Below are 57162 nucleotides of genomic sequence, written 5' to 3' on the forward strand. Positions count from 1 at the left end.
CAGCCGAAGAACTGGCCGAGCAGATCTATCTCGCACTTGCAATGCAGATGTCGAAGCTCTGAGCGCGTCAGCTTGTTTGAGTTTGAAAAGGCGGCGCATCTTGTGCCGCCTTTCGTTTATCTAGAGCATTTCCGGTTTTTATTGAATCATTGGAAATGCTCTATCTCTTTGTTTTTGCGCGCATCTTGTTCCGAAAACCGCTTCGCACTTTTCGGGATGCACTCTAGGCTGAGGAAATCATGCGGCTCGTTTCATTTTCGGCAAAAGGCTATCGCTCGCTTCGGTCTGTCCGGTTTGATCTGGGGCAGGTCACGGTCTTTGTCGGTGAAAACGGTGCTGGAAAATCCAATCTCTATCGCGCCTTGCAGCTCGTGAAAGCTGCTGCAGAAGGCACATTCTCAACTGAGATCGTGCGCGAAGGCGGTATGCAATCTGCCATGTGGAGCGGTACCCGGCGCAAACATGAACCGGCGCGAATCATCCTTGAGGCTGAATTTGAAGATGAACGCCTCGCTTCGCGTCTGTCTTACCGTGTCGAAGCAGGACTCCCGCCGCCGGTATCGGGCGCTTTTCCGTTTGAGCCGCAGATCAAGGAAGAGCAGCTCAATCTCGACACCGGTCGACGTCCGGTCGACCTGATGGACCGCAAGGGGCCAGCAGTTTTTGCGCGTGACGGGGAGGGGCGGCGAACCGAGCATCCGAGCCGCCTTTTAACATCGGAGAGCGGCCTCTCCGTCTTGGGACAGTCAGGGCATTATCCGGAGATCGGTGATCTCGCAGCGCAAATGCGCGGCTGGCGCTTCTATCATGGCTTCAGAAGCGACCGCGATGCACCGGTGCGTCAGCCATCAATTGCCGCAACCGCTGCGATGCTCGATGAAGACGGCAGCAATCTGGCTTCGGTTTTTGCGACGCTTGCCCATATCCGTCAGGATACGGTCGATCTTGATCATCTGATTGCCGATGCGCTGGAAGGTGCAAAGCTGGTCATTCCGTATCCGGAAGAAACCGCAACATTTGGCCTTAATTTTCCGGCCTTTCCGCCACGCGTATTTCGGCCGGGCGAGCTATCTGACGGGCAGATACGGCTGCTCGCGCTTGCAGGCGCGCTTCTGTCCTATCGGCTGCCGCCCTTGATTGCTCTGAACGAGCCGGAGGCCAGCCTGCATCCTGACATGATTCCATCGCTTGCGAAGATGATCGCGCGAGCTTCCGAGCGCAGTCAGATATGGGTGGTCACGCATTCGGCCCGGCTCGCGGAAGCCATTACGGAATATTGCGGCAGCAGGCCGATCCATGTTGCCAAGCATGACGGCGAAACTGAACTTGGATAAACAAAAACGGCGGATCAATGATCCGCCGTTTTACATTCTAATCAGTAGACTGATTAAGCAATTTTCTGGCCGGTCTTCGCCCAGTCGGCGAGGAAGGTTTCGAGGCCCTTGTCGGTCAGCGGATGCTTGACGAGTGCCTTGAGTGTTGCGGGAGGTGCGGTAACGACGTCGGCGCCGATGAGAGCTGCTTCCTTGACGTGGTTTACGGTACGAACCGAAGCGGCGAGGATTTCAGTGCGGAAATCGTAGTTGTCGAAAATGGTACGGATTTCAGCAATCAGTTCCATGCCGTTGACGCCCATGTCATCAATGCGGCCGATGAATGGCGATACGAAGGTCGCGCCTGCTTTTGCTGCGAGCAGAGCCTGATTGGCCGAGAAGCAGAGCGTCACGTTGGTCTTGTGACCATCGGAGGTCAGTGCCTTACAAGCCTTGAGGCCATCGAGCGTCAGTGGCAGCTTGATGCAGATATTGTCTGCGATCTTGGCAATGACAGCAGCTTCCTTCATGATCTGCTCGTATTCTGTTCCAGCAACTTCAGCCGAAACCGGGCCCTTGACGAAGGAGCAGATTTCTTTTGTTACTTCGAGAATATCGCGGCCAGACTTGAGGATCAGCGACGGGTTGGTGGTCACGCCATCGACCAGTCCGAGGTCGTTGAGTTCGCGGATTTCCTTGACGTCCGCAGTGTCGACGAAAAACTTCATAACAGCGTTCCTCCATAATGAGCGCGGGGTGTTGTGGGAAACTAAATCCATTTAATTCCCGGAAGGTGGCTTTTCTTTAGCGCAAAGCCACGCCAAGGTCACGCAATCATGTCGAAAGATTCGCACGATATTTTGAGCCTTTTCGCGGAACCCACTCCGAGTGTGGTGCCGGTGCTTGTACCCATGCCCGCGGAGCGGCCTTATTCTTATATGGTGCCGGAGGGAATGCATGTCCAGCCCGGTTCAATCGTGCGCGTGCCGTTGGGGCCGCGCGAGGTTGCGGGAATCGTTTGTGATGGCGCGACCGATGCTGTTGACGCCAAGAAGTTGCGTGCAATTTCTGAAGTTTTCGATTGCCCGCCTGTGGATGCTCAGATGCTGCGTTTCATGCGCTGGGCCGCCGATTATACGCTTTCGCCGCCCGGAATGGTGGCGCGCATGGTGCTTCGCGCGCCCGCAGCCTTTGATCCTGAGCCGAAAGTACCGGGGCTTCGTTACAATGGTCACGAGCCGGAGCGCATGACGGATGCCCGCGCCCGGGTGATGGAACTGGCACGCGACGGTTTGGCGTGGACCCGCTCTGGGTTGGCCCATGCCGCTGGTGTTTCGCTGACAGTTGTGGATGGTCTGAAAACGCAGGGCGTGTTTGAGGAAGTGATGCTTCCGCCGCCTGCTGTCGTTGCCACGCCGGATACGGATTATTCGTGGGCCACGCTGTCAGAGGATCAGCAAGCTGCTGCCGAAATGCTGGCCGAATCGGTTGAGGAAAACTCTTTCTCAGTTTCGCTACTTGATGGCGTGACCGGCTCCGGCAAGACAGAAGTCTATTTTGAGGCCGTCGCCAAGGCGCTCGAGATGGGCAAGCAGGTGCTGATTCTTCTGCCGGAAATCGCGCTGACACAACAGTTTCTCGACCGCTTTCATGATCGCTTCGGGGCAAAGCCTGCCGAGTGGCACTCCGATCTTGCGCCGCGCACACGCGAGCGCGTCTGGCGGCAGATTGCGGAGGGCACCGTGCGTGTGGTTGCCGGTGCTCGTTCGGCATTGTTTTTGCCGTTCAAGGAGCTTGGCCTGATTGTGGTCGATGAAGAACATGATCCGGCTTACAAACAGGAAGATCGCGTTTTCTATAATGCGCGCGATATGGCGGTCGTGCGTGGCCATATTGGCGGATTTCCGGTGATATTGGCATCGGCAACGCCTTCTATCGAAAGTCAGGTGAATGCCGATCAGGGGCGCTACAAGCGAATCAAGCTCTATGGTCGCTATGCGGAAGCGGCACTTCCGACACTGAAGACTATTGATATGCGGCGCTCTCCGCCTCCGCCGGGACGGTTTTTGTCGCCAGCCCTGACCGAGGCTGTGGGTAAGACTGTCGAGCGCGGCGAACAGGCGCTGCTGTTTCTCAACAGGCGTGGCTATGCGCCGCTCACGCTTTGCCGTGTTTGCGGTCATCGTTTTCAGTGTCCGCAATGTTCAAGCTGGCTGGTTGAGCACCGTTTTCGTGGGCAGTTGATGTGCCATCAGTGCGGCTATCATGAGCCGGTGCCGGAAGCCTGCCCGGAATGCGGTACGCTTGACCATCTGGTTGCCTGTGGACCGGGTGTTGAACGCATTGCCGAGGAAGCGGCTGCAACCTTCCCGGACGCGCGAATCATTGTTCTTTCGTCGGATATGGCGGGCGGCGTTAAACGTCTTCGGCTTGAACTGGATGCCATTGCCAAGGGCGAGGCGGATATTGTCATCGGCACGCAGCTCGTGGCCAAGGGGCATAACTTCCCAAACATGACGCTTGTGGGCGTTGTGGATGCCGATCTCGGGCTTGCCAATGGTGATCCGCGTGCAGCCGAACGCACTTTCCAGCTGCTCAATCAGGTAACAGGCCGCGCAGGCCGAACGGGCCGCAAGAGCCTTGGTCTGCTTCAGACCTATCAGCCTGACCATCCGGTGATGCGAGCTATCGTCAGTGGTGATTCGGAAGCGTTTTATGCTCGGGAAATCGAGGAGCGCGAACGAAGTGCCCTGCCGCCATTCGGACGACTTGCCGCGCTAATTATATCCGCTGACAACCGGCCTGATGCTGAAAATCATGCGCGCGCGTTAAGGCGTGCAGCACCTCATTCTTCTGAGGTTTCGGTGCTTGGTCCAGCTGAGGCGCCGCTTGCACTGGTGCGTGGCAGACATCGGTTCCGCATCCTGGTTCACGGAACGAAAAGAGCGGATATTCAAGGGTTTATCCGTGCGCTTCTTGCAGCTGCACCCAAAGAGCGTGGCTCTATCCGGGTGCAGGTGGATATTGATCCGCAGAGCTTCCTGTAGCGTCCAAAGCTATGGAAACGCGTCGGGTTTTTCGCTATAGCGCTTGAAACCAAGAGGGTGAAACGCAATGGAATTTTATCTCCCCATGACCACCGGCGAGTGGCTTGCCTGGAGTGCTGCGGTCGTAACGGCGCTAGCGGGACTGATCATGCTTTTTGCGCCGGGCATCACCATGAAGCTGCTGCGTCTTCAGCCGATCAACGCGCGTCCGGAAGCTTATAGCTCCATCCGCGCTGCTCTGGCCGGTCCTTATCTTGGGGTCGGGCTCGGTTGTCTCATCTTCGCACAGCCTTTTCTCTGGGTTGTGCTGGGTGCCGTATGGGGATTTGCGCTCTTCGGTCGCTTCATTTCAATGATGTCGGATAAAAGCGCAACTTTTTACAACATTGTTGCTGCCGTCATCGAATTTTTGCTTGCCGCCGGACCTTTGCTTTACGCTTTTGGTTTCGTCAGCTGAGAAGCCAGGTAAGGGCAGGGCGGAGGCGAGAGTCGAGGCCAAGTTGCCGTGCTAAAAAGCATCCTGCTTCATTAGTGGGCTTGGTTAGTAGTTTTCTAACCTAAAATTGCGGCAAAACTTACACAAAAGTGCGGGATTCGCGTGTTGCGAGTCCGGTTCGTCTATGCTAGACGGCAATCACATTTCGGTGTTGTCGCGCTCGCGCGTCAGGGGTTCCCCGGAAACATTCAATAAAATCATCTGCTTGGGCCTTTTGGTCCTGCTGAACTCCCAAAAAGATGGTTTCAACGTAGAGAGCAGGTTGTTCGTGGCAGAAACGTCTTCGCTCATTTCAGGTGTCGCACAGCGCTACGCCGGATCGTTGTTTGAGCTTGCGCTCGATGCAAAATCCGTTGCTGCTGTGGAAAAAGATCTTGGCCGTTTCGAGGCGCTTCTGAGCGGAAGCGAAGACCTGAAGCGTCTGATTTCCAGCCCGGTCTTCAATGCTGAAGACCAGCTTCACGCCATTGGCGCGATTGCTGACAAGGCTGGCATCAAAGGTCTGGTCGGCAATTTCCTGCGCGTCGTGGCGTCTAATCGTCGCCTGTTTGCGCTGCCGGGCATCATCGCCGCTTTCCGTGAGATTGCAGCTGAACATCGCGGCGAAGTTTCCGCCGATGTTATTTCTGCGCATGAGCTGACGACCGCTCAGCAGAACGAATTGAAGGCAACGCTGAAGAGCGTGGCCGGCAAGGACGTGACGATCAATGTCACCGTAGATCCTTCGATCCTCGGCGGGCTTGTCGTCAAAATGGGTTCGCGTCAGATCGACACGTCCCTTCGCACTAAACTTTCTTCTCTCAAGCTTGCACTGAAAGAGGTCGGCTGATGGACATCCGCGCCGCGGAAATTTCCGCTATCCTGAAAGAGCAAATCAAGAACTTCGGCAAGGAGGCTGAGGTCTCCGAAGTCGGTCAGGTTCTGTCCGTCGGCGACGGTATCGCCCGCGTTTACGGTCTGGACAATGTTCAGGCTGGCGAAATGGTCGAATTCCCTGGTGGTATTCGCGGCATGGCGCTTAACCTTGAAACCGACAATGTCGGTGTGGTTATTTTCGGTGCCGACCGTGACATCAAGGAAGGCGACGTCGTCAAGCGTACCGGCGCGATCGTTGACGTTCCAGTCGGTCCAGGCCTGCTCGGCCGCGTTGTCGATGCTCTCGGCAATCCAATCGACGGCAAGGGCCCAATCGTTGCTACTGAGCGTCGCCGCGTCGACGTTAAGGCACCGGGCATCATTCCGCGTAAGTCGGTTCATGAGCCAATGTCGACCGGCCTCAAGGCTGTTGACGCTCTGATCCCTGTTGGTCGTGGTCAGCGCGAGCTGGTCATCGGTGACCGTCAGACCGGCAAGACTGCTATCATTCTCGATACCTTCCTTAACCAGAAGCCAATCCACGACAACGGCCCAGACAGCGAAAAGCTTTATTGCGTTTACGTTGCTATCGGCCAGAAGCGTTCGACTGTTGCTCAGTTCGTTAAGGTTCTCGAAGAACGCGGCGCTCTCGAATATTCCGTCGTGATCGCGGCTACCGCTTCCGATCCGGCTCCGATGCAGTACCTTGCACCATTTGCAGGCTGCGCTATCGGTGAATATTTCCGTGACAATGGCCAGCACGCTCTGATCGGCTATGACGATCTTTCCAAGCAGGCTGTTGCTTATCGTCAGATGTCACTTCTGCTTCGTCGTCCTCCGGGCCGTGAAGCTTACCCAGGCGACGTTTTCTATCTGCACTCGCGTCTTCTTGAGCGCGCTGCAAAGCTCAACGACGAAAACGGCGCTGGTTCGCTGACGGCTCTGCCAGTCATCGAAACGCAGGGCAACGACGTTTCCGCGTTCATTCCGACCAACGTGATCTCGATCACCGACGGCCAGATCTTCCTCGAAACCAACCTGTTCTATCAGGGTATCCGTCCGGCTGTTAACGTCGGTCTGTCGGTTTCCCGCGTTGGTTCGTCCGCTCAGATCAAGGCCATGAAGCAGGTTGCCGGTTCGATTAAGGGTGAACTCGCCCAGTATCGTGAAATGGCAGCATTTGCTCAGTTCGGTTCGGATCTTGATGCTTCGACTCAGCGTCTGCTTAACCGCGGTGCACGCCTGACCGAACTTCTCAAGCAGCCACAGTTCTCGCCGCTCAAGACGGAAGAACAGGTTGCCGTGATTTACGCTGGCGTGAATGGCTATCTCGATAAGATCGCCGTCAACCAGGTTGGCAAGTTCGAAGCAGGTCTTCTTTCTTCGCTGCGCACCGAGCACAAGGATGTTCTCGACGCGATCCGCGACGAAAAGGCACTCACCGACAACATCAAAGCAAAGCTCAAGGCAGCGGTCGACGCGTTCGCCAAGTCTTTTGCTTGAACTTTGTGACGGGATGAACGGATGCCTTCACTAAAGGATCTGAGAAACCGTATCGCCTCGGTCAAGGCGACGCAGAAAATCACCAAGGCGATGCAGATGGTCGCCGCGGCGAAGCTGCGCCGTGCCCAGGAAGCTGCGGAGGCTGCACGGCCTTATTCGCAGCGCATGGGCGCCGTTCTCGCTAACATCGCGCAGAACGTGAGCGGTGAAGATGCACCGGCTTTGATGGCTGGTACAGGTAAAGACGACGTGCATCTGCTCGTCGTCGCTACTGCAGAACGTGGCCTTTGCGGCGGTTTCAACTCGCAGATTGCGCGTTATGCGCGTGATCATGCCCGCAAGCTCCTCGCTGAAGGCAAGACAGTCAAGATTCTGACGATCGGTAAAAAAGGTGCAGACATTCTGCGTCGTGAATTTGCTTCGTTGATCATTGACCATGTCAATCTGCGTGAAGTCAAACAGCTTGCTTTTGTGCATGCCGACCAGATCGGCCACAAGATCATTGAACTGTTTGAACAGGGCGCATTTGATGTCTGCACGCTGTTCTATTCCGAGTTCAAGTCGGTGATCGCACAGATTCCGACCGCACAGCAGATCATTCCGGCTTCGGCTGGAAATGCTGAGCAGGCGGATACTGCAGGCGATGCGATTTATGAGTACGAACCTGATCCTGCGGCGATCCTGAGCACGCTGATCCCGCGCAATATTTCGGTCCAGATTTTCCGCGCTCTGCTGGAAAATGTGGCGGGCGAAATGGGCGCGAAGATGAGCGCAATGGACAATGCGACGCGTAACGCCGGTGACATGATCAACAAGTTGTCGATCACGTATAACCGTCAGCGTCAGGCTCAGATCACCAAGGAACTGATCGAAATCATTTCGGGCGCGGAAGCGCTCTAATCGGAAGGTAAAAGGATCGATGGCAAAAGCAGCGACCCCGAAAACTACCGCCGCGGCCGAAGCGAAGCCAGCTGCGGCCAAGGCTCCAGCCAAGAAGGCTCCAGCCAAGACTGCTCCAGCTAAGGCGGCCGCCGCTAAGGCTGACGCAGCTCCTAAGGCAGCAACGACCGGTGCAGTAGGCAAGATCACTCAGGTCATCGGCGCTGTTGTCGACGTACAGTTCGAAGACGGTCAGCTCCCGCTGATCCTCAACGCTCTGGAAACCGACAACCTCGGCAACCGTCTGGTTCTTGAAGTTGCACAGCACCTGGGCGAAAACACCGTTCGCACGATTGCTATGGACTCGACCGAAGGTCTCGTCCGTGGTCACGAAGTACGCGACACGGGCAACCCGATCATGGTTCCGGTTGGCGAAGAAACGCTTGGCCGTATCATGAACGTTATTGGTGAGCCAGTTGACGAAGCAGGTCCGATCAAGACCACTGCACGTCGCGCGATTCACCAGGAAGCTCCTGAGTACATCGAACAGTCGACCGAAGCTGAAATCCTCGTAACGGGCATCAAGGTTGTTGACCTTCTCGCTCCTTACGCAAAGGGTGGTAAGATTGGTCTGTTCGGCGGTGCGGGCGTTGGCAAGACCGTTCTCATCATGGAACTGATCAACAACGTTGCTAAGGCGCACGGTGGTTACTCCGTATTCGCAGGCGTTGGTGAACGTACCCGTGAAGGTAACGACCTTTACCACGAAATGATCGAATCGGGCGTTAACAAGCTCGGTGGCGGTGAAGGCTCGAAGGCCGCACTTGTTTACGGTCAGATGAACGAGCCTCCGGGTGCGCGCGCTCGCGTTGCTCTGTCGGGTCTGACGGTTGCTGAAAACTTCCGTGACAAGGGCCAGGACGTTCTGTTCTTCGTGGACAACATCTTCCGCTTCACGCAGGCTGGTTCGGAACTTTCGGCACTTCTGGGCCGTATTCCTTCCGCTGTGGGTTATCAGCCAACGCTGGCAACCGACATGGGCGCGATGCAGGAACGCATCACCACGACGACCAAGGGTTCGATTACTTCGGTTCAGGCAATTTACGTTCCTGCCGACGATTTGACCGACCCTGCACCGGCAACGTCGTTCGCTCACTTGGACGCGACCACAACGCTCAACCGTTCGATCGCTGAAAAGGGTATTTACCCGGCTGTGGATCCTCTGGAATCCACCTCGCGTATGCTCGATCCAATGATCGTCGGTGAAGAACACTACAATGTTGCCCGTCAGGTTCAGTCGATCCTGCAGCGCTACAAGTCGCTTCAGGACATCATCGCCATCCTCGGCATGGACGAACTGTCGGAAGAAGATAAGCTGACCGTTGCGCGCGCTCGTAAGATCGAACGCTTCCTGTCGCAGCCGTTCTTCGTTGCTGAAGTGTTCACCGGTTCGCCAGGCAAGCTGGTTGACCTCGCCGACACCATCAAGGGCTTCAAGGGTCTTTGCGCAGGTGAATACGATCATCTTCCAGAACCAGCCTTCTACATGGTTGGCTCGATTGAAGAAGCGATCGAAAAGGCGAAGAAGCTGGCTGCTGAAGCCGCTTAATGAATTGAGTTTTCGGCGGGCTCTCAAGCCCGCCGAAAATGCCTGTTCATTTGTTTGAGTATGATCTTTTCCGGAAGCCGGTTTGCATTCGGGATCAAGCTCTAGAAATTTAAGTGAGAACCATGGCTCAAGCTTTCCAATTCGAACTCGTGTCGCCAGAACGCCTCCTGCTTTCCGCACAGGTGACGGAAGTCGTCATTCCGGGCAGTGAAGGCTACCTGACGGCTCTCGCAGGTCATTCGCCGCTGATGACGACGATCATGCCGGGTGTCGTTTCGGTGAAGCTGAGCGACGGCAAGTCTGACGCCTATGTGGTTTTTGGCGGCTTTGCCGACATTACCCCGCAGGGCTGCACCATTCTCGCGGAATCCGCCACGCATGTTGATGACGTCGATCCCGCTGATATTCAGAAGCGCATCGAAATTGCTCGCAAGCATCTCGAAGACGCTTCGACGAACGAACATCGCACGAAGGCAGAGATTTTCCTGCATCAGCTGATGACGTTGCAGGGTACGGTCCTTCCGGCCTGAAAAGGTTAGGCTTCGGCTACCCTAAGCGAATGTTTAAGAAAGCGGGCTTCGGCCCGCTTTTCTTTTTTGAACACTACTGTGAGCGGGAAATTATCGGTCAACTGGGCGACTGACCGTGCTTATACCATCACGCTTGCGTGAGTTTGGTATGATCGCTTGAAAACCGTGTGCTGGCCATTTATCTCATTAGTTAATTGTTAGGTCACTAATATAAGGCTTTCATTATGAGCAGAGCAGATCTCAGCGCGGAAATGATCGATGCCATGGCGAAGGTCAATCGTAGACTGCGGACATTATTTGATGCTCGGGTTAAAGAACGCGGCCTGACGCTGGCGCGTGCGCGCACCCTTCTCACATTGATTGAGCAGGAAGGCCTTTATCAGAAAGAATTAGCGGAAGTGCTCGAGATCGAGAACGCGACCATGGTTCGCCTGATCGACGGTCTGGAACGTCAGTCTTTTGTCGAACGTCAGGCGGTCGAAGGCGATCGTCGTGCCAAACGTATTGTGATGACTGAAGAAGGCAAGTCTCTGGCAGAGCAGGTGGTGAAGCTTGCTGGCGATGTGCGTGCTGATCTGCTTGAAGGTGTCAGCGACGAAGAGCTAACTGTGGCTCTAAAAGTTATGCGCAAAATGTCCGACTCGATGAACAAAGCGCATTAACGCAGTTGTCGCTCTCAGTTTTGTGAATTGCCGCCACCTCTAAAGCTGAACTTTGCCATCATTCGAACATCAGCTAGCGCTTAATTTCATCCGTCAAATTTCAAGGCGGAGCGTTGGAGATGCGTTATTCGTCGCAGGCAGTTTTGGGCCTTTTGGCCATTCTTTCTATCGCTTCAGTTCAGACACTCGATATGAGTCACGGCTCCCGGCATTTTTATGCGAGAGCCGTAAATGATATCGGTACGGATGATGGTCTTATTTTCGATACAAGATCAACCACAACAGTGGACATGGACGCAGTGGCCCATGCGCGAAACGCCTTGGGCGCTGCCTGAGAACACTAGGCTTATGGTGCAAGCGTTCGCAGATAGGACATCAGCTCGCTAGCTGTGTCGCTTGCCCGGTCTGGTTCGCGGGAAATGATTGCTTCGATCAGCGTTGCATGGGCATTGGCAGAACCGGTAATGCCGGTCGATGGGCGTAGTCTGAACCAGAATCGACGGCTGTGGGTTTGCAGCGGTGCCGCAAGACGCGTGGCATAGGGATTACTGGCAGCTGAGCCGAGCACGATGTCGAAGGCCTTATCCGCATCTAAAAACAGCGAAACATCTTCTGACGGAATAGCCTCGCGCATTGCGTCGGCTGCCGCTTGTAAGCGTTCGTAGTCGCGCGGAGTGCCAAAGCGTGCGGCATCACGCGCCAAAACACGCTCGACACCTTCCCGGGCATCGAGCACTTTTGAGAAATCCTTGGGATCGATCTGCGTGATGGCGATGCCGGAACGCGGGCGGACTTCGACAAGCCCTTCCCAGGCGAGCCGTTGTATGGCTTCGCGGATCGGCGTGCGGCCCATTCCTGTCAGTTCAATCAATGTGCGCTCATTGACGACTGAGCCAGGTTCCAGTTCAAGCGTTACGATCGAGCGCTCCAGCAAACGATAAGCTTGCTCGGCAAGGCTTTCACTGCCCCAGCTATCTGTCAGCGCTGCGCTGCCTTTTGCAACTTTCTCGTGGACCCTTGCATGTTCCATGCAGATTGAAGCCTCATACTATGCGATTGACATCTTTTGACCCTACAGATATATCTCTGATATATCAATGATGGGCGGTGCGCCGTTAAAAAATAATAACAATGCAGGCGTTGTGCGAATATCATCGATAACGGGCTTTTTGCATGGTGTCATTCCAAAAAATGGATGGACAAAACCAGTGCAGCTGGCGTGAACTTACGTCAGCCTTATAAGCTAAGGCGAATATACAAGACCGGTCGGGAGCCGCGCATAAATGAAATTTGATCCCAGTAGGCAGCGCGACATCGTCATTATTGGTGGCGGCATTGTCGGCGTGGCTACGGCAGCACTTCTTGCCGAATCAGGGCGCGAAGTTCTTGTGATTGATCGAAGCGGGATTTGCGAGGAAACGAGTTCAGGGAATGCGGCGGCACTCGCCTTCTCCGACATACTACCGATGGCCTCCAAAGGTGTTATGGGTAAGGTTCCGGGCTGGCTTATGGACCCGCTCGGACCTTTCACGATCCGCCCCTCTTACTTTCCAAAGATGATCCCCTGGCTTTATCGCTTCTGGCGTGCAAGCAGCGCGGAAGCTCTTGAGAAGACCACGGTTGCCCAGGGCAATATGATGCAACTTGCGCAACGCGAGATGCTGGGGCTGATCGATAGAGCGGGCTTACGCGACCGTTTGCAGGAAGATGGCAATCTGGAACTTTATGAAAGTGAAGCCGAACTTGCTGCGTCGCAACCCGGCTGGGATGCAAAGGCAAAGGCCGGTATCGCTTATGAGCATGTGCGTGGAACCCGCTTGAAGGAGCTGCAGCCGGGGCTTGATCCTCGTTTTGTGGCCGGCACGTTTGTTCCGGGCTGGAAGAATGTCAGTGATCCGAAGCTCTTCGGTCAGGCTATCTGGGCATATGCTGAAAGCAAAGGTGCGCGTTTCCTTCATGCGAAAGTGAAACATGCCGCCAGCCAACATGGCGGTGCGACGGTTCATCTGGAGGACGGCACCGAGATAAGGGCTGCGCATCTGGTGCTGATGGCTGGAGCCTGGTCAAAGAATCTTGCGCAAGGATTTGGCGATGCAGTGCCGCTCGATACGGAGCGTGGCTATAACACGACGCTTCCGGTTGGCAGTTTTGATGTTAAGCGCCAGCTGACTTTCCCAGGCCATGGTTTTGTAATCACGCCGATGGCGACTGGCTTGCGTGTAGGTGGTGCGGTGGAGTTTGGTGGCCTTCAGTTGCCGCCCAATTATGCCCGTTCAGCTGCAATGCTGAAAAAGGCCTCCATGTTCCTGCCGGGATTGAAGATTGAGGGTGGGCGGCAATGGATGGGGTATCGACCGTCTATGCCAGACTCTATGCCCGTTATCGGTCGTGCCTCTGCAGGCGGAAATATCTATTACGGCTTCGGCCATGGCCATCTTGGCCTCACACAATCAGCGGCGACAGGCAGGATTATCTGTGACCTGATCACGGGTTCTGCGCCGGCTGTCGATATCGAACCTTTCAAGCCACAACGTTTTCGGAACTGACCATCATGGCAAGACATTCATTTTTCTGCGTCGACGGACATACCTGCGGCAATCCAGTGCGTCTGGTTGCTGGCGGTGGCCCGAACCTTGAAGGTTCGAACATGATGGAAAAGCGCGCACATTTCTTGCGTGAGTATGACTGGATCCGCACGGGTCTGATGTTCGAACCGCGTGGTCATGACATGATGTCCGGCTCCATTCTTTATCCACCGACACGTCCGGATTGCGATGTAGCTGTGTTGTTTATTGAAACATCCGGCTGTCTGCCAATGTGCGGTCATGGCACAATCGGCACTGTGACAATGGCTATCGAGCAAGGGCTTGTAACGCCAAAGACACCCGGAAAGCTCAACCTCGATACGCCTGCCGGTCTGGTGGCAATCGAATATGAGCAGAATGGTCAATATGTCGACCGCGTGCGGCTGACCAACGTTCCAGCCTTCCTTTATGCCGAAGGATTGGAAGTGGAATGCCCTGATCTCGGACCAATTAAAGTCGATGTTGCATATGGCGGAAACTTCTACGCAATCGTAGAGCCGCAAGAAAATTACAGCGACATGAAAGATTATTCCGCGCTGCAGCTAATTGCCTGGAGTCCGGTGCTTCGTCAACGCCTGAATGAGAAATATAAATTCCAGCATCCAGACCTTCCAGACATTAATCGTCTGACGCATATTCTCTGGACCGGCGAGCCGACACATCCTGAAGCTCATGCGCGCAATGCCGTTTTCTATGGCGACAAGGCAATCGACCGTTCGCCTTGTGGAACCGGCACTTCTGCCCGTATGGCGCAGCTTGCTGCCAAAGGAAAGCTGAAACCGGGTGATGATTTCGTGCATGAATCCATCATTGGTTCGCTGTTTCATGGCCGTGTTGAACGCGCCGTGGAGGTCGCTGGCGGCACCGGAATTATCCCTTCAATTGCCGGTTGGGCACGCATGACGGGCTACAATACGATCTTCATTGATGACCGTGATCCGTTTGCACACGGATTCACTGTTGCGTAAAACGGGTACGGTAGGCAAAAATAGGGAGACGCTCCCTATTTTTTGTCTGTGACGCGTTGGGGAAATTATGGAATAACGGGCCCGAATTAGGAGAAAAGTATATATACAGGGCCCTTTTTAGGGGACATAACTAGTTTGTGGAGGAATGAAGTCATTAGTCTTTTGTCTGAGACAAAAGGGGCTTGCATTCCTTTATACAGCCGTTAGGTGTAATTATCCGGGAATAAACAGAAGTCGCACGAAATAATGATGCGGCAATAATACCGGGTAGAGTTAAATGGGTGGCTTCTCGATGGAATATTTCTTCCAGCAGGTGATCAACGGGCTCGCGCTCGGATCGATCTATGGCCTGATCGCCATCGGCTATACGATGGTCTACGGCATTATCGGCATGATCAACTTTGCACATGGCGATGTCTTTATGCTCGGCGCCTTTATGGCGCTGATTGTTTTTCTAATCATCACAACATTCATCGGAGCGCTGCCAATTGCGCTCATGCTTCTGCTGATGATGGTTGTTGCAATGCTTCTGACGGGGCTCTGGAGCTGGACGATTGAGCGGGCTGCTTATCGGCCGCTGCGTGGATCGTTCCGTCTCGCGCCGCTGATCACAGCGATCGGTATGTCGATTGCATTGTCGAACTTCGTTCAGGTCACGCAGGGTCCGCGCAACAAGCCGGTGCCTCAGCTCCTGACGGGCTCCTACAATATTTTCGGAACCAACGTGACGATCTCGCTCAAGCAGATCGTGGTCATCGTGGTGACGGCGGTGCTGCTGACGATATTCTGGTATATCGTCAATCGAACATCGCTTGGTCGTGCGCAGCGTGCCTGCGAGCAGGACCGCAAGATGGCCGCGCTTCTTGGCATCAATGTCGACCGCGTTATTTCGCTGACCTTCGTGATGGGTGCCATGTTGGCGGCCGTTGCCGGTACGCTTTACCTCTCCTTCTACGGTGTTATTTCCTTTGCTGACGGGTTCATTCCTGGCGTCAAGGCGTTTACGGCGGCCGTTCTGGGTGGGATTGGCTCGCTGCCGGGTGCAGTGGTTGGTGGCTTGCTCATCGGTCTCATTGAAGCATTGTGGTCGGCTTATTTCTCGATCGATTACAAGGATGTTGCCGCGTTCTCGATCCTTGCCATCGTGCTCATCTTCATGCCGTCCGGCATTCTTGGCCGTCCTGAAGTCGAAAAGGTGTAATCATGGCCGTACAAACAGGTTCACGCCCGGATTCCCTTTTTGCCCGGGCCATTCGTGAAGGGTTCATTGCCGGTCTTGTGGCTTTGGGACTTTTCATTCTGATCGTTGGTTTCAAGACCGATCAGAACATCAATAACGAGCTGGTGTTGCAGCAGCGCTGGGGGGCGCTGGCAATTCTGGTGGCTTTGGCGGCTTTTGGTCGCTTTGCCTTTATCGCGTTCCTGCAGCCCACGCTTGAGGCTCGCAAATTCGCAAAAGCAAGCCGCCCTGTGGTGGCTGCTGAAGCGCCGTCTTTCTTCCGCGCTCATTTCTCAAAAATTGGTGTGGTGTTTCTTTTCGTCTACCCGGTCCTGATCGTTACCATGCTTGGTTGGCAGGGATCGTTGAAGTGGGTCGACAATTTCGGCGTCCAGATCCTCATCTATGTGATGCTGGCCTGGGGCCTTAATATCGTGGTTGGCCTCGCTGGCCTTCTCGATCTCGGCTATGTCGCTTTCTACGCTGTGGGTGCATATTCCTACGCGCTTCTTTCGGCATATTTTGGTCTGTCCTTTTGGATGTTGCTGCCGATTGCAGGCATTCTGGCTGCGACCTGGGGTGTTATTCTCGGCTTCCCGGTCTTGCGTCTGCGCGGTGACTATCTCGCCATCGTGACGCTGGCTTTTGGTGAAATTATCCGACTTGTCCTTATCAACTGGACGGATCTCACTAAGGGTACGTTCGGTATTTCCGGTATCGCCAAGGCAACCTTCTTCGGTCTGCCTTTCAATGCCAGCAAAGACGGCTTTGCCGCCTATTTCGGCCTGACATTCTCGGCTGCTCACTACAAGTTCTTCCTCTATTATGTGATCCTCATACTCGCGCTGATTACGGCTCTCGTTACGATCCGTTTGCGTCGTATGCCTGTCGGTCGCGCATGGGAAGCGCTGCGCGAAGATGAAATCGCCTGCCGTTCACTCGGCATCAATACCACCACAACCAAGCTCACCGCTTTTGCGACGGGTGCGATGTTCGGTGGTTTTGCGGGTTCCTTCTTCGCTGCCCGTCAGGGTTTTGTCAGTCCGGAATCCTTCGTGTTCCTTGAATCCGCAGTCATTCTTGCTATCGTCGTTCTTGGCGGTATGGGGTCGCTCGTCGGTATTGCGATTGCTGCAATCGTTATGATCGGCGGCACGGAAATCCTGCGTGAAATGGGCTTCCTGAAAGCTATTTTCGGCGCCAACTTCACACCTGAACTCTACCGTATGCTGATCTTCGGTCTTGCCATGGTGGTCGTCATGGTCTGGAAACCGCGCGGATTTGTCGGAAGCCGAGAACCGAGCGCGTTCCTCAATCAGAATAAGTTGGTGTCGGGTGCCTTTACCAAGGAAGGGCACGGCTGATGGCGGAGACAAAAATTATGGCTGGCAATGGTTCGAAAGACACCATTCTTACAGTTGAGCATCTGTCGATGCGCTTTGGTGGTCTCGTCGCGATCAATGATCTGAGCTTCGATGTGAAGCGCGGCGACATCACAGCCATCATCGGTCCTAACGGTGCGGGCAAGACGACGGTCTTTAACTGCATCACCGGCTTCTACAAGCCAACCGGCGGTATGCTGACGATGAACCGGAATACGGGCGAAAAGTTCCTTTTGGAACGCCTGCCCGATTTCAAGATTACGCAGGATGCCCGCGTTGCACGTACGTTCCAGAACATTCGTCTGTTCTCGGGGCTGACCGTGCTGGAAAACCTGCTTGTCGCACAGCACAACGTGCTGATGCGTTCGTCAGGTTACACGATCCTCGGTCTTCTGGGTCTGCCGGGCTATAAGAAAGCCGCCAAGGCAGCGGTCGAAAAAGCGCGCTACTGGCTTGAGAAGATCAATCTCATTGATCGTGCGGACGACCCGGCTGGCGATCTGCCTTATGGCGATCAACGCCGTCTGGAAATTGCGCGCGCCATGTGCACTGAGCCAGAAATTCTCTGCCTCGATGAGCCGGCCGCGGGTCTTAATCCTCGTGAATCGGCAGAGCTCAACAAGCTGCTGCTCGATATTCGCAAGGAAACCGGCACGTCGATCCTGTTGATCGAACACGATATGTCAGTGGTTATGGAAATTTCCGATCATGTGATCGTGCTTGAATACGGCACAAAGATCTCTGACGGCTCACCGGAAGCAGTGCGCAACGATCCACGCGTTATCGCCGCCTATCTCGGCGTTGATGACGATGAGATCGCAGAATTGATCGAGGAAGCGGACAAGCCGGGCACTGGCGATCCTGCAGACTTTATCGCAACTCAGCTTGCTGTAGAGGCAATCGAGGAAGAAAAGGCTGAAGAGGCCGTTCGTTTTGCAGGCGGATTGGCCGCAGCGCGTGATGGCAAGCCTGATAATCTGACGCTCATCAAGGGCATCGGTGAAGTCAACGAGAAGAAGCTCAACGAGCACGGCATCTATCATTTTGATCAGATTGCCGCCTGGACTGAAGCTGACATCGTTCAGGCTGAAACCTATCTGGAATTCGACGGTCGCATTGCCCGCGAAGACTGGGTGGGGCAGGCAGCACAACTTGCTTCGGGTCAGGCCACCGAGTTTTCAACCCGTGTTGAAGCCGGAGATGTCCCTACGAGCCATAAGACTGCTCCCGCAAAGGCAGCCAGAGCCCCTAAAGGCACGAAAAGCGCCAAAGCTCCGGCAAAGCCCAAGAAGGGAGCTGAATGATGACGGCTGACACTATGCAAACAAAGCAACCGCTTCTGGCCGTCGAAAAGGTCGAGACCTATTACGGCAACATCCGCGCACTCAAGGGCATCGACCTGACAGTCAACGAGGGTGAAATCGTAGCGCTGATTGGCGCCAACGGTGCTGGCAAGTCCACACTCATGATGACCATCTTCGGTTCGCCGCGCGCTCGTACTGGCCGCATTCTTTTCGGCGGCAAGGACATTACGTCAATGCCGCCGCATGAGATTGCGAAGCTGCGAATTGCACAATCGCCGGAAGGTCGCCGCATTTTCCCGCGCATGACAGTGCTCGAAAACCTGCAGATGGGTGCGAGCCTCGATCATCAGCAATATTTCGAGGAAGATGTTGCGCTGATGTTCGAACTTTTCCCGCGTCTGAAGGAGCGTATCAATCAGCGTGGCGGCACACTTTCGGGTGGTGAACAGCAGATGCTGGCGATTGCGCGCGCGCTGATGGCCCGTCCGAAGCTTCTGCTTCTTGACGAGCCGTCACTGGGTCTTGCTCCTCTGATCGTCAAGCAGATCTTCGAAGCGATCAAGGAACTCAACCGCACGCAGGGTCTCACAGTGTTTCTCGTCGAGCAGAATGCTTTCGGTGCGCTGAAGCTAGCTGATCGCGGCTATGTTATGGTCAATGGATCAATCACAATGAGCGGCGCTGGCCGCGAACTGCTGGCTGACCCGGAAGTGCGTGCCGCCTATCTCGAAGGCGGAAGGCATTAAGGAGAAAAATCATGCAGGGAATTCTCTACGAAGAACCGTCATTCTGGCTGTTTTTTCTCATCACCTGCCTTCTGGGTGGCTGGGCTGCCTGGATGACAGGCCGTGCCTGCGCACAGACATGGCGGACCTATCCGCAGCTTTTGCTCTATCTGATCCCTTTGGGCGCAGCCGTGCGGTTTATCCACTATGCGCTGTTTGAGGGCACGCTGCTTTCGCTGCACTACTATCTGGTTGATGTGATCGTGCTGATGGTCATCGGTACGATCGGCTATCGTTATACGCGCACCAAACAAATGGTGCGCCAGTATAACTGGCTCTATGAAAAAGCTTCACCACTTAGCTGGAAGGCAAAATAATTCGAAGCTTCGCCGTGAGAGCATGTCCCCCAGAAGTGGGAACCGGTTTTGGGGGACTGCTTAAAAACAATAATTCAGAGCATTTCCTCTGATAAAATAGAAAACTCAAAATGCTCTGGCGGCGGAGCTTCTTTAAAAAGATCACGCTGAAAAACAGGTTCAGCGTAGATATTGCTGGCAAATCAGCAAGATAATAAAGCGATGCAAAAACATCGTTCGGGGTAACTATAATCGGGAGTTCAAGTAATGAAGAAATCGCTTTTCTCAGGCGTTGCTCTTGCAGCGGTGATGGCTTTCAGTGGCTCGGCTTGGGCAGATGTACTTTTGGGCATCGGCGCACCGCTGACTGGTCCAAACGCTGTGTATGGCGCGCAGATCCAGAAGGGTGCGGAAGCAGCCATCAAGGAAATCAATGATGCTGGTGGCATCAACGGCGAAAAGATCTCGATTACGCTCGGTGACGACGTGTCGGATCCAAAGCAGGGTATTTCGGTTGCAAACAAGTTTGCCGCTGATGGCGTGAAATACGTGATCGGCCACTTCAACTCCGGTGTTTCGATCCCGGCGTCTGAAGTCTATGCCGAAAACGGTATTCTCGAAATTTCGCCAGCAGCGACCAACCCGGTCTATACCGAGCGCGACCTGTGGAACACGTTCCGTACCTGCGGCCGTGACGATCAGCAGGGCATCGTTGCCGGTCAGTATATCTTCGACAACTTCAAGGACGCGAAGATTGCTGTGATCCACGATAAGACCCCTTATGGTCAGGGTCTTGCCGATGAAACCAAGAAGAAGCTCAACGAGCTCGGCGCCAAGGAAGCCCTTTATGAAGGCGTGAACGTCGGTGAGAAGGACTTCTCTGCACTCATCGCCAAGATGAAGCAGGCAGGCGTCACCGTCGTTTATTGGGGTGGTCTGCATCCGGAAGCCGGTCTCATCATCCGTCAGATGGCTGATCAGGGTCTGAAAGCTCAGTTCATTTCGGGTGACGGTATCGTTTCCAACGAGCTGGCTTCGATTGCAGGTCCAGCTGTTGAAGGCACGTTGAACACATTTGGCCCAGATCCACGCAACAACCCAGCCAATGCTGATCTCGTCAAGAAGTTCCGCGACGCAGGCTTTGAACCAGAAGCCTACACGCTCTACTCCTATGCGGCTGTTCAGTCTCTGGCAGGTGCTGCAAAGGCAGCTGGCAGCAACGACCCACAGGAAATTGCTAAGGCGTTGAAGGAAAAAGGTCCGTTCCCAACTGTGCTTGGTGATCTTTCCTATGATGCCAAGGGCGACCCGAAACTCCCAGGTTACGTAATGTATAAGTGGGAAAAGGGTGCAGACGGGAAATATAATTACATTCAGCAGTAAGTCTCTGTCTGTATTATTACGTCTCTAAGAAAAGTGCCCGGCTATATGCCGGGCATTTTTATTTTACGAAAACTTTAAATTCATGACATCATGCGGAAAAAGCATCAAATTTAGATATTAATGAGGATGGACAATACTGATCAAAGCCATTTTACCTAATGCAACGACATTGTTTGGCGTAAAGCACGGTTGGCAATTCGTTCCCTGGAGGAGGGGCGAGGGTGTCGGGAAGCGTTGGGTGCATGGATTGTCAATTCATAGCATCAGGCCTGTCTCTCGCACGGGGTATGAAAAACTCTCTTCCAGTGGAATTGGCGGCTCCGGAATTCAGTCCGGAGATCGTGGTTCAATGGGAGTAACTGAAATGAAAAAATCCTTATTCTGTGGTGTGTGCCTTTCCGCTTTGGTTGCGATGGGCGGAGCGTCGTTTGCTGATGTGCTGCTGGGCGTTGGCGCACCATTGACCGGTGGTCAGGCGGCTTATGGAGACCAGATCAAGCGCGGCGTTGAAGCGGCTGTGGCAGAAGCCAATGCCAAGGGCGGCATGAACGGCGAGCAGATCACGATCGTTTATGGCGATGATGCTGCCGATCCACGTCAGGGGATTTCGGTTGCGAATAAGTTCGTCGGTGACGGCGTGCAATTCGTGATCGGCCATTTCAATTCGGGCGTCAGCATTCCAACCTCCGATATTTACGCTGAAAACGGCGTGCTGATGATTGCGCCCGGTACGACCAACCCAACCTTCACTGAACGCGAATTGTGGAACACCTTCCGCACCTGCCGTCGTGATGATCAGCAGGGCATCGTTGCGGGCAAATACATTGCCGATACCTACAAGGACGGCAAAGTCGCGATCCTGCATGACAAGACCCCTTACGGTCAGGGTCTTGCAGATGAAACCAAGAAGTCGCTCAATGCCAATGGCAAGGAAGAGACGCTGTATGAAGGCGTTAATCAGGGCGATAAGGATTTCTCAGCGCTGATTTCCAAGATGAAGGCTGCAGGCATTACTGCCGTCTATTGGGGCGGTATGCATCCGGAAGCAGGCCTTATCATTCGTCAGATGGCCGATCAGGGTCTGAAGGCACAGTTCATCTCCGGTGACGGCATTGTTTCCAACGAGCTGGCTTCGATTGCTGGCGATGCGGTTGCGGGTGTTCTGAATACGTTCGGCCCGGATCCGCGCGATGATGCAGCTAACGCTGATCTGATCAAGGCGTTCCGCGACAAGGGTTTTGAGCCGGAAGCCTATACCTTCTACGCTTATGCAGGTGTGCAGTCGCTGGTTGATGCAGCCAATGCTGCCGGAAACAACGATCCGCAGTCGGTTGCTGAAGCCATGAAGGCCAAGGGTCCGTTCAAGACGGTGCTCGGTGACGTCTCTTATGATGCAAAAGGTGATCCAAGCCTTTCACCTTATGTCATGTTCGAATGGCGCAAGGGCGACGATGGAAAATATAACTACTTCCAGAAGAAATAAGACTGAAAGAGGCAGACTCACCTATAAAAGTGATTTCTGAACAGTGTTCAATTGGCTGAATGTACTATTTAGCCAGTAATACTGTGCAGATTGCCTCATATATTAGCAAAATTTGCTTCAAATTTTGGCAGGATGCCCGACTTTTGGTCGGGCATTTTGTTTTTGTATCGCAGTTGCACAGTTTGTTTGCGCTTGCTTAGATTGCAGGCTAATCAAAGCCATACCGATCATTGCAGTGTGGGAGTTCTGCCTTGTCCATCCGTAAAATTCTGGTCGCCAACCGTTCCGAAATCGCTATCCGCGTGTTCCGTGCAGCCAATGAGCTTGGCATAAAAACGGTGGCCATATGGGCAGAGGAAGATAAACTCTCACTGCATCGCTTTAAAGCAGATGAAAGCTATCAGGTCGGTCGTGGACCGCATCTCGCGCGTGATCTCGGACCGATTGAAAGCTATCTGTCGATTGATGAAGTCATCCGCGTTGCCAAGCTTTCAGGTGCTGATGCCATTCATCCAGGCTATGGCCTTTTGTCGGAAAGCCCCGAATTTGCCGATGCTTGTGCTGAGAACGGCATCATCTTCATTGGCCCGAAGCCTGAAACCATGCGCCGTCTCGGTAACAAGGTAGCTGCGCGTAATCTCGCAATTGAGATTGGCGTTCCGGTTGTGCCTGCGACCGATCCGCTGCCGGACGATATAGCGGAAGTGAAGAAGCTCGCAGCCAAAATCGGCTATCCGTTGATGCTGAAAGCATCATGGGGTGGCGGTGGTCGCGGTATGCGCGCCATTCGTGCCGAGGAAGATCTTGATCGTGAAGTGACGGAAGCCAAGCGCGAAGCCAAAGCAGCTTTCGGCAAGGATGAAGTCTATCTCGAAAAGCTCGTCGAGCGTGCGCGTCACGTTGAAGTGCAGATTCTGGGCGATACGCATGGCAATGCGGTTCATCTTTATGAGCGCGATTGCTCGATCCAGCGCCGTAACCAGAAGGTTGTGGAGCGTGCGCCAGCACCTTACCTGAATGATGCGCAGCGTCAGGAACTGGCAGGCTATGGCCTGAAGATCGCCCACGCCACCGATTATATTGGTGCGGGTACGGTCGAGTTCCTTATGGATGCCGATACCGGTGCGTTTTACTTCATCGAAGTTAATCCGCGCATTCAGGTGGAGCATACTGTCACGGAAGAAGTGACGGGTATCGATATCGTCAAGGCGCAGATTCATATTCTGGAAGGCTATGCTATCGGAACGCCGGAATCAGGGGTGCCGGAGCAGAAGGATATTCGCCTGAACGGTCATGCGCTGCAGTGCCGTATCACCACCGAAGACCCTGAGCAGAATTTCGTCCCGGATTATGGACGCATTCAGGCCTATCGCTCGGCTTCGGGCTTTGGCATTCGTCTTGATGGCGGCACGGCCTATTCGGGTGCGGTCATCACGCGTTATTATGATCCGCTGCTGGTGAAGGTTACGGCGTCGGGTTCGACACCGATTGAAGCTATTCGCCGTATGGACCGTGCGTTGCGCGAATTCCGTATTCGCGGTGTCGCGACGAACTTGACCTTCGTTGAAGCGATCATCAATCATCCGCGTTTCCAGTCGAATGATTACACGACGCGCTTCATCGATACGACGCCTGAGCTTTTCACGCATATGAAGCGTCAGGACCGCGCGACCAAGCTTCTGACCTATGTGGCTGATGTCACTGTCAATGGTCATCCGGAAACCAAGGGCCGTGCAGAACCATCGCAGGATGCAGCGAAGCCGATAGTGCCGTGGTTTGGTGATCGTCCGGTGGTCAATGGCACCAAGCAGCTGCTCGACAAGCTTGGACCGCAGAAGTTTGCCGAATGGATGCGCAATGAAAAGCGTGTTCTCTTGACCGACACGACCATGCGTGATGGGCATCAGTCATTGCTGGCAACGCGTGTGCGCACCTATGATATTGCGCGTGTGGCCAATGCCTATGCGCAGGCGCTGCCAAACCTCTTCTCGCTTGAGTGCTGGGGCGGTGCGACTTTTGACGTGTCGATGCGCTTTTTGACTGAAGATCCATGGGAACGTCTGGCAATGGTGCGCGAAGGCGCGCCAAACATCCTGCTGCAAATGCTGCTGCGCGGTGCGAACGGCGTTGGCTACAAGTCCTACCCGGACAATGTGGTGAAGTATTTCGTGCGTGAAGCAGCGCGTGGCGGCATGGACCTGTTCCGCGTGTTCGACAGCCTCAACTGGGTCGAGAACATGCGCGTATCGATGGATGCGGTGCTGGAAGAGAACAAGCTTTGTGAAGCGGCCATCTGCTACACGGGCGATATTCTCAATCCGGATCGCGCCAAATACGACCTAAAATATTATGTCGAGCTGGCCAAGCAGGTTGAAAAGGCTGGCGCGCATATTATCGCTCTCAAGGATATGGCGGGTCTGTTGAAGCCTGCGGCGGCACGCGTGCTGTTTAAGGCGCTGCGTGAGGAAACCGATCTGCCGATCCATTTCCACACCCATGATACGTCGGGGATTTCGGCGGCGACTGTGCTTGCTGCGGTTGATGCCGGTGTCGATGCGGTTGATGCGGCAATGGATGCCTTCTCCGGCAATACATCGCAGCCATGCCTTGGTTCGATTGTAGAAGCTCTGCATGGTTCGGAACGCGATCCGGGTCTTGATACGGAAACGATCCGCCGCATTTCCTTCTATTGGGAAGCGGTGCGCAACCAGTATGCGGCCTTTGAAAGCGACCTCAAGGGACCGGCTTCGGAAGTGTACTTGCATGAAATGCCGGGCGGTCAGTTCACGAACCTCAAAGAACAGGCGCGTTCGCTGGGTCTTGAAACCCGCTGGCATGAAGTGGCACAGGCCTATGCCGATGTGAACCGCATGTTTGGCGATATCGTCAAGGTCACGCCGTCCTCCAAGGTGGTGGGCGATATGGCGTTGATGATGGTCTCTCAGGACCTGACCGTTGCCGATGTCGAAAACCCGGACAAGGACATTGCCTTCCCGGATTCGGTTGTGTCGATGATGCGTGGTGATCTTGGTCAGCCGCCATCGGGCTGGCCTACATCGCTGCAGAAGAAAGTGCTGAAAGACGAAAAGCCTTTTACGGTACGTCCCGGTTCGCTGCTTCCAGCCGCTGACCTTGATGCCGAGCGCAAGTCGATTGAGGAAACACTTGGTCGCGAGATCACGGATCAGGAATTTGCTTCTTATCTCATGTATCCAAAGGTCTTCACCGACTATGCGGCGGCACAGGAAAACTATGGCCCGACCAGTGTCCTGCCAACGCCGGTTTACTTCTATGGCTTGAAGCCGGAAGAAGAAGTTTTCGTTGATCTTGAACGCGGCAAGACGCTTGTGATCGTCAATCAGGCGATGTCTGAGACCGACGAGAAGGGCATGGTCACTGTGTTCTTCGAGCTCAATGGTCAGCCGCGCCGCGTCAAGGTGCCAAACCGCGCCAAGGGTGCGTCGGGTGGTGTTAAGCGCAAAGCGGAACTAGGCAATGACAAGCATGTCGGCGCGCCGATGCCGGGCGTTGTGTCCACGGTTGCTGCCGCACAAGGCCAGAACGTGAAGGCAGGTGATGTGCTGCTTTCCATTGAAGCCATGAAGATGGAAACGGCTCTGCGTGCTGAACGCGATGGCTCAATTGCAGAAGTGCTTGTGCGCCCCGGCGAACAGATCGATGCGAAGGATTTGCTTGTCGTTTACGCCGACTGATCCAGCTTTCACATCATAGAATGATTGACGCCGTCCCCTGTAAAGGGTGCGGCGTTTTCTTTTGCTTGCATGGCCATAAAAATCTGTTATGCACGTTTTTACCGATTTATGCACGTTTATGCATGGTGGCAGGAACGAGCGATGACAGAGCTATTACTGGACGAAAGACAAGCGCGTATTCAGGAGCTGCTTGAGCAGTCCGGGCGCGTATTGGCGAGCGAGCTTGCGGAGTCATTCGGGGTTTCGGAAGACACGATCCGCCGTGACCTCCGCGAGATGGCGGCGGCGGGGCTTTGCAAGCGCGTCTATGGCGGTGCTTTGAAGGCCGCTCCTTCTTACGCGCCGCTCGCAGAACGTGATACGGAAAGACCGGAGGCCAAGACAACCCTTGCCGCTGCGCTGGCTGCTCTGATTGAGCCGAACATGACGGTGTTTCTGGATTCATCCTCAACCAATCTGGCGCTTGCGCGACTTTTGGCTGATCGGGGTGATGTGATCACCGTTGTTACCAACACGCCCTCCATTGCTGCTATTGTTCTGCAGTCAGACAAGATCGACGTCGTGATGATCGGCGGCCCTATTGATCGTCGCGTGAGTGCGGCGGTTGGTGCACGCGCTTTGCGCGATGCGGAACTGGTGCGGCCTGATCTTTGTATGCTCGGTGTCTGCGGCTTTTCAGCGGAAACGGGCATCACAGCACTTCATCTGGAAGATGCGGAATTCAAGCGGGTTATTGCCGGGCGCAGCCGCAAGGTGGTTCTGGCAATCACCAGTGACAAGCTCGGCACAGTTGCTGCGCACGATGTCATACCCATTGAGGCGGTCAATGTTATGGCTGTCGAACAGGATGCGAATGAAGATGTGCTTGCGCCCTATCGGGCATCGGGCATGACGATTATACACGCCGTAGAAGGGCGTGACTGAGGACATGATGGAACAGACGGCCGGACGAAACGATGCGCTGAATGACCGTGCGCCAATTGTAACCAGAGAGCGTATCGCTGTGGCGCTGCTCTTTCTGATGAATGGTTATATCTTTGGCGGCTGGGCACCGAAAATTCCCGAATTTGCAGGGCGTCTCGGGCTCGATACCAGTGGCATGGGATTGATGATCCTCGTCTTCGGTGTCGGCTCTCTGTCGATGATGCCGGTGGCCGGTGCATTGTCCGCACATCGCGGTTCGGGCGCCGTCGTCAAGCTGTTTGCAATCGGACTTATCCCCGCTTTGCTGATTATTGCGCTTGTGCCGAATATCGTCACAGCTGTGATTGTCATGTTCTATTTTGGCGGCATGATCGGTGCGATGGATGTCGCAATGAACGCCAATGCGGTCGCTGTTGAGAAGAACATGCGCCGGGCCATAATGTCGTCCTGTCATGCCTTCTGGAGCCTTGGCGGACTGATTGGTGCCGCGACCGGTGGCTTTCTCATCGCGCATGTCGGCTCGACTATTCATGCGCTGATTGCGACCGTTGTGGCAGCAGGATTGCTGATTTTTGCATGGCCTTCGATTGTCGCGGACAAGTTTCATCATCCAAGCGGCGAGAAGCAGAAGCTGGTGCTGCCGCGCAATGCGCTGCCATGGCTGGTCGGCATTATCGCATTGTTCTCGATGATCCCGGAGGGCGCAATACTTGATTGGGGCGCATATTATCTGCGCGATGAAATGGGTGCGTCCGTGACGGTCGCTGGTTTTGGCTTCGCAGCTTTCTCCATGACCATGGCGATCATGCGCTTTGCAGGCGATATTGTCCGCGACCGTTTCGGCGCGATCAACACGCTGCGCTTCTGCACATCGATTGCCATTATCGGCATGGTGATTGTCGGCCTGTCGAGCCACCCTTACGCGGTGATCTTTGGCTTTGCCATTTGCGGTATCGGCATTTCCAACATGGTGCCGATAGCCTTCTCGATTGGCGGCAATCTGCCGGGCATCAATCCAAGTGTTGGCCTGTCGATTGCCACCACCATGGGCTATTCCGGTATGCTGGTTGCGCCTTCGCTGATCGGCTTTGTCGCCAAGCATAGCGGTTTCAGCGTCGTGTTCCTGTCATTGCCTGTGCTGTTGTTAGTGGTGCTCGCCTTCTCAGGACTGGCAAAATATGCGGATAGTTCGCACTGACTTCATTCAGCGGTCCAGCCGCCCTCGACCGGCAGGGCGGCACCGTTGATCTGCGCTGCGGCATCCGTTGCAAGGAAGGCCGCAAGCGCACCTATCTGAGCAGTGGTCACGAATTCCTTCGTCGGCTGTTTATCGAGCATGACTTCGCGGATTACTGTTTCGCGATCCATGTTATGGGCCTTCATCTGATCGGGTATCTGCGCTTCGACAAGCGGGGTCAGCACATAGCCGGGGCAGATGGAATTGGCCGTGATCCTGGCAAGGGCAAGTTCAAGTGCCAGCGTTTTTGTGAAACCGACAATGCCGTGCTTTGCTGCCACATAGGCCGACTTGAATGGCGAAGCGACAAGTCCATGGGCCGAAGCGATGTTGATGATCCGGCCCCACCCAGCTTTTTTCATATGTGGTATTGCAGCCGCTGACGTGTGGAATGCTGAGGTCAGGTTGATCGCGATGATCCGGTCCCATTGCTCGGTCGGAAACTCTTCGACCGGTGCCACATGCTGGATACCGGCATTGTTGACGAGGATATCGGCACTGCCCAAGGCTTCCACGCTCTTTTCAATCAGCGCGCGGCAGTCATCAGCTTTGGACATATCGGCGCTGACATAGATCACGCTTACGCCATGTTCTGCGGCGATTGTTTTTGCCAAATCGTGGTCTTCGCTACGGTCCGTGAAGGAGTTGATCACAACATTGTGCCCGGAGCCCGCAAGCGCGTGGGCAATGCCAAGTCCGATGCCTGAATTGGAACCGGTGATAATTGCGGTTTTGCGGGCATTCGCATTTGGCATTTTTTATCTCCTCCTCTGGAATCATCCCATAATGAGGAGGCGACAAGGCGTCGGCAAGTGATTATATAACAACAAAGCGAGGCGGTCAGGCGTTGACAATTGCGCCTTGCTACGCCACCTGAAAGCAGGCCCGTACCAAGAGCAGTTCCCGATGCGTGAAATATGGTTTCCATCGGCAATTGCGGCAGGACAAAAGAACAGAGCACAATGTCTTCCGAGACCGTCAGCTATTTTTCGTATCCATTTCCCCGTCGCCAATCCGTTGGCGTGAGCGTTGGCGGAGTTATCGTTGGCGGCAGCGAACCTGTTGTTGTCCAGTCGATGACCAATACCGATACGGCTGATATCGATGGCACTGTAGCGCAGGTTGCAGCTTTGCATCGCGCGGGTTCCGAGATTGTGCGCATCACGGTGGATCGTGATGAATCCGCTGCTGCCGTTCCAAAAATTCGTGAGCGTCTTGAACGCCTGGGCATGAATGTGCCGCTGGTCGGAGACTTCCATTATATCGGCCACAAGCTACTCGCCGATCATCCGGCTTGTGCGGAGGCGCTCGCAAAATATCGCATCAATCCTGGCAATGTCGGCTTCAAGGACAAGAAAGACAAGCAGTTCGCCGATATCGTTGAAATGGCGATCCGTTATGACAAGCCTGTCCGTATCGGCGTTAACTGGGGATCGCTCGATCAGGAGTTGCTGACCACGCTTATGGATCGCAATCAGGCTGAGGGTGCGCCATTGAGCGCGCAGGAAGTCATGCGTGAAGCCATTGTTCAGTCGGCGCTGATTTCGGCAAATCTTGCAGAAGAAATCGGCCTTAGCCGCGACAAGATCATCCTGTCGGCCAAGGTCAGTCAGGTGCAGGATCTCATTGCCGTTTACACAATGCTTGCACAGCGCTCCGATCACGCGCTGCATCTGGGCCTCACCGAAGCCGGCATGGGCACCAAGGGCGTTGTCGCTTCGTCGGCTGCCATGGGTATCCTGCTTCAGCAGGGCATTGGCGATACGATCCGTATCTCGCTGACGCCGGAGCCCGGCGGCGACCGCACGCGCGAAGTGCAGGTGGCACAGGAACTTCTGCAGACCATGGGCTTCCGTCAGTTCATTCCGATTGTTGCCGCATGTCCGGGTTGCGGACGCACGACCTCAACCGTGTTTCAGGAACTGGCACAGAATATTCAGGACGATATTCGTCGCAGTATGCCTGTCTGGCGCGAGAAATATCCGGGCGTGGAATCGCTTTCGGTCGCAGTCATGGGCTGCATCGTCAACGGTCCGGGCGAATCGAAACATGCTGATATTGGCATTTCGCTTCCCGGCACGGGCGAAACGCCGTCCGCACCGGTCTTTGTCGATGGCAAGAAGGTTACGACGCTGCGAGGACCTGAGATTGCCGCCGATTTCCAGAAGATGGTTGCCGAATATATCGAAAACCGTTTCGGGCTTGATCGGAAGATCGCTGCTGGTCAGAACTGATTTCAGTTTGATATGTGGCGCGTAGCGACATCCGGCATTGATTTACGGGTCGCAGCCCAGAATGTGAGTGTGAAGAGGCTGATGCCACCACCCAGCAGGCAGACACCGTTCCAGTCTGCATAAGCATAGATCCATGTTGAAAGAGCCGAGCCGCTTGCGCTGCCGATGGAATAGAAAACCATATAGGCAGCGGTGAGTCTGTTCTGTGCCTCGGGTCGCACGCGATAGATCATTGCCTGATTGGTGACGTGCACAGCCTGAAGTCCGAAATCGATGACCAGCACACCTGCAATCAGCCAGAGCAGTGAATAATCGAGCAGGGCAATTGGTATCCACGATAATAGCATCAGCGTGAGCGCGATGCCGGTCATGCGCTGAGCCTGCCCGCGGTCGGCAGCCGTTCCCGCACGAGAAGCGGCAAGCGCACCTGCGGCTCCGGCCAGGCCGAACAGTCCGATTTGCGCATGGCTCAATTCAAAAGGCGGTGCGCTGAGGGGCATGACGAGCGGCGCAAGCAGCGTGGTGATATCAGCAAAGATCAGCATGGCAATGATTGCGCGGACACGGAGCACGGGTTCGGAGCGGAACAGCGTTACAAGTGACAGAATAAGCGCGGGGTAGCAGACGCTTGTCGTTTGACGATTCTGTTGTGGCAGGTTGCGCCAGAGAAGAAGCGAAATCAGCAATGTGAGTGCTGCGGAACTGAAGTAAACGCTGCGCCATCCGCCAATATCGGTGAGCGCGCCAGCTATGGCGCGTGCCAGCAATATGCCAAGTACGATGCCGCTTGTGACAATCCCCACCACATGACCGCGCCGCATCGGATCGGCAAGGCTCGCCGCATAGGCAACGAGTGCCTGTGTGACGACAGCCAGAAGCCCCGTCGTGGCCATTGCCAGCAACAACATGGTAGCAGTTCCTGCAAAGCCAATGGCTAGAAGCGATAAGACCGACAGCAGGAAATGCGCGAGAATCAGTTTTCGCCGGTCGAAAAGATCGCCAAGGGGCACCAGAAAAATGAGGCCGATTGTATAGCCGACCTGGCTTGACGCAATGATAAGGCCCGCTGTCGAACGTTTAAGCCCCATATCATCTGACATCACATCAAGAAGCGGAGGCGCGAAATAGACATTGGCCACAGCGAGGCCACTGGCAATGGCAAACAGCAGCAGTGTCGCTCGGGAAAGCGAAGGGCGCACAAGGTCGTTCGCGGCAGACGGTGCTGCCGCGCTGGGATAGGACTGCATGATTGGCTCCTGCAAAATGGTTTTAAAATGAAACCATTTTGCTTTTAGCGTGATTGGTTTTATATTGCAACCAAGTTGCAATGCATGGAGTAAACATGGTTCGCAAAAAGAGCCTGAAAGGTGACTATTGCCCAAGTGCGCGTGCGCTGGATGTGATCGGCGACTGGTGGTCACTATTGATCGTGCGTGAAGCTTTTGACGGAGTAACGCGGTTCAGCACCTTCCAGAAGAATCTGGGCATCGCGCGTAACATTCTGGCTGAACGGCTGCGCAAGCTGACGGGCGAGGGCATTATGGAGATGGTGTCCGATCCCAATGGCGGCGCACATCAGGAATATCGACTGACCGACAAGGGTCGTGATCTGTTGCCTGTTGTCGTTGCCCTGCGGCAATGGGGCGAGAACTATCTGTTTGCGCCTGATGAGCCGCATTCAAAACTGGTTGATACCATCAATGGTGAAGGCGTGGCGAAGCTTGAGGTGCGTGCACTTGATGGCCGTCAGCTCTCGGTCGATGACGTTGCCATCATCAAAGTGCGTGAAGACGATCTCTAAGAGTTGGTTTTGACGTGCATCTGGTCCGAAAGCCGTTTCACATTTTTCGGGATGCGCTTTAGCTCTGTCGCTCTGCAATGAAGCGAGCGGCCTGTTTGAGAATCACTGCATCTTCGCCAAATGGTTCCAGCAGGCTTTCCGCCTGAGCCACCAGACCGGAGAGCTGCTTGCGCGTCCAGTCGATGCCATGCAACGCAACGAGCGTGGCTTTGCCTGCCGCCGCATCCTTGCCTGTTGCCTTGCCCATGATCGCCGCATCGGCAGTTACATCAAGAAGATCGTCGGCAAGTTGGAAGGCGAGACCGATGGCCGAACCGAATTCCGCCATGCGTTCGCGGTCTTCGCGCGATGCACCTGCAATGATCGCTCCGGCTTCACAGGCAAAACGAATCAGCGCACCGGTCTTCATGGCTTGCAGCGTGATAATGCCTGCTTCATCGGGTTTGTTATCTTCTGCCATCAGATCAAGCGCCTGACCACCGGCCATGCCGCCAATGCCGGAAGCCCGCGCCAAAGCCGAGACCAGCTCGATGCGAATGCTGGCGGGAAGATCGGTTTCGTCTGAGGCCACGATGTCAAAAGCGTAGGTCAGCAGGCTGTCGCCCGCGAGAATCGCTGCGGCCTCATCAAAAGCCTTGTGTACGGTCGGTTGACCACGCCGCATATCATCATTGTCCATCGCTGGCAGATCGTCATGGACGAGCGAATAACAATGGATGCACTCAAGCGCGGATGCCACGCGCAGAACCGCATCGCCATGCTGGCCAAAAAGGGCTGCACTTTCTATGACCAAGAAGGGACGCAGTCTTTTGCCGCCATTCAGCACGCCATGACGCATGGCAGCGAGCAGTCGCTCGGGGCGAGCCACTTCGCCGGTGCGCAAACGAAGATCCAGAAGCCCAACCAGCATTGTCTCGACTTCGAGCGCGCGTAGGTTCAGGGATTGAGCAAAATCGACAGACACGTTTTCCATGTCTAAAGGGGATGGACGAAAGCGCTGATTTGGTCAACTGGCCACATCGATCAGCACAGGCTTTTTCATCAAGCGGTCATCAAACAGCGGATTTTGAGCCATAAAGCGCTCAATTTGGTCGCTGAATTCCTGCGGCTGATTATGGAATCAGGTTCATTATTGTTAAGGAATAGTTTATGTCGCTTGAATGGGGCTAAAGCAGTTCAAGCTAACACTCGAGCTGCTTTATCTATTTGTCTTACGCATTTTCGAACGCAAAATCGATTCTCACTTTTGCTGGAAATGCTCTAACAGGCGGTGGACGTGGCAAAAATCATTCTCAAGAGCAAAGATGGTCGCGGTTACTTGGCTGATCCCGTTTGGGGTGGCAGAATTGCCCTCATGCTCAAGATTTTGGTGGTGCTTGCGGTTCTGCCGCTTTTTCTGATCCTGGTCTATTCGGTTCCTTTTGTTCGTCCGATTTCGACATTGATGGTGAAGGACTATGTTCTTCTGCGCGATGTAGATCGGCAGTGGGTGAGCATTGAGGATGTTGCACCTGTTCTTGTGAATTCGGTGATGATGGCTGAGGATGGACAGTTCTGCAGCCATGGCGGCGTGGACTGGCACCAGCTCAGCCTCGTGCTTGATGATGCGGGTGAGGGCGGTCCAAGCCGCGGCGCATCGACCATCACCATGCAGACTGTAAAGAACCTATTCCTGTGGAACGGCCGGTCTTATGTCCGCAAGGGGCTCGAATTTCCTTTGGCGCTGGTCGCCGATGCCGTGCTGTCAAAACAGCGGATTATGGAGATCTATCTCAATATTGCTGAATGGGGACCGGGCATCTATGGAATCGAGGCGGCCGCTCAGCATTACTTCAATCGGCCTGCATCACGTCTGACTGCCCAGCAAGCCGCTTTGCTTGCCGTAACGCTTCCCAATCCCGCTTTGCGCAATCCGGCAAAGCCAACGCGCAACATGCAGCGTATCTCGCGCATCGTTGCCGGGCGCGCTTCCAGGGCTGGGCCCTATGTGACATGCGTTCGATAAACGGCTGGACAGGAAAAAAGATAAGACTCTGACTGGTCAAATGCAGTGAGAGCGTGTATAGGCACGTGACTTTCCGGAATTATGTCCGATGTGACAGGCTCCTCGGGGCCGTGCCGGACGTTTGTTTATCGATCAGTGGAGCTGGATCCATGGCAGTACCAAAACGCAAAACGTCTCCGTCGAAGCGCGGCATGCGCCGTTCGGCAGACGCTCTCAAGGCCCCGACTTACGTCGAGGACAAGAACTCGGGCGAACTTCGTCGTCCGCATCATATCGATCTTAAGAGCGGTATGTATCGCGGCCGTCAGGTCCTCGAAGCTAAGGAATAGTCTTAGGCTGCATCGCAGCTGAAAGATGAATTTCAAAAACGCCGTTTCCGGTCTCCGGAAGCGGCGTTTTTTTGTTCTAATGCAATAGCAACTAAGTATTCTATGTTTATTCAATTTTTTATCAAAAGGTAAAAAATCACAATTTTGCCTTATAAATTAAGAAGCATCACCCTTGTTAGTTATTCAACTTTTTATGGGTTATAAAAATGGATGATGTTATCAAAATTATTATCGGTAACGGCGGTTTATCTGTAAATTCCGGTGTTTCATTTTTTAATGTTGTAAATTGTACATTATATAATGAAGGGTATATTCAAGTTATATCGGATACACCTTCTTTTGTTGGCAGCGTGGAACATGCCTTGCCGGGTGCAATAGCGCATTTTGCGAATAAAAATCTGAAATGATAATTCGGGTGTCTTCAATACAATTCTATGAAACGCCGCGTATATTGATGGGATACGCGGCGTTTTGATCTTCTTATCCGATGTCGGCTGTAAAGCTCGCGCCTTCGATGCCGGCTACGGCTGCTGCTTCATCATTGTCAGATGTATCACCGGAGATGCCGACAGCGCCGATAATTTCGTTTGTGCTGTCTTTAATCAGCACGCCGCCGGGCACGGGCACGATTCTCCCGCCTGAGACGCCTGACAGCCCCTCAAGAAAATGCGGACGGTCTTTGGCCTGATTGTGGAGCCAGCGTGAGCCAGTACCGACAGCCAGTGCGCCGAAAGCTTTTCCGGATGCAATTTCAAAGCGGAGAATCGAAGTTCCGTCCTGTCGCTGAAAGGCTTTCAGATGGCCGCCTGCGTCGAAAACAGAAACGACGATCGGCTTCAACTGCAACTCGGCAGCCTTGGCAAAGGCGCCGGTAATGATCGCATTGGCATTATCTAATGTCAGGCTTGGCATAGAAATCTCCTTTGATTGCATGAAGCTAATCTAACGACTGTTGAAGGACACGTATGGTGAAAACTATATGTGTGGAGAAGAAACTGATTATCGTTTTGAGCGAAGGTGCCAAACCCGCGGACACGCCAGAGCTTGCCAAGGTGTCTGTTTTGGTCTTTCTCTGTCGGTGATTTTTCAAGGAGGAAAGAATGACTGCATCGCAAAGCCAGAAAGCCATAATTATTGCCAGCGCAGCCCGAACAGCGGTGGGCGCGTTTAATGGCGCTTTCGCAAATGTGGCTGCGCATGAACTGGGCGCTACTGCAATCAAGGCAGCTCTTGAGCGCGCAGGCGTGGATGCTGCTGATGTGGATGAAGTCATTCTCGGTCAGGTGCTGACGGCAGGCGAGGGGCAGAACCCGGCACGACAGGCTGCGATGGCCGCAGGATGCCCCAAGGAAACGACTGCATTCTCGATCAACCAGCTTTGTGGGTCAGGCCTGCGTGCCGTCGCACTCGGTATGCAGCAGATTCTGTCGGGCGATGCGAAGATCATTGTGGCAGGTGGTCAGGAATCGATGTCCATGGCACCCCATTGCGCGCATTTGCGTTCCGGCGTGAAGATGGGCGACTTCAAGATGATCGATACGATGATCAAGGATGGCCTGACGGATGCCTTCAATGGCTACCATATGGGGATCACCGCAGAAAACATCGCCAAGCAGTGGCAGCTCAGCCGCGATGATCAGGATCAATTCGCATTGGCATCGCAAAACAAGGCCGAAGCTGCACAGACCGCAGGTCGTTTCGAGGATGAGATTGTTCCGTTTGCCGTAAAGAGCCGCAAAGGCGAGACGATTGTATCTGCTGATGAATATATCCGCGTTGGTGCAACAATCGAGGCGCTGACAAAGCTCAAACCTGCCTTTGACAAGGAAGGCACGGTTACGGCTGGCAATGCATCCGGCATTAATGACGGTGCGGCGGCTGTTGTCCTGATGGATGCGGATGAAGCCGCAAAACGCGGTGTCGAGCCGCTCGCGCGCATTGTTTCGTGGGCAACGGCGGGTGTCGATCCATCGATCATGGGGACTGGACCAATTCCTGCTACCCGCAAAGCGCTTGAAAAAGCTGGGTGGACGGTTGCTGATCTGGAACTGGTTGAAGCGAATGAAGCCTTTGCAGCTCAATCCTGTGCTGTCGTTCGCGATCTTGGTATTAATCCAGAGATCGTGAACGTCAATGGTGGTGCAATTGCGATTGGCCATCCGATCGGTGCGTCCGGTGCGCGTGTGCTGACCACCCTGCTATACGAAATGAAGCGTCGTGGCGCAAAACGCGGACTTGCAACGCTTTGCATCGGTGGCGGCATGGGTGTCGCTATGTGCGTTGAGCGGTCGTAATACCAAAACGCCATGAGACCAGAACGCCATGGGTATGGCTCATGGCGTTCTGGTTAAGCCCACGTGACGATTGAACTTTTTCAAGGCGTGACGCGTCAGCATCTTGAGCTGCCTTGGTATAAGAGGTTTAAAAGTTAACAGCGAGCGTCAGCATCACTGTCACGGAGCGGCGAATTCTTGCCGCTCTAGGGTATTTGGATAGGATCAGCCACTATATCTGGTGAGAACAAAGCCGGAAAATATGCGGATCAGCGATTCGTCGCCGATTCGTTCCGGCTTTGGCCTGAAGGTTAATAAAAATCGGTTCTCATGTGATGAAAGCTTTAACTAACTGTCAGGAAATATTGATATTTTATAAATAGACCATCTGTTGCCTCAGCTCGCAGAATGGCTTCCGAGATAAAAGTTAACGCGGCCACAGGTTTGTTCTGGTTTCGGGCTGAATATTAACTGAGGTGATTCATTATATGGTGGGAATTGGGCATTCAGCCACTATATGTTGCCGTGAACAAAAGGCGAAGGAAGTTCTGTGAGCGATTCGTCGCCGATTCGTTCCAGAGTCGTTCTATTTATTAAAAGGCACGTTTGTTAAGATGCGGGCTGATGGAAGACCAACCTTCAATCCTGTGTTTTAAAACGGATGGTCATTTGAAAGCCGTTTTGTTCTTTTCAGGGTGCACGCGAGATAAGTTCCGGATAGAACAGTAAAGACTGGATCGTGCCGGAAACGTCCCGAAACATGGATTGAAACTTAACAGGAGCGCTTTCGGCTCAAGTCATATAGTGCTAACGCATGGCTTTACGTATGGCATTTGTTCCGGGAATTCTATTATTGGCATGAACCAACTCCCTGCCCATGATCTGCCGCTGACCTTGAGCGGCCGCGGTGTTACTGCGGTTCTGGGGCCAACCAATACCGGCAAGACGCATCTCGCTATCGAGCGGATGCTGTCGCACGGCAGTGGCATGATAGGTCTTCCGCTGCGCCTTTTGGCGCGCGAGGTCTATAATCGTGTGGTTGAGCGGGTAGGGGCTGCCAATGTTTCGCTGATTACCGGCGAAGAAAAGATCACGCCACCGACTTCGCGTTATTCCGTCTGCACAGTCGAGGCCATGCCACGCCGCACGGATATGCCTTTCGTGGCTATCGACGAAGTGCAGCTGGCAGGCGATCTTGAACGCGGCCATATTTTCACCGATCGCATTCTGCATCTGCGCGGCCGTCAGGAAACGCTGCTTTTGGGTGCAGGCACCATGCGCGGCATTCTTGAAAAGCTGTTGCGCGGGATTACGGTGGTGACGCGTCCGCGCCTGTCGCATCTCACTTATGCGGGTTCAAAGAAGATCATCCGCCTGCCAAATCGCTCGGCGATTGTGGCCTTCTCTGCGGAAGAAGTTTACGCCATTGCCGAGCTGATCCGTCGTCAACGCGGCGGTGCAGCGGTGGTTATGGGTGCTCTTAGCCCACGCACGCGCAATGCACAGGTTGAGCTTTACCAGTCTGGCGATGTCGATTTTCTGGTTGCGACCGACGCGATTGGCATGGGGCTCAATCTCGATGTTGATCATGTCGCCTTTGCACAGAATCGCAAATTCGATGGCTATCAGTATCGTGACCTGACGCCGGCTGAGCTTGGGCAGATTGCGGGCCGCGCCGGGCGTCATCTGCGCGATGGTACATTTGGTGTGACTGGACAGGTGCGTCCGCTGGACGATGAAATGGTCGAGCGAGTTGAAGCCCATGACTTTGACCCTGTGAAAGTTATGCAATGGCGTACAGGGCGTTTCGATTTTTCATCGTTGAGTGCGTTGCGCTATTCTCTTGAAACGCCGACGCCGATTGAAGGACTGACCAAGGCGCTGCCTGCTGTTGATCAACAGGCGCTTGAAAATTTGTCAAAAGACGAAGACATTGTGCGGCTTGCAAATTCGCCTGCGCGGATCGAACTTTTGTGGGATACCTGTGCGCTCCCCGACTATCGTAAGATTGCGCCGGCACAACATGCCGATATCATAGCAACCATCTATCAGGATCTGGTCCGCCGAGGGAGCGTTGATGAAGATTATATGAGCGAACAGGTGCGCCGCGCCGACAGTACAGAGGGGGAAATCGACACTCTGTCTCACCGCGTGGCGCAAATCCGTACCTGGACTTTTGTGTCGCACAGGCCGGGATGGCTTGCCGATCCGACACACTGGCAGGAAAAGACGCGCGAAATTGAGGACAGATTGTCCGATGCGCTGCATGAAAGGTTGACGAAACGCTTTGTAGACCGCAGGACAAGCGTGCTTATGAGGCGCCTGAGAGAGAATGCCATGCTAGAAGCAGATATCAGCTCGACCGGAGACGTAATTGTCGAAGGCCATAATGTCGGGCAACTGGAAGGATTCCGTTTTACAGCCGACGTTCAGTCCGATGGACCGGATGCGAAGGCAGTAAAGACGGCTGCACAAAAGGCGCTGGCCGCCGAGTTTGATCGTCGTGCGGAGCGTTTCGCTGCTGCTCCCAACGGCGACTTCGCACTCGGTTCGGATGGCGTTCTGCGCTGGGTTGGGGCAACTGTCGCAACACTGGTTGCAGGCGACGATGTTCTGAAGCCACGCGCGGTCATTTTAGCTGATGAGCAGCTGACTGGTCCGGCACGCGACAAGGTTGCAGCCCGCATCGAACGTTTTGTGGCGCATCATATCGAAACCATTTTGAAGCCTCTGACCGATCTCAGCGCCGCCGATGCGCTGACCGGCATGACGCGCGGTCTGGCTTTCCAGATCGTCGAGAGCCTTGGCATTCTTCAGCGTCGCGATGTGACCGAAGAAGTCCGTGGTCTTGATCAGGATTCCCGTGCCGCTCTTCGCCGTCTTGGCGTGCGCTTCGGTGCCTATCATGTTTTCATGCCAATGCTGCTGAAGCCTGCACCTGCTGGCCTCATCACGCTGCTCTGGGCATTGAAAAACGATGGTCGCGAACGTGCCGGTTATGGTGACGTGGTCAATGTTCTGGCCGCAGGCCGTACATCGGTTGTCGTCGATCCGGCTTTCGATCATCAGTTCTACCGCCTTGCAGGCTATCGCGTGCTGGGTCGTCGTGCTGTTCGTATCGATATTCTGGAACGTCTTGCTGACCTGATCCGTCCGGCTCTTGCCTGGCGTCCGGGTTCGGGTACCCGTCCGGAAGGCGCTTATGATGGTGGACGCTTCATCGTCACGCCGGCGATGATGTCCATTCTCGGTGCAACCACCGAAGATATGGAAGAAATCCTGAAGAGCCTTGGCTATCGCCATGAAGCTGCAGAAGCCGCCGCTGTCACAGCAAAGCTCGCTGAACTCGATGCATTTGCGGCTGCCGCCGCGCAAGCTGAGGCTGTTGTTGAAGATACCGTCTTCAAACCAGCTGTTCCTGCTGCCGCACCTGCGAGCGAAGCAAAGCCTGCTGTTCCTGCGGCTGAACCTGTACCTGCACCGGTTGAAGCTGCTGCTGCAGCGGAAGTCTCGGGTGAAGAAAAGCCTGCCGTTCAGCTTACTGAAGCGCCTGTTGAAGAACCAAAGCCTGTTCTTCTGTGGCGTCAGGGCCGTTTTGAAGGCCGTAATAACCGTAATCAGGACCAGAACCGTCAGCGCCATAACCGCCCACAGGGTGGCCAGGGCAATGAGGCTCGCAAGTCTGAAGGCGGTTCGGAAGGCGGCGAAGGCCAGAACGCGCGTGACAATCGTGGTGGCAAGCGTTTCGACAAGAATCGCCGCAACCATGATGGCGAAGGCCAGAACAAGCGCGAAGGCTTCAAAGGCAAGCCACGCGATGGTAATCGCGATCGTCAGCCTAAGCGTGACCATGGCAATAATCATCAGGGCAACAAGCGCGTCGAGCAGGAACGTCCGGTACGGATTGATCCCGATTCGCCTTTTGCCAAGCTTCTGGCGCTCAAGGAGCAGTTGAAGAAGTAAGATGACCGGCGAACACGGCGCAAGACAGCGGATCGACAAGTGGCTGTTCTTTGCGCGCGTGGTCAAATCAAGATCGCTGGCGGCGAAACTCGCCGTCGGCGGCAAAGTCCGCGTCAATCGCGATAAGATTGAGCAGGCAGCCTATCAGGTTAAAGTCGGCGATGTTCTGACGATCACGCTTGATCGGCGCATTCTGGTTTACAAGATACTTGCCCCTGGCGAGCGACGCGGTCCAGCGCCCGAAGCGCAGCTTCTTTATGAAGATATGACGCCCAAACCTGTACCGGGAGATCAGGTCGCTGAGCCAATACAGCCACGACGCGAAAGCGGTGCAGGCCGTCCAACCAAGAAAGAACGTCGCGAAACTGATCGTTTGCGCGGCAATTAGAGTGAATCCCAATAAGTGGGCATCGGTTTTCGGGCGTAGATGCGCGTAAAATTGGCCGGATAGAGCATTTCAATTGAAGCAGGAAACGCTCTATAGCGGACGCGATGACGCAGGATAGCGCCTCTGTGCGATAGAAATTGCGTATCAAAGCCTTAAAATAAAAGTCTTTTCCGCGTTTAGGTTCATAAACGAAATGTCGTTTCAGATGTTCGTGACATAGTGATATTGCGGCGATTGGGCTCTTGTCATGGGCAGATAAAGTCGTTACCTCACCGTTGGCGATTGCAAGGGCATGAGCTGGCAAGCAAGCCACACGCCGTAGCCACCATATGCGTGACACATATGTCGTGACCGGAGCGAAATCATTCAGATGTCCGATCTGAGTGTTCAAACAGCCAGTTCAGGATAGATAAGCCGTTCCTTCAAATAGAAGGTTGGCAACAGGAGTTGGACAATGACTTATGTCGTGACCGATAATTGCATTCGTTGCAAATATACGGACTGCGTCGAGGTTTGTCCTGTCGACTGTTTCTATGAAGGCGAGAACATGCTCGTCATCAATCCCGATGAATGCATCGACTGCGGCGTTTGTGAACCGGAATGCCCAGCGGAAGCCATCAGCCCGGATACCGAGCCGGGTCTCGACAAGTGGCTTGAGCTGAATGCTGAATATGCTGCCAAGTGGCCTAATCTGACGGCTAAGAAGGATGAACTTCCTGAAGCCAAGGAAATGGACGGCGTAACTGGCAAGCTTGAGCAGTTCTTCTCGGCAGAACCGGGTTCGGGCGACTAAAAATCGCATTGCGGGCGCGTTTTGTCTGCACGAATGCGCGAATACAGCCTATTTTAAGGGCGTCTAAAGTTGCCGAAAGTAAGATATTTGGCAATTTGTTGATTCTTGCGCAAAATTGTGTTAAGTTGCACAGATAATTTCGGTGACTGGACGTCAACTCGTGGCGCAAACGCATTAATCTCTGAAAGGGCTAGCTTTTTTTACTGGGCTGTATGGCACCGGAACGGATTTTTGCGATTTCGCGTCCGTCCCTAACCAACCTTCCCGGTAGATAAATCTGTGTCCGAGACGCGCTTCCAGTTCAAACCGCAACGACTTCCGTGCCTCTCCCAAGTGGCGCGGTCGATATCATGTGTAAACCGGCGAGTTGCGCCGGGCACAACAGGGAGTATTAGAGCGTATGACATCCCAGCAGAAGAAGACACCGGCTCGTCAGGGTTTCAAGACCGGTGAGTCCATTGTGTATCCAGCTCACGGCGTTGGCCAGATCGTAGCCATCGAAGAGCAGGAAGTAGCCGGCCATAAGCTTGAGCTTTTTGTTATCGACTTTGAAAAAGACAAGATGCGCCTCAAGGTGCCAGTCGCCAAGGCTGTCAGCATCGGTATGCGCAAGCTGTCGGAAACCGACTATGTTGAGCGTGCTCTCAAGGTCGTTCAGGGCCGTGCACGCGTGAAGCGCACCATGTGGTCGCGCCGCGCTCAGGAATATGATGCAAAGATCAATTCCGGCGATCTGATTATGATTTCTGAAGTTGTCCGTGATCTGCATCGTGCTGAAAATCAGCCAGAGCAGTCCTACTCGGAACGCCAGCTGTATGAAGCAGCGCTTGATCGCATGGCGCGCGAAATCGCAGCTGTGAACAAGCTTTCAGATACAGAAGCTGTCCGTCTTATCGAGACCAATCTCGCCAAGAGCCCTAAGCGTACCAAGGCTGATGCCGACGCTGAAGGCGATGTCGACGGTGATGAAGTCGAAGCAGCGTAATCAATTACGCCCGCATTTCTTTACAGCGGTTCCAGTTAAGAATGAATCGTTAGAACCGCTGTAACTGTTTGTTTTATGCATTGTCCGACGCAAAACCGCTTCGCACTTTTGCTGGAAATGCTATAAAAAAGCCCGCCATTGGCGGGCTTTTTATTTATGGGGCGAAGAGTAGCTGCTCTTGCCCAACGGGCTATGTGTCCTATTTTCTTGGTATCTCAAAGATTTATCGCACTCCGGATGGAACCGGAGGGTACTTTCTGCGTTCTTCTCAAACCAGTTCGTAGCGGGTTTGTTTTGCGGCGTACCAGTCTGGCCTCAGGACAGGTCTGTGAAAGGCAATTTGAACGAATACAAGGTGTTCATTCAATTGTTCTTTGCAGAGCTGGAATAGTTTCAGTTTCGGGCCTCAGATTTCCCTGAGAGCACCGCAGCCAGAACAGGAGAGCCAGATGAAGCAGTCATCAATGAGCAGTTCCTCCACCGTTCCGCCGACACGCTTGCCGATATCTGCGCGCAGCATTCAAGCGCCAGCTGCATCCTCCCAATCGATGATCCGCAATGCGATGTCTGCGCCCTACCTTGAACGCGAAGAAGAACGCGACCTCGCCATTCGCTGGAAAGAAAACAAGGATCAGGATGCGTTGCATCGGATTACCGCCTCGCATATGCGACTGGTAATTTCGATGGCCGGTCGTTTCAGAAAATTCAAGCTTCCGATGAGCGATCTCGTTCAGGAAGGCTATGTTGGTCTTCTGGAAGCAGCTGCCCGTTTCGATCCTGATCGCGAAGTGCGGTTTTCCACCTATGCATCCTGGTGGATCCGCGCATCGATGCAGGACTATATCCTGCGCAACTGGTCGATTGTGCGCGGTGGTACCAGCTCGGCGCAAAAGTCTCTTTTCTTCAATCTTCGTCGTCTGCGCTCCAAGCTTGCGCAGGAAGACGAGACGATGAGCAAAGCCGATATCTATCGCGAAATTTCGACCCAGCTCGGGGTTTCGGCAACAGATGTCGAGTTCATGGATAGCAGGCTGTCTGGTTCAGATAGTTCATTGTCAGCATCAATGAATAATGATGAATCAGGCACTTCCACACGGATGGATTTTCTCGTCGATGATCATCCTTTGCAGGACGAAGTCGTGGAAAGCACGATCGATATGGAGCGTCGCGTCAGCTGGCTTCATACGGCGCTTCATGCGCTGAACGAACGTGAGCTGCACATCATTCGCGAGCGTCGTCTGGACGATGATGGCGTGACGCTAGAAGCGCTGGGCGAAAAGCTCGGTATTTCCAAGGAACGCGTTCGCCAGATTGAAAGCCGGGCAATGGAAAAGCTTAAACTGGCCCTGCTCGACCAGCATGAGATGGCGGCTTATCAGGCCTGATTTCCCTGAAGTCGGGCCGACCAATCTTCGACCTTGCGATTTTCAAGACGGCGGACAGCATAGCGCTTCCAGCCGTCCGCAAGGTGTGGAATCTGCGCCATCAGCGCCAGCTCCTCATAATTGAGCATATCCACATAGAGCAGATGCCACACGCGATGCAGCGTCCATTCCGGTGACAGGCGCTCGACGAGGCGCATCGTGTCGCCTTCGCTGACTATACCCTCTTCAAGAACCCGGTAATACCAGCCACTGCGGCCGCTCTTCTGTACGCGGATTGCCATATCTGTAATGTCGAAGCGGGCATTGAGCTTCCAGCAAGGCTGGCGGCCCTGCGAGACTTCAACGAGCGCACTGCCAAGGCGGAAACGATCGCCAACCGCCACATTATGCTCGGTCAGTCCGGTGGTGGAAATGTTTTCGCCAAAGGCACCGGGCATTTCGAGACGCGGATTTTCACCAACATCGTCAACCCAGGTTGCATAATGATCGTGCGGGTAATGATGGACGGCCTTTTCGGGGCCGCCATGCACTTTCCTGTCGCCCTGTGCGTCGCATTCGAGCCCCTCACGCAGCAAACGAACGGGGCCAGATACCGGCTTCTTATCGATGCCGCTCGGTGCGCCACGCGGTCCCAGTGGAGCGATCTGGCCTGCAAGCAATGACTCGACGATAACTTCCATGGGCTTAAAACGTCTCGTGATTTAAACTATTCATGCGACATGCTTTATTCACTGATGATCTTGACGCGATCACCTACGGAAACTGTCGCGCCCGCCGACATGGCATTGAGCAGGCGGAAGAGTTCAAGTTTACGCGTTGTGCCCTGCATACGTGCGGGCAGGCTGCCCATTGTATCGCCAGGTTTCACTGTCACGACACGGATACGCAATGGCTTGAGCGCTTCCTGTTCGGTCGGCGTCAGCAGACGGAAGGACTGTGTTACAGTTTGCGATGCAGGCTGCAGAGCAGTGCTGCCTTTCGGTGCAGCCGTCAGGAAGCGATAGACCTTATTGTTGGTGCCGATCACCACAATGTCGAACTGCCAGCGATCAGCGCTTGCGCTCGCAGTTGCAGCAGGCATGCCGTTGATCGTGATCGGACGGATCGAGCTTTCATCAAGCCCTGTCACCCAGCCCGACTTGATATAATCGGTGAGGTTTGAGCCGGAAGGCAGCGATGCGCCGTCAAAGCGGATTGCCACTTCGCCCGGACCGCTGGCCATAACGGCATTGGCAGAATTGTCGATGGTGAAGCCAGCAGGAGCCGTAAAGGTTACGCCGAGCTTTGGATGGATGAAGGTCTGCTCACGCACATAGCCTTCATTTGGCGAGTCGCCGTAAAGCAGCCCGTCGATACCATTGAGGAAGGAATCGCGATCCGTGGTGCCGACACCCGGCGCACCGATGCGGCGCGCGTGGCCGAGCGCAAGCTGAATGCGCTGTGGCGTTGCCGGATGGCTTGCAAGGAAGTCGAGGCTTGCATCGGTTGCACCCGATACGGAGCGGAAATCGGTATAGGCTTCCATCGACTGCAGGAAGCGGGCGGAGGCAAAAGGATCGTAGCCTGCTTCGCCAATCATCTTGATGCCGATAGCATCGGCCTGCAGTTCCTGATTGCGCGAGAACTGTGCAAGGCGAAGCTTGCCGCGGATGGTTGCTTCGCGGCTTGCACTCTCATTATGCAGCACTTCGGTTGCGACACGACCCGCAATAGCCGTTTCGGCTTCCTTTTCCTGACGAAGAATGCCGTGATTGGCAACGACGTGACCCATTTCATGCGCGATGACGGCTGCGACTTCGGACGAGTCGTTAGCCAGCGCCAGCAGGCCGCGCGTTACGTAAAGAAAGCCGCCCGGCAAAGCGAAGGCATTGATGTTGGGGCTGTCGAGGATTGTGATGCGATAGGTTTGATCCGGCTTGTCGGAAACCGTTGTCAGATTGCCGACGATCTTGGCGACCATGCGTTCAAGCTTCGGATCTTTATATTCGCCGCCATAGGTGGCGAGGATGCGCGGATGCTGTTGCGCGCCGATCTGTGCCAGCCGGTCGTTACGAGTGACGTTTTCAACGGTGACAGGATTTGAGGAAGGCTGCAGCCCAAGATCTTTGCTTGAATTGATCGACTGACAGCCTGAAATCAGGCTGACAGCAAGCAAGCCAAAACCAATGGCTGGTTTCCGCCAATTGCGCTGTGCCCGTTCTGGCAGAGAAAGGGGGAGACACAGGGAGGCCCGGAGACGGGTCGTGTGACGGAACAGTATTTTACCCTCGCAATTGAATCAGCACCGATAGCATTGGCGCAAATCTAGCCATAGACTGAAGTACCTACAAGAAGTAGATCAGTCCTCAAAGCCGTTCTTCAAGGCGAATGCGAACAAAATATGTCCACAGCGTTAACTCTATTTGAGCTTTGAGGTTTCACCACCGATATAGTGTTTCAAAGCTTCCGGTCCAGATGGCGACAGCAACTCATGGGCAGGGCCTTGTGCGGAAATTCGGCCATTGTCGAGAAATAGCAACAGTGCGTCGAGATAGAGCGCGTCTTCCGGCGTATGCGTGACCATCAGAACGGTCATGCCGTTTTCCTTATGCAGCTCCCGCACAAGATCAAGCATCTGGTGCCGTAGGGCAGGGCCAAGCGATGCGAAGGCTTCGTCCAGCAATAAGACGGGTCTTGCCCGTACCAGCGCGCGTGCAATTGCGACGCGCTGGCGTTCGCCACCCGAAAGCGCTTCGGGTTTGCGGCTTTCTTTGCCTTTCAGCCCCACACGCTCCAGTGCCGTCGCGATAGCGGCGCGGTCCTGCTGGTTGAGCTTCAGGTTCGGAGAGCGGCCAAGCCCGACATTCTGTTCAACGCTCAGATGAGCAAACAGATTGTTTTCCTGAAACACCATCGATACGGGCCGAGATGCTGGCGGCAGGCTTGTTACATCTTCATTGCCGATTTTGATTTGCCCTGACTGCGGGGTTTCAAAACCGGCAATCAGGTTAAGCAGAGTGGATTTGCCAGAGCCGCTTGGTCCAACAATGGCTGCAATTGCACCGCCCGGAATGGTTGCTCTGAATTCCATCACTGTTTCGCCATAGCTGAAACGCACATCATGTAGCTTGATTTCGCTGAGGCTACTCTTGCTGAGCGCATTCATGGGAGCGGTATTTCCTTTCGGGATGCGGCTGCGCGGTCGGCAATCATCATCAGACAAAGACATAAGATTCCGAGGATCAGGGCAAGGCCCGCTGCATCGAATGTGCGGTAGCTGCCCATACGCTGCAACAGCAGATAGGGTAGGGTTTGCAGCGCGTCGCTGCCAAAAAGCGCAATGGTTCCGAGATCACCAAGCGAAAGCGCCATCGCAAATGCGAATGCCATACCGAAAGGCCTGCGAATGGCTGGCCAGTCGATAAGCCGCAACCGGTTGAAGCCGGATATGCCGAGCTGCGCGCAAAGCCGATTATGACGAACAGCTGATGTATCCCATGCCGGACGCAGCAGGCGCACGGCAAAAGGCATTGCCATTGCCGCATTGACTGTCACGACCATAAAAGGAGCCATCGTGAATGGGTCGGTGAAGTGACGCAGCAAAATAAACCAGCCAGCACCAATGACGATAGGCGGCATCACAAGGATGAGGCTTGCACCTGTATCGAAGATATTAGCCAAGCGTCTGCTTTTGGTTGCTTCGCGCGCTATCACAAGGGAAAGCGACAGGATGACGGCAAGAAGCGCTGCGCCAAATCCCAGAACAATGCTGGTGCCAATAGCATTTAATACGGCTCTTTCGCTCATCAGGCGCATGAGATCAGCAGCAAGACCTGACACCACAATGCCCGCAACGGGCAAGGCCACATAGAGAAAGCCGATGCCTATCGCCACAATGTTGAAGAGGCGTTCAAGGCCGTCTGGCCTGCCATAACGGCGTGGGGCAGTGGTGAGAGTGAAACCCTCTTCCGACGGTCGACCCGTGAGGCGTAAGGCTGCGAGAATCAATATGGTGAGTGTCAGCTGCGCCAATGTGAGTGCCACGGCGCGCGCCGGATCAAAGTCGAAATGCAGGCTTTGATAGATTGCAACTTCCAGTGTCGTGGCGCGTGGTCCGCCGCCAAGTGTGAGAACCGTTGTGAAGCTCGTGACGCAGAGCATGAAGATAAGGCCGATCATGCCGGGCAGATTGCGCCTTATGGTCGGCCATTCAATCAGGCGAAAGCGAGCTGTGCCCTTCATGCCGAGTTGTGCTGCGAGTTTCCAGTAGTCAGCGGGAATCGATTCATAGGCTGCCAGAATGAGCCGCACCGCCAAGGGCATATTGAAAAATACATGCGCGATCAGAATGCCGGTCAAGCCGTAAATATCGGGTTGCACTGGGTATCCCAGCGTCTGCGACAGCTGCGCGACAAAGCCGTTGCGCCCGTAAATGCTGGTAATGCCGAGCACAGTGACAAGGGCGGGCAGGGCCAGCGGCAGCGCGAAAAGGCGCAGGATCAATCCGCGCCCCGGAAAACGGGCTTCCGAATAAAGAGCGCGCGCTACAGGAATGGCAAACAGCACTGAAATCAGGCTCGACAGAACCGCCTGCCAGATCGTGAAACGTGCAATACGCTGAAGATAGGGATCAAGAAATATTCTGAAGCTAAAGCCGCTGGCCTCAAGCCCCAGGGCGATAAGCGAGCCGCCGACCAGACTTGCCAGAAAGCCAAGCGCCAGTACGCCCGCAAGAGATTTGATTGCGGGCGTTGTCTGGACTGGCCGGGTTCTGGTCAGCGTTTCACTCATTTGCTGGAAGCTGCCAGCCATTCATCGACCCAGGCCTTGCGGTTCTTTGCGACCTCGTCTGCCGGGATGAGAAGTGTCTTTTCCGGCTTCGGCAGTTTGTCGAAGGCGGCAGCAAGAGGTGCAGATGTTTTGCCTGCCGGGAACATCCAGTTGGTTTCAGGGATTACATCCTGAAAGCCTGGGCCGGTCATGAATGCGAGGAATTTCTGCGCCAGAGGGTTCTTGGCACCCGTTGTCGTCTGGGCGGCAAGCTCGATCTGAAGGTAATTGCCTTCAGGATAGGCCAGCGCTTTATAGCGTTCCGTATTCTCGGCAATCATATGATAGGCAGGGGAGGTGGTGTAGGACAGCACCATTGGCGCTTCACCCTTGGTGAACAGGCCATAGGCTTCCGACCAGCCCGGAGTAACCGTGAGAATGCGCTTCTGCAACTTTTCCCATGTTTCGCCTGCCTGATCGCCATAGACCGATTTGATCCAGAGCAGAATGCCGAGGCCCGGTGTCGATGTACGCGGATCCTGAATGACTATCTTTTGCGAAGGATCGCCTTCGACCAGCTCTTTCAGGCTTTTGGGCGGATTTGGCAGTTTCTCGGAATCATAGACGATGGCGAAATAGCCGTAATCATAAGGTACGAAAATATCGTCCTTGAAGTCGCCCGGCACTTTGACATTGGAAAGATCAATGCCGCTTGGCGCGAAGTAGCCCGTGGCGCGTGCTTCCGTGGTCAGGTTCGTGTCGAGGCCAAGGACGATGTCTGCTTTGGTATTGCCGCCTTCAAGCTTCAGGCGATTGAGCAGTGCTACACCATCAGCCGATGCAACCCATTCCAGCTCGCAATCGCATTCTTTCTCGAAGTTTTCCTTGACCTTTGGGCCTGGACCCCACTCGGAAACGAAGCTGTCATAGGTATAGATGGTCAGCTTGTCTTTGGCCTGTGCAACAGGCGCAAAGGCAAAAGCTGCGGTCAGCGACAGGGTAAGCAGAGATAAAAGCCGCATAACGGCATTCCTTTCTTTTATTCGAAAAGATTGAGCGCCGCTTGGGAAATCGGTCAGCATCTAATCCCTCCGCCGGTACAAACCGGATCAGGTTCAGCGGGTTAGCCGGAGTGCGGCCTCTCAGCCATTCAGAGATTGAATGGCACCCCGTTAGAGCAGGGCTGACAATAGATGTTTGCATCACGAAGGGCAAGGGATCGCAATGCGGGCTTTCAGCTATAATTTCTGCATGTTATGAGCGGTTTATGAGCACATTTGTCATTCTACTCGGCGGCGATCTCGTCGTCACGGATCGCCTGAAAAGCCAGATTGCAGGAGCGCGTGTTCTTGCGGCAGACAGTGGCATACGTCATGCGGCCGCGCTGGACGTGGAGCCGGAACTGTGGCTGGGGGATTTCGATTCCGCTTCCGATGCTTTGCAAAAGCAGTATGCCCATGTGCCGCAGAAGAGTTTCCCGCGCGCCAAAGACATGACCGATGGTGAGCTTGCGCTGTCGGAAGCCTATGAGCGTGGCGCCGAAAAGGTCATTTTGTGCGGTGCTTTTGGCGGCGCCCGCACCGATCATACGCTGTTGCACCTCACCATGGCGACAGCTCAGGCAGCGGACGGTCGCAACATTCTTCTCTCAAGTGGAGAGGAAGAAGCATGGCCGCTGGTGCCGGGTGATTATCTCTATGATTTTGCAGACGGCACATCGTTCAGCGTCATAAACTTCTGCACAGTTGAAGGTTTGTCGATCAAAAATGCCGAGTGGCCGTTAGATAATGTGACACTGCCTTTCGGCTCTTCCTGGACCGTATCCAACATTGTGCGTGGAACTCTTTGTGTTTCCGTGCGTTCTGGTCTTGCGATACTCGTAGCTAACTTTGGTGAAGAGACCCCGCTTTAGGATGGCTGCTAACCTTACCAATTGAAACTGCTTGACGCTGACGGTCGAAACGTATTGTAACTGTTCCCAAGCGGGTAAGATCTGCTTTACGCCGAAATTGGGGACGCAAAGTCGGTGTTGGTGTAACTTTAAGTAGGAGATTGTTTCATGAAATCACGTCTTTCCATGATTGCAATCGTCGGCGCGCTTGCGTTCTCAACAGCAGCATGCACGACGGCTGAACAGCGTACTGCCGGCTATGGCGTTGGTGGTGCAGCTCTTGGTGCGCTCGCTGGCGGTGCAATTGGCGGCAACGGTCGCGGTGCTCTGGCTGGTGCAGCTATCGGTGGCGTCGCTGGTACGCTTCTCGGTGCAGCACAGACCCGTAATGGCGTTCAGTACTGCCGTTACCGCGACAATTACGGTCGCACATACGAAGCACCTTGTAACTAATGTGCCCAAGCCGCTGAGCGGTTTTGAATTCAACAAACAGGCCGGGGAAACCCGGCCTGGTTCTTTTTTGGCCATACCCATTTGACAGAATGCGTTTTGTCCTCGACAAGCAGGGCAGAAATTTCAACGGCATTTTTCAAAGAGAACCATGGCACCTCCGCTTCTTCGCCTCGATCAGATCAAGCTAACCTTTGGCGGCACGCCGCTGCTTGAGGACGCAGCCCTCTCGGTTAGCGAGGGCGACCGCATCGCGCTGGTCGGACGCAATGGTTCCGGCAAATCCACTCTGCTTAAAATTGCCGCCGGTATGGTCGAAGCGACCTCTGGCGAAATCTACAAGCATCCGGGTGCCACTATCCGTTATCTGCCGCAGGTGCCTGATCTTGATGGCTTTGCCAATGTCCGCGCTTATGTGGACGCCGGTCTTGGACCAACAGACGATCCGCATCGTGTGACCTATCTGCTGGAACATCTGGGGCTTACCGGTGAGGAAAAGCCCGATCATCTGTCAGGCGGTGAAGCACGTCGTGCAGCACTTGCCCGCGTGATTGCTCCTCAGCCTGATGTATTGTTGCTCGATGAGCCGACCAACCATCTCGATCTGACAACGATTGAATGGCTTGAAGGTGAGCTGCGTCAGATCCGTTCAGCCATCGTTCTAATCTCGCACGACCGCCGCTTTCTGGAGAATGTCAGCCGTTCGACAGTCTGGCTTGATCGCGGCCTTACCCGCCGCATCGATCAGGGCTTTGGTCATTTCGAGGAATGGCGTGACAAGGTTCTCGAAGAAGAAGAACGCGACCATCACAAGCTTGGGCGTCAGATTGCGCGCGAGGAACATTGGTTGCGCTATGGCGTAACCGCTCGCCGCAAGCGCAATATGCGCCGTCTTGGTGAGCTGCATTCCATGCGCGCTGATTTCCGCAATCACCGCAAGGCACAGGGTACAGCTGTTCTGGCAGCCAGTGATTCCAAGGAATCCGGCAAGCTGGTGATTGAAGCAAAGAAGCTGAACAAGGCTTATGGCGAACGCGTTCTCGTTCAGGATTTTTCGACGCGTGTTCAACGTGGCGACCGTATCGGTCTTGTTGGCCCAAACGGCGCAGGCAAGACGACGCTTTTGTCGATGCTGACCGGCAAGCTTGAGCCTGATTCCGGTACATTGCGTCTTGGCGTCAATCTGGAAATGGCCGAGCTCGATCAAAAGCGTGAAAGCCTGAACCTTGATGACACGCTCGCGCATTATCTCACAGACGGGCGTGGCGAAAGCCTCGTGGTCAATGGCGAGCAGCGCCATGTCGTTTCCTACATGAAAGACTTCCTGTTCCAGCCGGAACAAGCGCGGACACCAATCCGCGAACTTTCCGGTGGTGAGCGGGCACGTCTGATGTTGGCGCGCGTTCTGGCACGGCCTGCCAATCTGCTGATCCTTGACGAGCCTACCAACGATCTCGACATGGAAACGCTCGATCTGTTGCAGGAACTGGTTTCCGGCTTTCCGGGAACGGTCATTCTTGTGAGCCACGACCGCGATTTCCTTGATCGCACGGTAACGTCTGTAATCGCGCCGGAAGGTGATGGTAACTGGCTCGAATATGCCGGTGGCTATGCCGATATGATGGCACAGCGTAAAGAGCAGGCGCTGGCAAAACGCAACGTCAAGACGACGACAGCTCGCACTGACGAAAAGGGTGGGGATGCACCGCAGCCCAAACGTGATGAAAAGCGCAAGCTTTCCTATAAGCAGAAATTCGCGCTCGAAACCTTACCCGGCAAAATGGATGCTTTGGCAAAGGAAATGACTGTGCTGGAAGGTAAGCTTGCCGACCCGCAACTTTATGCCAAAGACCCTACGCTTTTTGCAAAGACTGCCGATCTTCTTGAAAAGAAGCGCTCTGAACACTCTGCCATGGAAGAAGAATGGCTGGAGCTGGAGATGTTGCGCGAAGAACTGGAAGGGTAATTTACCCTTCCGTTTCGTTTCTGGTTAAGCGCTTGCCTTGTCGAGCAGGGCAATCGCTTCAGCATCCAGCTTGATCTGTGCGGCATCGAGCAGCTCATTGAGCTGGGTGAGGCGCGTGGCGCTGGCGATTGGTGCCGTAATGGATGGTCTCGCAATTAGCCAGGCAATTGCGATTTGCGCCGGTTTAGCGTCATTGGCACGAGCAACCTGATCAAGTGCCGCAATAATCCGCGACCCGCGATCCGTCAGGTATTTCTCTACCGTCTGACCGCGCGCACTCTGGCCGAGATCGTCTTTTGAGCGGTATTTGCCGGTCAGGAAGCCGGAAGCCAGCGAATAATAATTGATAACGCCCAACTCATTGTCGCGGCAGATCGCTTCAAGTCCATCCTCAAAAGCCGATCTGTCATAGAGATTGTAAAGCGGCTGCAAGGTTTCATAGCGCGGTAGGCCATGCTTCTTCGCAACATCAAGCGATTCTGTCAGACGTTCCGGTGTCAGATTGGATGCGCCGATTGCGCGGACTTTACCGGCCTTGATCAGCTCCTGATAGATGCCAAGAACATCTTCAAACGGCGTTTCGGGATCATCCCAGTGCGACTGGTAAAGATCGATATAGTCTGTTTGCAGCCGTTTGAGGGAGGCATCGACGGCTTTGCGGATATAGCTTGGTGAAAGGCCTTTTTCGTCGGGGCCCATTTCAGAACCGACCTTGGTGGCAATCACAACTTTGTGGCGCAGGCCGCGGGATTTCAGCCAGTTGCCAATAATAGTTTCGGATTCACCGCCGATATTGCCTGGTGCCCATGCGGAATACACGTCCGCAGTATCGATGAAATTGAGACCGGCATCGACAAAACGGTCGAGAAGCGAAAATGATGTTGCTTCATCGACCGTCCAGCCAAACACATTGCCGCCAAAACAAAGCGGCGAAACCTCGAGTTCAGTACGTCCGAGTTTTCTAAACTCCATGGACCCTATCCCCTTCCTGTGTGTACGAATTCCGGCGAATTCGCAGGGCTTCGATTTCAGGAAGAAGCAACAGGCCGGACGCACCGCGCCCTAAATGTCAGCCCATACCAAGTGCATCCATATAAAGCTGGAGCATGGCTTCTTCTTCCTGACGTTCATGGTCTTCTTTTTTACGCAGACGAATAATGGTCCTTACGACCTTGCTGTCAAACCCCGAACCCTTCAATTCCGCGTAAACTTCCTTGATATCGTCGCCGATGGTCTTTTTTTCTTCTTCAAGACGCTCGATGCGCTCGATGAAAGCACGCAACTGGCCTACGGCGATGGTCTGGGCTTCGCTGGTAATGTCGTCGCTCACGCGTTTCTCCAATTCAAAGTCGATTATGAATGCGGGTCAAAGGTCATCCGTTACAGGAACAGGACCGTTGCCGAAAGTTGGACTTAGTTTTTCTGCGAGTCGCAGGCAAAATTAAGAGCCAGTGGGCTTGGAAATGCACTTTTTATCGTCGACGGGCTGTGGATAGCGGGCAAAGCGTCAGTCTGTCAGATGTGGAACCGGGCCTGAACGCGAACCATAATGGCGGATTTCGTGGATTTCCGGCATTGCGTTGATGGCATTAAGCATGGGGGCAAGCCGATCGGCCCATTCACGCGCACCCGCCTTGTCAGCAATCAGATCCTGACGCACTTCAATCAGAACATGCGCATAGCCACGCGCCGTTGCATGACGATACATCGCATCGTTTTTAAGTGCGCCATCATAAGGCTCATTATCACCGACAATGAGGTCCGGCTCTTCGCGTAGCATGGAAAGCAGTGGTGTAACAGCGCGCGGATCAGAATCCCAAAGCAATCCGATTTGCCACGGACGATCCCTGCCGCGCCAGTTTGGCGTGAACGAATGGATCGAGACGATGAATGGGGCTTTCCCGCTTTCGGCTGCAACCCGCGTGCTCATGGATGCAACAGCATCATGATAGGGGCGATAGAAGCGGTCGAGGCGGATTTCACGCTGTTCGGGCGACATCGGATAATTGCCGGAGATCACCGCCCCATCAGACAATTGCATGATAAGCGTCGGATCGTCTTCGCCGCGATTGGGATCGATCAGCAGGCGTGAAAAGCCACCCATGACGGCTGGTGCATCAAGCTTCGCAGCCAATTGACGTGTCAGTTCCTCAACGCCGATATCATAGGCGATATGCCGCTCGAACTCGCTTTGCGCCAGGCCAAGGCTACCATATTCAGCCGGCAAATCACGGCGGGCATGGTCGGCGGTCAACAGCAGGCCGAGGCTGAGATTGCCGTCGACCTGATAGACGGGGGAAAAGGACGGATCACATGACATGGATGCAGCTTCTTAGGTAGGATTTCTGTCATAAATCACAAGTAGTTTCAGCTCTGTCATGAGAAAGCCGGGATTGCAACGATCATTCTCAAAAGAATGAGGAAGGAGTTTCCGGAATGCGGCAAAGGAACGAATCTAATCGTTTAAATCGAGCTGAAATCGCTATGCAGTTCGAATGGAAATGCTGTAACTGATTTGTTCTCTCCGGGATTGCGTTGACATCAAAGGCGAAACTGCCGAAAAGAGAGCGACCGAAAGAGGATTTCCTTGCGTGAGACAAAAGCGATTGCGGGCTGAAGGAGTTCGGCGAATGCGACTTCCAATGTTTTTGGGTTTGTTTTCCAGTGTGCTGATTGGTGCTCTGGGGATGACATCCATGGAAGCGCGGGCCGATTTTCGAGTATGCAACTCAACCCAGAATCTCGTTGGCGTTGCCATTGGCTACAGAGCCAAAGCTGGTTGGGTGACGGAGGGCTGGTGGCACATTGATGGTTCCACCTGCAAAACCCTGATCGAAGGGCCTCTGACCTCGCGCTATTATTATCTTTACGCTGAGGATTCTCAGAGTGGTGGTCGCTGGGAAGGCAAAGTGAACATGTGTGTGGCGGAAAAGGAATTCCGCATCACTGGTGTTCAGGACTGTTTTGCACGCGGGTTTCAACGCAATGGCTTCCAGGAATACGATACCGGGGAACAATCGAGCTGGATGGTACAGCTCACCGATGAAACGCCGTTAGAAAACTCCACAGTTACAGGAACGAATAACCAATGAAACGCAACCGCAAGGTCAAGATTCTCGCCACACTCGGCCCGGCGTCAGGCGAGGAATCCGTTATCCGCAAGCTTTTTGAAGCTGGCGCAGACGTCTTCCGTATCAATATGAGCCATGCGGATCATGATCTGATGCGCACGCTCGTCAAGCGTATCCGTAATGTGGAAAAGGAACTGGGTCGCCCGATCGGTATTCTGGCCGACCTTCAGGGTCCAAAGCTGCGCGTTGGCAAGTTCAAGAATACAAAGGTCGCACTCGTTGCAGGCCAGACTTTCACGCTCGACAACAATGAAGAGCTTGGCGACGAAACCCGCGTCTATCTTCCGCATCCGGAAATTCTGGAAGCTGTTGAGCCGGGCCACCGTCTTCTCATCGACGATGGCAAGCTGGAACTGATTGCCGAAGCAAGCGACGGCAAGTCGATCCGCTGCAAGGTTGTTGCAGGCACCAGCATTTCGGATCGTAAGGGCGTCAGCCTGCCGGATACCACGCTGGGTGTCGGCGCACTGACAGAAAAAGACTTCAAAGATTTTCATGCTGTTTTGCAGGAAGAAATTGACTGGGTTGCCCTGTCGTTCATTCAGCGCCCTGAAGATCTGATCGAAGCACGCAAGATTTCGGGCGGCAAGGTCGGCCTGATGTCGAAGATCGAAAAGCCGCAGGCTGTGACCCGTCTTGATGAGAT

Annotated in this window: 53 protein-coding genes and 1 riboswitch (2 of these 54 only partly in view); of the genes, 39 read left to right on the forward strand and 14 right to left on the reverse strand. The window is 54.3% G+C overall.

Going from position 1 to position 57162, the window contains the following annotated elements:
• Together lptE and QSJ70_RS19310 are read left to right on the forward strand one after the other, a co-directional pair.
• On the forward strand, window positions 1–62 hold the end of the coding sequence (lptE, locus tag QSJ70_RS19305) for an LPS assembly lipoprotein LptE (protein ID WP_007876836.1). It extends 517 nt beyond the left edge of the window; only the last 62 of its 579 coding nucleotides appear in the window; its start codon lies beyond the left edge, outside the window; its stop codon occupies window positions 60–62.
• 177 nt (window positions 63–239) lie between these two features.
• Window positions 240–1334, forward strand: coding sequence for an AAA family ATPase (locus tag QSJ70_RS19310; RefSeq protein ID WP_200637331.1), 1095 nt, complete (start codon window positions 240–242; stop codon window positions 1332–1334).
• 53 nt (window positions 1335–1387) lie between these two features.
• On the opposite strand, the gene fsa is transcribed toward QSJ70_RS19310, so the two are convergent.
• The gene (gene fsa, locus QSJ70_RS19315) at window positions 1388–2041 is read right to left on the reverse strand and encodes a fructose-6-phosphate aldolase (RefSeq protein ID WP_007876832.1); all 654 of its coding nucleotides are present in this window, start codon (window positions 2039–2041) and stop codon (window positions 1388–1390) included.
• 108 nt (window positions 2042–2149) lie between these two features.
• On the opposite strand from fsa, the gene QSJ70_RS19320 reads away from it, so the two are divergent.
• The 9 genes from QSJ70_RS19320 to QSJ70_RS19360 all read left to right on the forward strand — a co-directional run bounded on the left by QSJ70_RS19320 (window position 2150) and on the right by QSJ70_RS19360 (window position 11229).
• The gene (locus QSJ70_RS19320; protein ID WP_285538833.1) at window positions 2150–4360 is read left to right on the forward strand and encodes a primosomal protein N'; all 2211 of its coding nucleotides are present in this window, start codon (window positions 2150–2152) and stop codon (window positions 4358–4360) included.
• Between the two features lie 67 nt (window positions 4361–4427).
• Window positions 4428–4817 (forward strand): AGROH133_08824 family phage infection protein, encoded by a 390-nt coding sequence (locus QSJ70_RS19325; protein ID WP_285538835.1) that lies wholly within the window; start codon window positions 4428–4430, stop codon window positions 4815–4817.
• A 307-nt stretch (window positions 4818–5124) separates the two neighbouring features.
• Window positions 5125–5685 carry a F0F1 ATP synthase subunit delta gene (locus QSJ70_RS19330; protein WP_285538836.1) on the forward strand — a complete coding sequence of 187 codons (561 nt, stop codon included), beginning with the start codon at window positions 5125–5127 and terminating at the stop codon, window positions 5683–5685.
• Window positions 5685–7214, forward strand: coding sequence for a F0F1 ATP synthase subunit alpha (gene atpA / locus QSJ70_RS19335; RefSeq protein WP_007876822.1), 1530 nt, complete (start codon window positions 5685–5687; stop codon window positions 7212–7214). The genes QSJ70_RS19330 and atpA overlap by 1 nt, the downstream gene beginning before the upstream one ends.
• Before the next feature lie 21 nt (window positions 7215–7235).
• On the forward strand, window positions 7236–8114 hold the full coding sequence (locus tag QSJ70_RS19340) for a F0F1 ATP synthase subunit gamma (RefSeq protein ID WP_007876818.1): 879 nt from the start codon (window positions 7236–7238) through the stop codon (window positions 8112–8114).
• 19 nt (window positions 8115–8133) lie between these two features.
• Window positions 8134–9702 carry a F0F1 ATP synthase subunit beta gene (atpD, locus tag QSJ70_RS19345; protein WP_007876816.1) on the forward strand — a complete coding sequence of 523 codons (1569 nt, stop codon included), beginning with the start codon at window positions 8134–8136 and terminating at the stop codon, window positions 9700–9702.
• Window positions 9703–9824: 122 nt separating this feature from the next.
• Window positions 9825–10232, forward strand: a complete 408-nt coding sequence (locus QSJ70_RS19350; protein WP_285538842.1) for a F0F1 ATP synthase subunit epsilon — start codon at window positions 9825–9827, stop codon at window positions 10230–10232.
• 224 nt (window positions 10233–10456) lie between these two features.
• Complete coding sequence (locus tag QSJ70_RS19355) at window positions 10457–10894, forward strand: MarR family winged helix-turn-helix transcriptional regulator (RefSeq protein ID WP_007876813.1); 438 nt, start codon at window positions 10457–10459, stop codon at window positions 10892–10894.
• A 119-nt stretch (window positions 10895–11013) separates the two neighbouring features.
• Complete coding sequence (locus tag QSJ70_RS19360; RefSeq protein WP_007876811.1) at window positions 11014–11229, forward strand: hypothetical protein; 216 nt, start codon at window positions 11014–11016, stop codon at window positions 11227–11229.
• 11 nt (window positions 11230–11240) lie between these two features.
• On the opposite strand, the gene QSJ70_RS19365 is transcribed toward QSJ70_RS19360, so the two are convergent.
• Window positions 11241–11924 (reverse strand): GntR family transcriptional regulator, encoded by a 684-nt coding sequence (locus QSJ70_RS19365; protein ID WP_007876810.1) that lies wholly within the window; start codon window positions 11922–11924, stop codon window positions 11241–11243.
• A 253-nt stretch (window positions 11925–12177) separates the two neighbouring features.
• Here QSJ70_RS19365 and QSJ70_RS19370 point away from each other — a divergent pair, with 253 nt between their 5' ends.
• From QSJ70_RS19370 to QSJ70_RS19425, 12 genes are all read left to right on the forward strand, one after another.
• Window positions 12178–13440, forward strand: coding sequence for an NAD(P)/FAD-dependent oxidoreductase (locus QSJ70_RS19370; RefSeq protein WP_105518948.1), 1263 nt, complete (start codon window positions 12178–12180; stop codon window positions 13438–13440).
• A 5-nt stretch (window positions 13441–13445) separates the two neighbouring features.
• The gene (locus tag QSJ70_RS19375) at window positions 13446–14447 is read left to right on the forward strand and encodes a 4-hydroxyproline epimerase (RefSeq protein ID WP_105518947.1); all 1002 of its coding nucleotides are present in this window, start codon (window positions 13446–13448) and stop codon (window positions 14445–14447) included.
• 292 nt (window positions 14448–14739) lie between these two features.
• A complete protein-coding gene (locus QSJ70_RS19380) occupies window positions 14740–15648 on the forward strand; it encodes a branched-chain amino acid ABC transporter permease (RefSeq protein ID WP_007876804.1) in 909 nt (302 codons plus the stop codon).
• A 2-nt stretch (window positions 15649–15650) separates the two neighbouring features.
• Window positions 15651–17030 (forward strand): high-affinity branched-chain amino acid ABC transporter permease LivM, encoded by a 1380-nt coding sequence (gene livM / locus QSJ70_RS19385; RefSeq protein WP_285538849.1) that lies wholly within the window; start codon window positions 15651–15653, stop codon window positions 17028–17030.
• Between the two features lie 17 nt (window positions 17031–17047).
• Window positions 17048–18352 (forward strand): ATP-binding cassette domain-containing protein, encoded by a 1305-nt coding sequence (locus QSJ70_RS19390; protein WP_039860196.1) that lies wholly within the window; start codon window positions 17048–17050, stop codon window positions 18350–18352.
• Window positions 18352–19098 carry an ABC transporter ATP-binding protein gene (locus QSJ70_RS19395; protein ID WP_039860190.1) on the forward strand — a complete coding sequence of 249 codons (747 nt, stop codon included), beginning with the start codon at window positions 18352–18354 and terminating at the stop codon, window positions 19096–19098. Before QSJ70_RS19390 ends, QSJ70_RS19395 begins: the two co-directional genes overlap by 1 nt.
• An 11-nt stretch (window positions 19099–19109) precedes the next feature.
• The gene (locus QSJ70_RS19400) at window positions 19110–19454 is read left to right on the forward strand and encodes a DUF6867 family protein (RefSeq protein ID WP_007876800.1); all 345 of its coding nucleotides are present in this window, start codon (window positions 19110–19112) and stop codon (window positions 19452–19454) included.
• 246 nt (window positions 19455–19700) lie between these two features.
• Complete coding sequence (locus QSJ70_RS19405; protein ID WP_007876799.1) at window positions 19701–20816, forward strand: branched-chain amino acid ABC transporter substrate-binding protein; 1116 nt, start codon at window positions 19701–19703, stop codon at window positions 20814–20816.
• A 364-nt stretch (window positions 20817–21180) separates the two neighbouring features.
• Window positions 21181–22299, forward strand: coding sequence for a branched-chain amino acid ABC transporter substrate-binding protein (locus tag QSJ70_RS19410; protein ID WP_007876780.1), 1119 nt, complete (start codon window positions 21181–21183; stop codon window positions 22297–22299).
• Between the two features lie 251 nt (window positions 22300–22550).
• On the forward strand, window positions 22551–26012 hold the full coding sequence (gene pyc, locus QSJ70_RS19415) for a pyruvate carboxylase (protein ID WP_285538857.1): 3462 nt from the start codon (window positions 22551–22553) through the stop codon (window positions 26010–26012).
• Between the two features lie 141 nt (window positions 26013–26153).
• Window positions 26154–26936, forward strand: a complete 783-nt coding sequence (locus QSJ70_RS19420) for a DeoR/GlpR family DNA-binding transcription regulator (protein ID WP_084479815.1) — start codon at window positions 26154–26156, stop codon at window positions 26934–26936.
• A gap of 7 nt (window positions 26937–26943) precedes the next feature.
• Window positions 26944–28134 (forward strand): MFS transporter, encoded by a 1191-nt coding sequence (locus tag QSJ70_RS19425; RefSeq protein ID WP_112808184.1) that lies wholly within the window; start codon window positions 26944–26946, stop codon window positions 28132–28134.
• A 2-nt stretch (window positions 28135–28136) separates the two neighbouring features.
• Here the strand turns inward: QSJ70_RS19425 and QSJ70_RS19430 are convergent, their stop codons facing one another.
• Window positions 28137–28928, reverse strand: a complete 792-nt coding sequence (locus QSJ70_RS19430) for a 3-hydroxybutyrate dehydrogenase (protein ID WP_285538859.1) — start codon at window positions 28926–28928, stop codon at window positions 28137–28139.
• Between the two features lie 207 nt (window positions 28929–29135).
• On the opposite strand from QSJ70_RS19430, the gene ispG reads away from it, so the two are divergent.
• A complete protein-coding gene (gene ispG / locus QSJ70_RS19435) occupies window positions 29136–30407 on the forward strand; it encodes a flavodoxin-dependent (E)-4-hydroxy-3-methylbut-2-enyl-diphosphate synthase (protein WP_285538860.1) in 1272 nt (423 codons plus the stop codon).
• A 2-nt stretch (window positions 30408–30409) separates the two neighbouring features.
• Here the strand turns inward: ispG and QSJ70_RS19440 are convergent, their stop codons facing one another.
• Complete coding sequence (locus QSJ70_RS19440) at window positions 30410–31654, reverse strand: MFS transporter (RefSeq protein WP_285538862.1); 1245 nt, start codon at window positions 31652–31654, stop codon at window positions 30410–30412.
• A gap of 95 nt (window positions 31655–31749) precedes the next feature.
• Here QSJ70_RS19440 and QSJ70_RS19445 point away from each other — a divergent pair, with 95 nt between their 5' ends.
• Window positions 31750–32208, forward strand: a complete 459-nt coding sequence (locus QSJ70_RS19445) for a winged helix-turn-helix transcriptional regulator (RefSeq protein ID WP_285538864.1) — start codon at window positions 31750–31752, stop codon at window positions 32206–32208.
• Between the two features lie 58 nt (window positions 32209–32266).
• Here the strand turns inward: QSJ70_RS19445 and QSJ70_RS19450 are convergent, their stop codons facing one another.
• Complete coding sequence (locus QSJ70_RS19450) at window positions 32267–33181, reverse strand: polyprenyl synthetase family protein (RefSeq protein WP_064321079.1); 915 nt, start codon at window positions 33179–33181, stop codon at window positions 32267–32269.
• A gap of 303 nt (window positions 33182–33484) precedes the next feature.
• On the opposite strand from QSJ70_RS19450, the gene mtgA reads away from it, so the two are divergent.
• The 3 genes from mtgA to QSJ70_RS19465 all read left to right on the forward strand — a co-directional run bounded on the left by mtgA (window position 33485) and on the right by QSJ70_RS19465 (window position 34949).
• Window positions 33485–34213 (forward strand): monofunctional biosynthetic peptidoglycan transglycosylase, encoded by a 729-nt coding sequence (gene mtgA, locus QSJ70_RS19455; RefSeq protein WP_171380024.1) that lies wholly within the window; start codon window positions 33485–33487, stop codon window positions 34211–34213.
• A 149-nt stretch (window positions 34214–34362) separates the two neighbouring features.
• Window positions 34363–34542, forward strand: a complete 180-nt coding sequence (gene rpmF, locus QSJ70_RS19460; protein WP_006467787.1) for a 50S ribosomal protein L32 — start codon at window positions 34363–34365, stop codon at window positions 34540–34542.
• Between the two features lie 206 nt (window positions 34543–34748).
• Window positions 34749–34949, forward strand: a complete 201-nt coding sequence (locus QSJ70_RS19465) for a hypothetical protein (protein WP_007876757.1) — start codon at window positions 34749–34751, stop codon at window positions 34947–34949.
• A 73-nt stretch (window positions 34950–35022) separates the two neighbouring features.
• Here QSJ70_RS19465 and QSJ70_RS19470 read toward each other — a convergent pair whose 3' ends face one another.
• The gene (locus tag QSJ70_RS19470; protein WP_285538878.1) at window positions 35023–35454 is read right to left on the reverse strand and encodes a GlcG/HbpS family heme-binding protein; all 432 of its coding nucleotides are present in this window, start codon (window positions 35452–35454) and stop codon (window positions 35023–35025) included.
• Between the two features lie 188 nt (window positions 35455–35642).
• Here QSJ70_RS19470 and QSJ70_RS19475 point away from each other — a divergent pair, with 188 nt between their 5' ends.
• The 6 genes from QSJ70_RS19475 to QSJ70_RS19500 all read left to right on the forward strand — a co-directional run bounded on the left by QSJ70_RS19475 (window position 35643) and on the right by QSJ70_RS19500 (window position 44329).
• Window positions 35643–36836: an acetyl-CoA C-acetyltransferase gene (locus QSJ70_RS19475; protein ID WP_064321076.1), complete on the forward strand. Its 1194-nt coding sequence runs from the start codon at window positions 35643–35645 to the stop codon at window positions 36834–36836.
• Window positions 36837–37673: 837 nt separating this feature from the next.
• A complete protein-coding gene (locus QSJ70_RS19480; RefSeq protein WP_007876751.1) occupies window positions 37674–40778 on the forward strand; it encodes a helicase-related protein in 3105 nt (1034 codons plus the stop codon).
• Window position 40779: 1 nt separating this feature from the next.
• Window positions 40780–41166 carry an RNA-binding S4 domain-containing protein gene (locus QSJ70_RS19485; RefSeq protein WP_007876749.1) on the forward strand — a complete coding sequence of 129 codons (387 nt, stop codon included), beginning with the start codon at window positions 40780–40782 and terminating at the stop codon, window positions 41164–41166.
• Between the two features lie 454 nt (window positions 41167–41620).
• The gene (gene fdxA, locus QSJ70_RS19490; protein ID WP_007876747.1) at window positions 41621–41959 is read left to right on the forward strand and encodes a ferredoxin FdxA; all 339 of its coding nucleotides are present in this window, start codon (window positions 41621–41623) and stop codon (window positions 41957–41959) included.
• 400 nt (window positions 41960–42359) lie between these two features.
• The gene (locus tag QSJ70_RS19495; protein ID WP_007876746.1) at window positions 42360–42944 is read left to right on the forward strand and encodes a CarD family transcriptional regulator; all 585 of its coding nucleotides are present in this window, start codon (window positions 42360–42362) and stop codon (window positions 42942–42944) included.
• Window positions 42945–43393: 449 nt separating this feature from the next.
• Window positions 43394–44329 carry an RNA polymerase factor sigma-32 gene (locus QSJ70_RS19500; RefSeq protein WP_007876745.1) on the forward strand — a complete coding sequence of 312 codons (936 nt, stop codon included), beginning with the start codon at window positions 43394–43396 and terminating at the stop codon, window positions 44327–44329.
• On the opposite strand, the gene QSJ70_RS19505 is transcribed toward QSJ70_RS19500, so the two are convergent.
• The 5 genes from QSJ70_RS19505 to thiB form a co-directional block, all read right to left on the reverse strand.
• Complete coding sequence (locus QSJ70_RS19505) at window positions 44320–45009, reverse strand: MOSC domain-containing protein (protein ID WP_113158634.1); 690 nt, start codon at window positions 45007–45009, stop codon at window positions 44320–44322. The genes QSJ70_RS19500 and QSJ70_RS19505 overlap by 10 nt on opposite strands.
• A 44-nt stretch (window positions 45010–45053) precedes the next feature.
• Window positions 45054–46535: a cell division protease CdlP gene (gene cdlP, locus QSJ70_RS19510; protein ID WP_285539017.1), complete on the reverse strand. Its 1482-nt coding sequence runs from the start codon at window positions 46533–46535 to the stop codon at window positions 45054–45056.
• 192 nt (window positions 46536–46727) lie between these two features.
• Entirely contained in the window at window positions 46728–47474 is a 747-nt protein-coding gene (gene thiQ, locus QSJ70_RS19515) for a thiamine ABC transporter ATP-binding protein (protein ID WP_285538885.1), read from the reverse strand.
• Entirely contained in the window at window positions 47471–49120 is a 1650-nt protein-coding gene (thiP, locus tag QSJ70_RS19520; RefSeq protein ID WP_285538887.1) for a thiamine/thiamine pyrophosphate ABC transporter permease ThiP, read from the reverse strand. The genes thiQ and thiP overlap by 4 nt, the downstream gene beginning before the upstream one ends.
• Complete coding sequence (gene thiB, locus QSJ70_RS19525; RefSeq protein WP_285538889.1) at window positions 49096–50100, reverse strand: thiamine ABC transporter substrate binding subunit; 1005 nt, start codon at window positions 50098–50100, stop codon at window positions 49096–49098. The genes thiP and thiB overlap by 25 nt, the downstream gene beginning before the upstream one ends.
• A 47-nt stretch (window positions 50101–50147) precedes the next feature.
• Window positions 50148–50260: riboswitch (TPP riboswitch) on the reverse strand.
• Window positions 50261–50345: 85 nt separating this feature from the next.
• Between thiB and QSJ70_RS19530 the strand changes: the two genes are divergently transcribed.
• The 3 genes from QSJ70_RS19530 to QSJ70_RS19540 all read left to right on the forward strand — a co-directional run bounded on the left by QSJ70_RS19530 (window position 50346) and on the right by QSJ70_RS19540 (window position 53385).
• A complete protein-coding gene (locus QSJ70_RS19530) occupies window positions 50346–50990 on the forward strand; it encodes a thiamine diphosphokinase (protein WP_007876738.1) in 645 nt (214 codons plus the stop codon).
• Window positions 50991–51137: 147 nt separating this feature from the next.
• Window positions 51138–51422 carry a YMGG-like glycine zipper-containing protein gene (locus QSJ70_RS19535; protein WP_200637373.1) on the forward strand — a complete coding sequence of 95 codons (285 nt, stop codon included), beginning with the start codon at window positions 51138–51140 and terminating at the stop codon, window positions 51420–51422.
• Window positions 51423–51570: 148 nt separating this feature from the next.
• Window positions 51571–53385: an ABC-F family ATP-binding cassette domain-containing protein gene (locus tag QSJ70_RS19540; RefSeq protein WP_285538896.1), complete on the forward strand. Its 1815-nt coding sequence runs from the start codon at window positions 51571–51573 to the stop codon at window positions 53383–53385.
• 24 nt (window positions 53386–53409) lie between these two features.
• Here QSJ70_RS19540 and QSJ70_RS19545 read toward each other — a convergent pair whose 3' ends face one another.
• The 3 genes from QSJ70_RS19545 to QSJ70_RS19555 all read right to left on the reverse strand — a co-directional run bounded on the left by QSJ70_RS19545 (window position 53410) and on the right by QSJ70_RS19555 (window position 55705).
• Window positions 53410–54357 (reverse strand): aldo/keto reductase, encoded by a 948-nt coding sequence (locus QSJ70_RS19545; RefSeq protein WP_064321069.1) that lies wholly within the window; start codon window positions 54355–54357, stop codon window positions 53410–53412.
• 97 nt (window positions 54358–54454) lie between these two features.
• Entirely contained in the window at window positions 54455–54715 is a 261-nt protein-coding gene (locus tag QSJ70_RS19550; RefSeq protein WP_007876730.1) for a DUF2312 domain-containing protein, read from the reverse strand.
• A 177-nt stretch (window positions 54716–54892) separates the two neighbouring features.
• Entirely contained in the window at window positions 54893–55705 is an 813-nt protein-coding gene (locus QSJ70_RS19555) for an N-formylglutamate amidohydrolase (RefSeq protein ID WP_231195309.1), read from the reverse strand.
• A gap of 310 nt (window positions 55706–56015) precedes the next feature.
• On the opposite strand from QSJ70_RS19555, the gene QSJ70_RS19560 reads away from it, so the two are divergent.
• Window positions 56016–56477 carry a DUF1036 domain-containing protein gene (locus QSJ70_RS19560; protein WP_079212284.1) on the forward strand — a complete coding sequence of 154 codons (462 nt, stop codon included), beginning with the start codon at window positions 56016–56018 and terminating at the stop codon, window positions 56475–56477.
• On the forward strand, window positions 56474–57162 hold the start of the coding sequence (gene pyk / locus QSJ70_RS19565) for a pyruvate kinase (RefSeq protein ID WP_064321066.1). The gene runs 751 nt beyond the window's last position; 689 of the gene's 1440 nt are visible here — the first part of the coding sequence; the start codon lies at window positions 56474–56476; its stop codon lies off the right edge, out of view. The genes QSJ70_RS19560 and pyk overlap by 4 nt, the downstream gene beginning before the upstream one ends.

This window comes from Brucella sp. NBRC 12950, assembly GCF_030268145.1.
Lineage (GTDB): Bacteria > Pseudomonadota > Alphaproteobacteria > Rhizobiales > Rhizobiaceae > Brucella.

Bases quoted from the DNA above. Each gene is read 5' to 3' on its own strand.
- QSJ70_RS19495 (WP_007876746.1), top strand. From the start codon at position 42,360: ATGACATCCCAGCAGAAGAAGACACCGGCTCGTCAGGGTTTCAAGACC.
- QSJ70_RS19310 (WP_200637331.1), top strand. From the start codon at position 240: ATGCGGCTCGTTTCATTTTCGGCAAAAGGCTATCGCTCGCTTCGGTCT.
- livM (WP_285538849.1), top strand. From the start codon at position 15,651: ATGGCCGTACAAACAGGTTCACGCCCGGATTCCCTTTTTGCCCGGGCC.
- QSJ70_RS19560 (WP_079212284.1), top strand. From the start codon at position 56,016: ATGCGACTTCCAATGTTTTTGGGTTTGTTTTCCAGTGTGCTGATTGGT.
- QSJ70_RS19420 (WP_084479815.1), top strand. From the start codon at position 26,154: ATGACAGAGCTATTACTGGACGAAAGACAAGCGCGTATTCAGGAGCTG.
- QSJ70_RS19340 (WP_007876818.1), top strand. From the start codon at position 7,236: ATGCCTTCACTAAAGGATCTGAGAAACCGTATCGCCTCGGTCAAGGCG.
- QSJ70_RS19535 (WP_200637373.1), top strand. From the start codon at position 51,138: ATGAAATCACGTCTTTCCATGATTGCAATCGTCGGCGCGCTTGCGTTC.
- thiB (WP_285538889.1), bottom strand. From the start codon at position 50,100: ATGCGGCTTTTATCTCTGCTTACCCTGTCGCTGACCGCAGCTTTTGCC.
- QSJ70_RS19425 (WP_112808184.1), top strand. From the start codon at position 26,944: ATGGAACAGACGGCCGGACGAAACGATGCGCTGAATGACCGTGCGCCA.
- atpA (WP_007876822.1), top strand. From the start codon at position 5,685: ATGGACATCCGCGCCGCGGAAATTTCCGCTATCCTGAAAGAGCAAATC.
- QSJ70_RS19475 (WP_064321076.1), top strand. From the start codon at position 35,643: ATGACTGCATCGCAAAGCCAGAAAGCCATAATTATTGCCAGCGCAGCC.
- QSJ70_RS19445 (WP_285538864.1), top strand. From the start codon at position 31,750: ATGGTTCGCAAAAAGAGCCTGAAAGGTGACTATTGCCCAAGTGCGCGT.
- QSJ70_RS19505 (WP_113158634.1), bottom strand. From the start codon at position 45,009: ATGGAAGTTATCGTCGAGTCATTGCTTGCAGGCCAGATCGCTCCACTG.
- rpmF (WP_006467787.1), top strand. From the start codon at position 34,363: ATGGCAGTACCAAAACGCAAAACGTCTCCGTCGAAGCGCGGCATGCGC.
- QSJ70_RS19500 (WP_007876745.1), top strand. From the start codon at position 43,394: ATGAAGCAGTCATCAATGAGCAGTTCCTCCACCGTTCCGCCGACACGC.
- QSJ70_RS19470 (WP_285538878.1), bottom strand. From the start codon at position 35,454: ATGCCAAGCCTGACATTAGATAATGCCAATGCGATCATTACCGGCGCC.
- QSJ70_RS19485 (WP_007876749.1), top strand. From the start codon at position 40,780: ATGACCGGCGAACACGGCGCAAGACAGCGGATCGACAAGTGGCTGTTC.
- QSJ70_RS19390 (WP_039860196.1), top strand. From the start codon at position 17,048: ATGGCTGGCAATGGTTCGAAAGACACCATTCTTACAGTTGAGCATCTG.
- QSJ70_RS19375 (WP_105518947.1), top strand. From the start codon at position 13,446: ATGGCAAGACATTCATTTTTCTGCGTCGACGGACATACCTGCGGCAAT.
- QSJ70_RS19320 (WP_285538833.1), top strand. From the start codon at position 2,150: ATGTCGAAAGATTCGCACGATATTTTGAGCCTTTTCGCGGAACCCACT.
- QSJ70_RS19540 (WP_285538896.1), top strand. From the start codon at position 51,571: ATGGCACCTCCGCTTCTTCGCCTCGATCAGATCAAGCTAACCTTTGGC.
- QSJ70_RS19395 (WP_039860190.1), top strand. From the start codon at position 18,352: ATGACGGCTGACACTATGCAAACAAAGCAACCGCTTCTGGCCGTCGAA.
- QSJ70_RS19380 (WP_007876804.1), top strand. From the start codon at position 14,740: ATGGAATATTTCTTCCAGCAGGTGATCAACGGGCTCGCGCTCGGATCG.
- QSJ70_RS19360 (WP_007876811.1), top strand. From the start codon at position 11,014: ATGCGTTATTCGTCGCAGGCAGTTTTGGGCCTTTTGGCCATTCTTTCT.
- QSJ70_RS19325 (WP_285538835.1), top strand. From the start codon at position 4,428: ATGGAATTTTATCTCCCCATGACCACCGGCGAGTGGCTTGCCTGGAGT.
- QSJ70_RS19450 (WP_064321079.1), bottom strand. From the start codon at position 33,181: ATGGAAAACGTGTCTGTCGATTTTGCTCAATCCCTGAACCTACGCGCG.
- QSJ70_RS19530 (WP_007876738.1), top strand. From the start codon at position 50,346: ATGAGCACATTTGTCATTCTACTCGGCGGCGATCTCGTCGTCACGGAT.
- atpD (WP_007876816.1), top strand. From the start codon at position 8,134: ATGGCAAAAGCAGCGACCCCGAAAACTACCGCCGCGGCCGAAGCGAAG.
- QSJ70_RS19410 (WP_007876780.1), top strand. From the start codon at position 21,181: ATGAAAAAATCCTTATTCTGTGGTGTGTGCCTTTCCGCTTTGGTTGCG.
- QSJ70_RS19355 (WP_007876813.1), top strand. From the start codon at position 10,457: ATGAGCAGAGCAGATCTCAGCGCGGAAATGATCGATGCCATGGCGAAG.
- QSJ70_RS19370 (WP_105518948.1), top strand. From the start codon at position 12,178: ATGAAATTTGATCCCAGTAGGCAGCGCGACATCGTCATTATTGGTGGC.
- thiQ (WP_285538885.1), bottom strand. From the start codon at position 47,474: ATGAATGCGCTCAGCAAGAGTAGCCTCAGCGAAATCAAGCTACATGAT.
- fdxA (WP_007876747.1), top strand. From the start codon at position 41,621: ATGACTTATGTCGTGACCGATAATTGCATTCGTTGCAAATATACGGAC.
- QSJ70_RS19350 (WP_285538842.1), top strand. From the start codon at position 9,825: ATGGCTCAAGCTTTCCAATTCGAACTCGTGTCGCCAGAACGCCTCCTG.
- QSJ70_RS19555 (WP_231195309.1), bottom strand. From the start codon at position 55,705: ATGTCATGTGATCCGTCCTTTTCCCCCGTCTATCAGGTCGACGGCAAT.
- ispG (WP_285538860.1), top strand. From the start codon at position 29,136: ATGTCTTCCGAGACCGTCAGCTATTTTTCGTATCCATTTCCCCGTCGC.
- QSJ70_RS19400 (WP_007876800.1), top strand. From the start codon at position 19,110: ATGCAGGGAATTCTCTACGAAGAACCGTCATTCTGGCTGTTTTTTCTC.
- QSJ70_RS19365 (WP_007876810.1), bottom strand. From the start codon at position 11,924: ATGGAACATGCAAGGGTCCACGAGAAAGTTGCAAAAGGCAGCGCAGCG.
- QSJ70_RS19430 (WP_285538859.1), bottom strand. From the start codon at position 28,928: ATGCCAAATGCGAATGCCCGCAAAACCGCAATTATCACCGGTTCCAAT.
- fsa (WP_007876832.1), bottom strand. From the start codon at position 2,041: ATGAAGTTTTTCGTCGACACTGCGGACGTCAAGGAAATCCGCGAACTC.
- QSJ70_RS19405 (WP_007876799.1), top strand. From the start codon at position 19,701: ATGAAGAAATCGCTTTTCTCAGGCGTTGCTCTTGCAGCGGTGATGGCT.
- QSJ70_RS19465 (WP_007876757.1), top strand. From the start codon at position 34,749: ATGGATGATGTTATCAAAATTATTATCGGTAACGGCGGTTTATCTGTA.
- QSJ70_RS19545 (WP_064321069.1), bottom strand. From the start codon at position 54,357: ATGGAGTTTAGAAAACTCGGACGTACTGAACTCGAGGTTTCGCCGCTT.
- thiP (WP_285538887.1), bottom strand. From the start codon at position 49,120: ATGGCTGGCAGCTTCCAGCAAATGAGTGAAACGCTGACCAGAACCCGG.
- QSJ70_RS19480 (WP_007876751.1), top strand. From the start codon at position 37,674: ATGAACCAACTCCCTGCCCATGATCTGCCGCTGACCTTGAGCGGCCGC.
- QSJ70_RS19440 (WP_285538862.1), bottom strand. From the start codon at position 31,654: ATGCAGTCCTATCCCAGCGCGGCAGCACCGTCTGCCGCGAACGACCTT.